This window comes from Sorangium sp. So ce145, assembly GCF_051525985.1.
Classification (GTDB): Bacteria; Myxococcota_A; Polyangia; order Polyangiales; family Polyangiaceae; genus Sorangium; species Sorangium cellulosum_B.
The window spans coordinates 459,584-517,254 of the sequence record NZ_CP150315.1; the positions used below are offsets into that span (position 1 = coordinate 459,584).

Consider the following 57,671-nt stretch of genomic DNA (forward strand, 5'->3'; position numbering starts at 1 on the left):
GGGCGCGCTCGCCTCGCCGGGCTGGGTGCACGCCGCGAGGGCCGCGGCGAGGAACGTCAGGGAGATGAGCTTGTTCATGCCGAGACGCTTACCACGCGTCGCGGCAGGCGCATGCGTCAGGGGAACTCCGGCCAGCGATCGCCGGTCGCCCACCGGTATCGAAGGCCGAGCTGGCCGAGATCCGCGCCCAGCAGGCCGAGCCGATCGGGCGTCGCGGCCACCACCATCACCGTCCCCACCGCGTCCAGGTGGTGCGTCAACGACACGGCCAGCACGGGGCCGAGCCGCACGACGACGCTGTCGCGGCCAGGGTTGCCGAGCACCTCGGCGGCGGCGCCCAGGCGGAGCTCGCCGAACCGGTCCATCTCCGCCATGTAGCCGAGCCGGGCCCGGTAGAGGTACGGCGGCTTCATCACCGCGTGGAGCGCCTCCTCGTAAAGGTAGAATCCCTCCGGCGTCCCCAGCACCGCATAGCCGGTCGCGACGCCGAACAGGCTGCCTCCGAGCAAGGGTATCGAGCCAGACACCTCGAGCTCCGCCGCGACGTACCGCGACGGGGGGCCCTGCATGAGCTCGGTGTCCCTGCGCGTGTACGACGCCCGCGGCTCGAGGAAGTACTGGGTCGTCGAGAAGGCGTACCGCGCGCCGCCGCGGATCTCCACGCTGGGCAGCGCGGCGCGGAGGCCCAGGTACTCCGCGCCGCCGCTCGGCGAGCCGCTCGCGTAGGCCTCGATTCCGAGCCAGGACCAGTGCGGCTTGCCCACGCCGAGCGCGAGGCTCGGCCTGAAATAGATCACGCCGAGATCCATCAGCGCGGAGACGAACGGGCGCGCGGCGGCGCTCCGCGCCCAGTAAGAGCGCTTCTGCAGGAGGTCGATGCCCGAGGGCACCGGCGGCGGCTCGCCGGCGGGCGACGGCAGGTCGGCCGGATCCTGGGCGCCGGCCCCGGCGGGCAGCAGGGTGAGCGCGGCGAGCGTCGCGGCGGCGGCCAGCGCGCGGCGGAGCGCCATCGCTAGAACCTGCCCACCAGGTACCCGCCGAGCGGCGCGGGCGCGAAGCTGAGCGTGACGCCGTCCCCGCGCTGCGCGTCCGAGGCGGGGGCGCCGCCGCGGTAGTGCAGGAGCCACGGGAGCCCGAGGCCGGTCAGGGCGCCCACCGCCGCGCCCGTGAGCGCGTCGGTCGCGAAGTGCTGGTCGGAGACGACCCGGAGCGTCGCCACGGCCGCCGCCGTCCCGAGGGACGCGGCGCACGCGAGCGCGTCGGGGGCGCCGCCGCCGTACAGGGGCAGGCGCGCGTGGTGCGAGCACACGAGCCCCGCCGCCGTGAAGGCGGTCGAGCTGTGGCCGCTGAAGAAGCTCCTGTACCGCTTGCTCCCCCGGCAGTCGCGGTCCTGCTGCTCCTCCGGCCCGGCGCACCCGGCGCGGTAGGGGCGCTCGCGGCTCGTGAGCCCCGCGACGACGCCGTTCAGGGCCGCGTTCAGCGCGAGCGCCTCGACGTCGATCATCGCGATCTCCCAGGCGACGCTGCCGCGGCCGTGCCCCCACCAGGTCACGAGCAGGGCGTCCACCGCGAGGTGGTTGGTCATCAGCGTGAGCAGGAGATCGCTCGCGTCCCGCGCCATCTCGCGCTGGCGATCGCTGCGGATGCGCAGGGCGTCGCGCGCCGAGCCGTCGAGGCCGTTCACGGTCGTCCACCGGCCCTCGGACGGCGGGATGGCGAGCGTGCCAAACGCGGTCGCGGCCAGGAGCCCCGTGGCCACATACTCGCTCACGCGGAAGCGCGGCCAGGCCGGATCCCACGCGACCTCGGGCCGCGCGCGAGGGAGAGCCTCCGGCGCGGTCCGGCGTGGCCCGCTCGGCAGCGCCGCCCCGGAACGGAGGGCGGTGGTGTCGCCGGCTCCGCGTGTCGCCGCGCCGGACGGCGCCGCGAGCGGCTCGGCTCGCGCCGCCGCGAGCGGCTCGGCTCGCGCCGCCGCGAGCGGCTCGGCTCGCGCCGCTGCAGCGCCGAGCAGCGCCGTCACCGCGAGCGCGCTGGAGGCGAACCGGAGGGGCGCGGCGCACCTCAAGGAGCGGACCGCGCGATCAGAAATCGGGGTGGCCGATGACGAGGAACTCGAGCGGCCCGGCGCCCGTGTTGCGCAGCCCGTGGTGTACGTTCGTCTCGACGTGCATCATCTGGCCGGGGCCGAGGGGCACCTCGCGGTCGCCGACGATGCCGAGCGCTTGCCCGGCCAGGATGTAGATGGTCTCGGTGGTCTCCGTGTGGAGCTCGCGCGAGATCTCACAGCCGGGGCCCATCGTGCCCCTGTAGAAGCCGAAGGCGTTTCCGCGGTCTCTTCCCAGCAGCTGCGCCATGAAGACGCCTCGGTTGGGCAAATACTCCATCACGTCTTCGTCGGCTGCGGTCAGCACCACGGCCCCGTCGATCTGCTGCCTCATGGCGATCCTCCTCCTTCACGAGTGAAGCCGCTGGGAGATCGATCCGTTACAGAAGCGCACTGCGTCCTGTCAACGGCGCTCCGCGCGGAACCGTGCGACGGCGGCCGTCGGCGTCTCGGCTTCCCTGCTTCCGCGCTTCTCTCCTTCTCTCCTCCTCTCCTTCCACGTTCCCGCTCTCTGCGTCTCCTGGCTTCAAAAAGGCAACACCACGCTCGCTGCGGCGCGGAGCTCGTAGCTGAACGACATCGTCTTCAACCCCTTCGGAGGGAGCTCGACGTGGCCACGGAGAAATCCGTCCTTCTCGTCCAGCGTCCAGCCGGGGGCCTCGCCGAGCGCGACCTCGACCTCGGCCACCTCGCTGACAGGGATCCGCTCGGTGACCAGCACCCGCTTCACGCTGCTGGAGAGGTTGGACACGGAGAGCTTCACACGCCGGCGGATCTTGCGGCTCCCCGTGATCGCGGCGGTGTCCTGCTCCTCGTCGACGGTGCGCCGCACGCGCACGGCGTCGTCCACGCCGAAGCCGAGCTCGAACGGCTCGCCGGCGCCCACGAAATCGAGCCGGGCGCGGCCGATGAGGCTGCCGCCCCGGGCGACGCGCACCGGGCCTGCAAGCAGCGGGCGCGGCCGTCCGCCGGCGCCGCCGCCGTCCAGCGTCACCGTGGCGCGCAGGTGGGCCGCGGGGTGGACCTCGGGGTACAGCACCAGCGCGAGCTCGGTGGGGAGCGAGCGCCGCGCGATCTCGATGCGCGTCGGGCGGCCGTCGGAGGGGAGGGTCACCGGCTCCGCCGCCTCGAAGATCAGCGGCTCGCCGCCGTCGTCCACCCCCGGCATCTCGTCGACGGCCCGCGCCCCGCGGTCGAGCCCGGCCGCGGCGATCGCCTGGTCGCGCGCCTCGACGATCACGCGGCGGCGCTCGATCTCCGTCTTGCGCCGCGCGCGGAGCACGTCGTCCTCGAGCAGCGGCGCCTCGGCGCTCCTCGACGGCCGCGCGGTCGAGAAGCGCGCGGCGACGTTCTCCCAGACCTCGCCCGTCGCCTGCCACGCGGCCGCCCAGGTGGTGAGCTCGATCGAGCCGCCAGGCCCCTGCGCCGCCGCGCCGCCCGCGCTCGCGCCCGCGGCGCCGGCGGCGAGCCGCGCCAGGTGCTCGGGGCGCCAGATCGCGCACGCGACGCGGTACGTCAGCTCGATGTCGACGGGCTGCGGCGCGGGGGCGTGCACCTCGACCTCGATCACCGCTTCGTAGCGCGGTTGCTCGACCGACCCCTCGCGCAGCCGCGCCCCGGCGCGCCGGGCGTCCTCCTCGGCGCGCGCCCGCGCCGCGCGCGCGTCGGCCGAGGCGCCGAGCGCCTCGGCGAGCGCCGCGTGCAGCGCCTCGGCGCCGCCGCGCCACGAGGCGAGGCGCGCGGGCTCGCCTGCGTCCTTCGGGACCTCGCTCATCGCCCGCGCCCACTTCGCGAGCAGCTGGTCGAGGTGGGCCTCGCGCCGCGACGCCCGGTCCCGCGCGCGCTCCGCGGCGCCGGCCCGCAGCGACGCCTCGCGCTCCTCGCGCTCCAGCGCGTCGATCGCCTCGCGGCCGAGCGCCGCCTCCCTGTGCGCCCTCCACCGGACGCGCGCCGCCGTCACGCGCACCGCGTCCGCGCCCGCGCCCGCGATGCGCGCCTGCACGGTGCGCTCGTCGACGAACACCGAGACGCCGCCGATCGCGATCCACTGCGCCCCGGCCTGGACCTCGACGCGCGCCGCGCGCACGACCTCGGCGCGATCCTCGAACAGCGTCACCGCGCGCGCCACGCTCGGGTGCGGCGCGCGGGCGCCTTCGTGGCCGCCGCTCCCGTCGCTCCCTCCGCCTCCGCTGGCGCTCCGCCCAGCCCGGTCCGAACCGCTCGCGTCCGTTGCCATGGTGCGCTCGTTTCCCTTGTTATTCCCGACGGTTACCGCCGATGATCTCGTTCTTGGACGAGAGCACCACGCGGTAGGTGAAGGCGACGGAGGCCTTGCCGCCCGGCGCGATCGGGACGCGCCAGCGCAGCCCGCCGCGCACCGGCTCGCCGAGCTCCTCCTGGGTGTACGGCTCGGCCTTCGGCTGCGACGAGAGGAGCTTGATCTCGACGTCCTTGTCGTCCGTCACCGGGATGCGGTCGAGGACCTCGACCTCGACGCCCATCCCGAGCGACGAGGAGAGGTCGATGACGACCGCGTGCTCGACGGCGAGCGAGCCGCCGAGCAGGCCGGCGCTCGACTCGTCCACGCGCGCGTTCCTGGCGACCCGGATCCGCTCCTCGACGCCGAGGCCGGCGCGGAGGAGGCCGCCCCGGTCCACGCGGCCGAGCGCGGACTGCGCCGCGAGGGCGCCGTCGACGAAGATGTCGACCGGCCCCGCGAGCAGCGGGGCGTCGAACGGGTTCTCGACGCGCGCCTCGCGGTAGACCTCGGCGGCCTCGCGGGGCGCGGTCACGAACCGGGGCGCGGCGGGGGCGCGCGCGGCGCCCAGCGCGACGCGGTGGAGCCTGCCGTTCGACGGCACGTCGGCGGCGCTCTCGCCGACGTAGAGGTGGTCGAACTGCCCGCGCGAGTCGCGCGGATCCACGGCCCGGGGCGGGGCGCCGAGGTCCGCGATGTCCTGCTCCGCCCGACGCGCGTCGCGCCGCGAGGGCCCGGGCTCGTCGCGCGCGAGCCGGCCGCGCTGTTTGCCCGCGCCGGGGAGGTGCAGCGCGTCGAAGTCGAGCCACTCCTCGACCTGCGCGGGCTCGAGCGCCGGGGCGGCCCCGGCGCCCTCCTGCGCCTGCTCGGGAGCGAGCCATTCCTCCTCGAGGCTGGCCGCGGCCTCGACGCTCGCCGCGGAGCCCAGGGCGCTCCGGGGGACCGGGGGCGCGCTCGCCTGGGGAGCCGGCGGGGGCGGCGCCCCGGAGCCGCCGAACGACGGGAGCGACAGCCCGCGCGACTTGCGCGCCGGCGCGGCGAGCGGCATCGGCGCGGCCGCCGGCATCGGGGGCGGCGGGGCGAACACCATCGGCGCGGCGGCCTGCACCGGGGGCGGCGGCGCGCCCGCGCCGGACGGCGCAGGCGGCGCGAGCCTCTTCATCGCCGCGAGGGGCTCCGGGCTGGCCGGCTTCCGCGTGGCCTCCTCGCCCTCGCGCGTGCGCGGGGGCTTTCCAGGCGCGGCGGTGGTCCGCGCGGCCGGCTCGGGGAGGGCGGCGACGAAGCGGTCGAACCCCTCGAACATGGCGTCGAGCCCCTCCGGCGCGGGGCGGTAGCCGCGGCGCGGGGGGCGCTGCGCGCGGCTGAGCCGCAGCGAGGCGAGCTCCGGCAGCCGCGTGTCCTGCACGAGATCGGCGGTGGCGAGCGCGAGGCGCACGTCCTTCCAGTCCTCGCCGGAGGCCTGCGCGACGAGGGCGTCGAGCTGCAAGGCGACCTCGGTCGCGCCGCGCGAGAACCGCGCCGCGTAGGCGGGCCACCAGCGCGCGGCGGACACGGCGTACTCGAGCCGGAGCGCCGGCTCCCCGGCCGCGCCGCCGCGCTCCGGCGCGAGCCGCACGACGACGTCGAGGCGCGCCGGGTCGCGCTCCTCGACCTCGGCGCTCGTCGCCTGGGCGGCGTCGAGCTGGGCGGCCAGGAGCTCCTTCCGGGCGCGCTCGAGCTCCGCGTCGAGCGCGGCGGCGCGGGCGTCGAGCGCGGCGAGCTCGTCCGAGAGCAGGCGGCTCACCGCGAGCGCGTCGCGGATGCGGGCCGCCGGGTCGCCCGGCCGGAAGCGCCGCGCGAGCTCCGGATCGAGCGAGACGGCGCCGAGCTGGTCGCGCCAGAGGCGGAGGTGGTCGCGCTCCGCCGACAGGCGCGCGATCGCGAGCTCGAGCTCGCGGAGCTCGGCGGAGAGCGCCGTCCTCGAGACGGGCGCCGGGGGCACGACGAGCCGCGCGCGCACGCCGATCACGTCGCGCACGTCGCGCGCGGGCCCGGAGGCCGCCGCCGCGCCCGCCGGGGCGCCTGCGGCGGCCTCCGGGCCCGCGGTGTCGATGAGCGCGCGGAAGCTCCCCGGCTCGGCGAGCGGCGTGATCCCCGGCACCGAGATCTCGACCGCCCCCCGGGGGAGCGGCGCCGCGAGCTCGACGCGGCGGGTGACGATCGCCCCGCGCGCGTACACGACGACCCCCTCGATACGGCTGGCGCACTCGATCTTCTCGGCCGTCATCGCTCGTCCCCTCGCCCGCGAACGCCTCGTGAGAGCGCGACGCTACCACGCCGCGCGTGGGCCCGGATAGCGGGCTATCTCCTCGTGTCGAGGAAGCCGAACCCGGGCAGCGCGTCGATGCCGTAGGCGCGCAGCGCGAGCTCGTCGAGCCTGTCGAAGTCGCGCCGCCGGAAGGAGCTGCGGAGATCGCGCATCAGCTCCTTCGCGACGCTCTCCGGCGGGGGCAGGCGGATCCGCCGCAGGTACTGGGCCTGGAAGCGCAGGTAGCCTCCGCGCATCTTGACCGCATAGGACCACACGAAGAAGAGGGCGACTTTTGAGCCGAGCAGCCCGCCGAGGGCCTCCATGTCCCAGCCCTCCGAGGTGATGAAATAGAGATTGTGGTGCGGATAGAACCTGCCCTCGTCATAGACCACCTCGTTGGAGCCCGCGATGTCGGGGACGAGCAGCTTCGGGGCGGTGGTCAGCCCCGGGACCACGCGATCGATGGTGCGGAACCAGCCAGCGCCGCCGCGTCGCGCGATGTAGCGCCTCCTGATCTCGGCCTCGTGCGCGTGCAGGTACCCGGAGAGCCTGGGGTACTCCTCGAGATTGACCACCTTGCCGTCGGATCCGAAGGGATTGATGACGAACCGCCTGGCGTCGCGGATGCGGCCGTCCTCGATATCGTCTCGCATGACGAGCGGCACGAGGCGATCGCGCTCGATATCCACCTCTTCGCCGACGATGTAGATCCTGTCGCTCCCGGTGGCGACGCCGATGCCGACGCGCGTCCCGCCGACCTCCTCGATCGGCGCGAACCGCGCCTCGAGCGCGCGCAGGGCCTCGAGGTGCTCTGGCGAGCCGAGCACCCACGGGTCGTCGCCCTCGAACCAGGAAGCATACTCCGACACGGCGACGCCGGAGCCGCGCTCCGCCGCGCCCGCCTCCGCGCGCCCCTCCGCGCGTCGAAGCGCGGCGGACGCGGCCTCGCACTCCTCCGGCGAGGCGGTGCGCAGCGTCGCGACAGGGACGCTCCCCGTCTTGCCGGGCGACACGGCGAATATCGACGGGTAGGCGACGACCTCGGACTCGAAGGGAGAGGCGCCGCGCAGATCGACGTAGCACCGCACCCGGAACCACCTCGAGAGCAGCCGGCGGAGCGGCGCGCCGTACCGGTTGAGGGTCCACCGGTCGGCGCAGATGAAGGAGAGGACGCCGCCGGGCGCGAGGAGCTCGAGGCCGCGCTCGATGAACGCCACGTAGAGATCGGCGCGGTCGTAGAGCGACCTGTACCGGTGTCGATACTCCTCCTGGAGCTCGGGCGAGAGCTGTTCGATCCTGACATAGGGCGGGTTGCCGACCACCGCGTCGAACCGGCGTCCCTGGCTGGTGAGCAGGAAGTCGCCGTGGGCGATCCAGGCCTCGGAGAGGCGCGTCGCGTCGCCGTGCGGCAGCCCGAGCCGCGCGAGGGCGCCGGCGACCGCGAGGCGCGCGCGGTCGACGTGATCTCGCTCGACGTCGTACGAGCGGATCGCCGGCTCGATATCGAGGAGGTCGCGATCGTGGCGGCGCGCCGACTGGATCAGCCGCTCGGCGGCGGGGACCAGGAACGCGCCGTGGCCGCAGGCTGGCTCGAGCAGCGACAGCGACGCGAGATCCCGGTCCGCGGTGTAGCCCGCGAGATCGAGGATGAGATTCACGACCTGGGGTTTGGTCAGCACCACGCCGTGGGCCTCGCCCGACGAGCGCTCGCCGTAATCGTAGGCGCTCTGCGGGAGCATGACCGTCAGATCGAGGGCTGTCTGCATTGGCGCCGCGAGCATGGTAGCCGCGATCGGCGCGCGCGGGCGACGCTCCACGGCCGCGCTCGCCGCGCGGTCGCGGCGTCCGAGGCCGCGGCCGGCCGCCTCGCGCCGGGCCTCTTCCCCGCTCGCGTACCGCCGTTGAGGCGCTTTCTGCGTCTGCTTCCGCTTCCGCTTCCGCTTCCGCTTCCGCGCTCGGGGCGAGGCGCGGAGCGCGTTTCAGGAGGCGTCGCCATCGAATAGGGTAGAGTCGCCACATGGCCTTCCCCGTGTCTGTCCGTCCCGCCAATCGCATCGCGGCGAGCGTCGCCCGCGGAGGCGCCGTGCGACCGCCGGCCGCCGGCCCGGACGCTCGGTCGAGCGAGGGGGGCGCGTGATCCTCGGCATCGGCATCGACGTCTGCGGCATCGGACGCATGGAGGAGGCGCTCGCGCGGTGGGGGGAGCGGTTCTGGGAGCGGGTGCTGTCCGAGCCGGAGCGCCGCTCGCTCGCGCACCGCGTGGACCGGGCGACGGCGCTCGCGGGCCGCTTCGCCGCGAAGGAGGCCGTGGTGAAGGCGATGGCCGGCGCGCCGGGCGTCAGCTGGCACCACCTGGAGGTGCGCGGCGCGCCGCGCATGCCGCCGACGATGGCGCTCCACGGCCCGGCGCGCGCGCTCGCCGAGCGCATGGGCGTCCAGCGGGTCCACCTGTCGATCACGCATGACGCAGGCGTCGCGGCGGCGGTGGCTATCCTGGAAGGGGACGGCGAGAGCCGATCCCCGACCGAGGAGGATGAGGACGGCGAGAGCCGATCCTCGAGCGAAGAGGACGAGGACGGCGAGAGCCGATCCAGCCTGGACGAAGGGAAAGAGCGCTCGTGATTCCGGTCCTATCGCGCGCGCAGATGCGCGCCTTCGACAAGCACGCGATCCACCAGTGCCACGTCCCCGGCGTCGTCCTCATGGAGAACGCCGGCCGCGGCGCCGCCGACGTGATCTCGGCGATCATCGAGGGGCGCAGCGCCGGGCAGCCCGGCGACGCCGCGCACCGCGCGCCGCACCCGCTCGCGTCCGGCCTCTCGCCCGCGCGGGCGTTCTGGCCGGCGACGTTGCCCTCCGGGGCGGGTCTCCGGGGCCGCCCCGGGAGCGTCCCGCCGCCGCCGAACGGCCGCCGCGACGCCGAGGATGCCCGCGCCGCGCGCATCCGATCGTTCCCGGTGCGGCACGTCCCGAGCCCGGGGCAGCCCGCGACGTACCCCCTCCACGCCCGCGTCGTCGTCGTCTGCGGGGCCGGCAACAACGGCGGCGACGGCTTCGTCGTGGCGCGCCACCTCCTCGCCCGCGGCGCGGAGGTCCAGGTCTTCCTGGCCGCCCGGTCCGAGAAGGTCACCGGCGATAGCCGCATCAACCACGACGCGTACGTGGATCTCGGCGGCGCGTTGACCGAGCTCCCCCCGGGCGCGTCCCTCGCCCCGCTCGAGGTCGCGCTCGCGGGGGCCGACCTCCTCGTCGACGCGATCTTCGGCACGGGCCTCGACCGCCCCATCGAGGGCCACCTCGCCGACGTCATCGGCGTCCTCAACACGGCGACCTGCCTCTGCATCGCGCTCGACGTGCCCTCGGGCCTCGACGCCGACAGCGGCGCGCCGCTGGGCGCCGCGGTGCAGGCCGACGAGACCGTCACCTTCGGCCACCTCAAGATCGGCCTGCTGACGCCCGAGGGCGCGCGGCTCGCGGGCAACGTGCACGTCGTCGATCTCGGGGTCCCGGACCGGCCGATCCTCGCCCAGGTGGGCCACGTCGCGGAGGTCCTCCGCAAGGAGACGATCGGCTCGTCGCTGCGCCCGCGCGAGGCGAGCGTCTACAAGCACCAGGCGGGCAACGTGCTCGTCATCGCCGGCTCGTCGGGCAAGCTCGGCGCCGCGCTGCTGACCGCGCGCGCGGCGATGCGGACGGGCGCGGGCCTCGTGACGATCTGCACCTGGGCCGACACCGCGCGCGCGATGGAGTCGCGCGTCGTGGAGCTGATGACGACCTCGATCGATCCGGCCCGCATCGCGGCGTCGCTCGACGGCGCGCTCGCCGGGCGGCGGGCGGTCGCCATCGGCCCGGGCCTCGGCCTCGACGAGCGGGCGCGGGCCGCGGTGGATCACGTCGTGCTCGGCTGGGACGGCCTGAAGGTCGTCGACGCGGACGCCCTGACGCACTTCGTGGGCCGCCCGGAGGCGCTCGCGACCGCGCGCGGGAGCCTCATCATGACGCCGCACTCCGGCGAGCTCGGCCGGCTCCTGGGCCGGAGCGCTCGGGCCGTCGAGGAGGATCGCTTCGGCGCCGTGCGCGAGGCCGTGGCGCTCACCCGGGCGATCGTCGTGCTCAAGGGGGCGCGCACGATCATCGCGCTCCCGGACGGCCGCATGTTCATCTGCATGGCGGGCAACCCCGCGCTCGCCACCGCCGGCTCGGGCGACGTCCTGACCGGGATGATCGCGGCCCTCCTGTGCTCGATGGATCCCACCGCCGCCGCGAGCGCCGGGGTGCTGATCCACGCGCTCGCCGGCGATGTGTGGCGCGCGCAGACGGGCAGCGATCGGGGGCTGCTCGCGGGCGAGATCGCCGAGCTGGTCCCGGGCCTGATCGCCGCGCTGGCCGCCGGGTGCGACCCGCTCTCGACGTGACGCGAGCGCCCGCTCCGCCGGACGCCCCGCCCGGCTGGACGCCTCGCCCGGCGCTCGCGCGGGTGAGGCCGCCGGGCATGGCGCGCCGCGGGGCGGCTCGCCACCCTGGCGCGCCCGTTCTCCCTGCTGTCGATTTGACACGCGCCCGCGTGTCTCCGCCCGCGCCGTTCAGCGTGATCCGCGGCCTTCGCGAGGTCCGCGCGGTGGCACCTGCCTTGCCAGTGCCGGTTACGCAGGAGGTCCCGCCATGCTCGTCCACGCCGCTCATGCCCCCGCCCGGTCCTCGAATCTAGCGCCGCCGCCCGGCGCGACGCGCGCCCTCGGGCGCGGGCCGTCCTTCGGCGCGGCGCGGACGGCGCCGGGAGAGGGCTCGCGGGGAGCGGTCGACGAGCTGCTCCGCGGCCTTGTCGAAATGACACCGGAGCTCTTCGGCCGCGCGCTGCGGCTCTCCCGGACGCCCGCGACGGCCGAGGACCTCGTGCAGGACACGGTGGAGCGCGCGATCCGGTTCGCGGGGAGCTACGAGCCCGGGACCAACCTGCGGGCGTGGGTGCACCAGATCCTCTTCAGCGTCTTCATCACCCGCTGCCGGCGCAGCCGTCGCGAGCGCAACGCCCTCGACGTGCTCGCGACCGACCCGTGCGCGTGGACGGCGCCGGAGCGCTGCGCCGACATGCACGCGCTCTCGCCCGGCGTGCGGCGCGCGCTCGCGACGCTCCCGCCGACCTTCCGTGACACCCTCGTGCTCGTGGACCTCGAGGAGATGTCTTACAAGGACGCAGCGACGCGGCTGGGCGTCCCGGTCGGCACCGTCATGAGCCGCCTGCACCGCGGCCGGAAGCTGCTCGCCGAGGTGCTGCGTGGCGAAGCGCCGGACGGCAAGACCGAGGCGAGCAGCGACGTGAAGGCCGCGGCGGCATGAGCGATCGCGGCGCCGCGCCCGCGCGCTGCGCCTGCTTGCCGCGGTGATCCGCGCCCCCTACCATCGTCGTGCCACCGAGGAAGCGTTCCTCGCCAGGAGGCACCATGGCAACGACCGCGAGAGAGCCTCACGTCGTGATCGTCGGCGGAGGGTTCGGCGGCCTGAACGCGGCAAAGGCGCTCCGCGACGCGCCCGTCCGGGTCACCCTCATCGACAGGACCAACCACCACCTGTTCCAGCCGCTGCTCTATCAGGTGGCGACGGCCAGCCTCTCGCCGGCCGACATCGCGGTCCCGATCCGATCGGTCCTGTCGCGCCAGCGCAACGTCCGGGTCCTGCTCGGCGAGGTGACGGGCGTGGACCTCGCCGGCCGGCGGGTCACCGTCGACGGCGACCCGCTCGACTACGACTTCCTGATCCTCGCGGTCGGCGCGACGAACAACTACTTTGGCCACGAGGAGTGGGCCCGGTTCGCGCCGGCGCTCAAGAACCTCGACGAGGCGCTCACCATCCGCGAGCGCATGCTGCTCGCCTTCGAGGCCGCCGAGCGCGAGGAGGACCCCGCCGCGCGGCGGCGGCTGCTCACGTTCGTCGTCATCGGCGGCGGCGCCACGGGCGTCGAGATGGCCGGCGCCTTCGCCGAGCTCGCGCGCTACATCCTCGCGCGCGACTTCCGCTCCCTCGACCCTTCGCTCTCGCGGGTGCTGCTCGTCGAGATCGGCGCCCGCATCCTCCAGGCCTTTCCAGAGAGCCTCTCGGCGAGCGCCGAGGAGCAGCTCACGTCCCTCGGGGTCGAGGTCATCAAGGGGCGCCGCTTCCGCAGCATCGACGAGCAGGGCGTGCTGTTCGAGGACGGCGAGCGCCTCCCCGCCGCGACCGTCATCTGGGCCGCGGGGGTCCGCGGCACCCCGCTCGCGCGCGCGCTCGGCGTCGAGCTCGATCGCGTCGGCCGCGTGAAGGTCGGGCCGGACTGCTCCCTCCCCGGGCACCCGAACGTCTTCGCGATCGGCGACATGGCCACGCTCCGCGACCGGAACGGCGTCGACGTGCCCGGCCTCAGCCCGGCCGCGATCCAGGAGGGGCGCTTCGTCGCGCGCTGCATCCTCGATGATCTCGAGGGCCGCCCGCGCGGGCAGTTCGCCTACCTCGACAAGGGGACGATGGCGACCATCGGCCGCTCGCGCGCCATCGCGAAGGTCGGGCGCCTGCAGATGTCGGGCACGCTCGCGTGGCTCGCCTGGCTGGCCGTCCACGTGCTGTTCCTTATCGGCTTCAGGAACCGCTTCACCGTCATGTTCGCGTGGATGTGGCAGTACATCACCTTCAAGCGCGGCGCCCGCCTCATCACCGGCCATACCTCGCCGGTGCTCCTGGCGGCGCCCGTGCCTTCGGTGCGTCGCCCGTTGCCCGCGAGCCCGGTCGCGGAGGCGGTCTCGGGCGGCCCCTGAGCGCGCCCTTCCCCCCGCTCGCTTGACGCGCGCCCTCCACCATGGCGGATACGCGTCCAGTGAAGGCACGCAGAGCCCAGACCCCCGCGCGATCGGCGGCCGCCGAGCCGCCGTCCCCACCCCCGCCCCCGGCGAGCGAGCCTGGCGGGGACGACCCGGCGTTCGACGACGCGTCGGACCTCACGCCGGTCGTCGCCTCCAACCTGAAGCGGTTCCGGGCCGAGCGGGGCCTGTCGCTCGAGCGCCTGGCGAAGGCGTCCGGGGTGAGCCGGGCGATGCTGGGGCAGATCGAGCTGGGCCAGAGCACGCCGACCATCAACGTCCTCTGGAAGATCGCGCGCGCCCTCGGGGTCCCCTTCTCGGCGCTGATGAGCCAGGCGACATCGCCCGTCACGACCGTCATGCAGGCCTCGCACGCGCGCATCCTGCGGTCTCGCAACGGCGACTTCTCTTCCCGGGCGCTCTTCCCGATGGACCGGCCGCGCAACGTGGAGTTCTACGAGCTCCGCCTCGCGCCGCGCTCGGTCGAGCACGCCGACGCGCACGCCCCGGGCACCGCCGAGAACCTGATCGTCACCGAGGGCTCGGTGGAGATCACCGTGGCCGGCGAGCGGCGCCTGCTCGAGACCGGCGACGCCATCCTGTTCGAGGCCGACAGCCCGCACAGCTACCGCAACCCGGGCAGCGTCGAGGCCGTCATGTACCTCGTCATGACCTACGGCTCGCGCGGATAGGCAACCCCGCCCCATTTCCGGACCCCGCCGGCCTCGTGTCCCTCCGGTATCCAAGACATGTCCTCCGTTATTTTGGCAGATCTCCCTTGCGTCCTCTGCTTTAGCGTGAGATATGTCCGTTATAGCGGCGGTCACCCGCTGCGAGGAGCAAGGAGGCGGAGCGATGCGGATCACCTGGATTGGTGGGTTGGATCGCAACCAGGCTCAGCTGGAGCGGATGGCGCTGCAGGCGGGGCACCATCTGGAGTTTCACACGGGCAACACGGGCGGCCGCGGGGCGGCCGAGCTGCGGGCGGCCATCGAGCGGGCCGATCTCGTGATCGTGCTGACCGACGTGAACAGCCACGGCGGCGTGCTCCTCGCCAAGAAGCTCTGCCAGAAGCTCGGCCGCGCGGCGTTCATGGCCCGGCGCTGCGGCGCCTCGCGCTTCCAGCAGCTGCTCGACGCGCTAGCGCAGCGGGAATCGCGGTATCTCGCGACTGGCTAAGGGAGTAGGAACGATCGATGCGATGCTTGATGACGATGCTTTGTTGCGTGCTGGCGCTGGCGCTCTCGGCGTGCTCGAAGGGCGACGCGGCCGGCGCCTCGAAGTCGGGGTCGGTGCAGATACTGAACGTCTCGTACGACCCCACGCGCGAGCTCTATGAAGAGGTGAACGCCGCGTTCGCGAAGCGCTGGAAGGAGCAGAGCGGACAGGACGTCACCATCAAGCAATCGCACGGCGGCTCGGGCAAGCAGGCCCGGTCGGTGATCGACGGGCTCGAGGCGGACGTGGTCACGCTCGCGCTCGCCTATGACGTCGATGCGGTCGCGTCCGCCGGGCTGATCAAGGAGGGATGGCAGGCGCGCCTCAAGGACAACAGCGCTCCTTACACGTCGACCATTGTCTTCCTGGTGCGCAAGGGCAACCCCAAGGGCATCAAGGACTGGGACGATCTCGTGAAAGAGGGCGTGGCGGTCATCACCCCGAACCCGAAGACCTCCGGCGGCGCGCGCTGGAACTACCTCGCTGCGTGGGGGTACGAGCTGAAGCGGGCGGGCGGCGACGAGGCGAAGGCGAAGGATTTCGTCGGCCGCCTCTTCAAGAACGTGCCCGTCCTCGACACGGGGGCGCGCGGCTCGACCACGACGTTCGTCGAGCGTGGGCTCGGCGACGTCCTGATCGCCTGGGAGAACGAGGCGCTGCTCGCGGTGAAGCAGAGCGGCAAGGACAAGTTCGAGGTGATCGTGCCGTCGATCAGCATCCTCGCCGAGCCGCCTGTCGCGGTGGTCGACAAGGTGGTCGACAGGCGCGGGACGAGGGCGGCGGCGGAGGCGTACCTCGCCTTCCTCTCCACGGAGGACGGCCAGCGCATCGCGGTGAAGCACTTCTACCGCCCGCGCAACCCGGCGATCCTCGCGGCGGCCGAGTCGGAGGGTGTCTTCCAGAAGGTCGCGCTCTTCTCGATTGACGAGGTCTTCGGCGGGTGGCAAAAAGCCCAGAAGGCGCACTTCTCCGACGGCGGCGTCTTCGACCAGATCTACCAGGCCGGTAAGTAGACTTCGTGGCTCTCCTCTGGCGGCGACAGAGCGTTCTGCCCGGCTTCGGGCTGGCGATGGGGATTACGGTAACGTACCTGTCGCTGCTGGTGCTCGTCCCGCTGTCGATGATCTTCCTCAAGACGGCGACGCTCCAGCCCGCCGAGATCTGGGCGGTGGTGACCTCGCCGCGCGCCGTCGCCTCGTTGAAGATGAGCTTTGTTGCGTCGCTCATCGCGGCGGGCATCAACGCGGTCTTCGGCGTCCTCGTGGCGTGGGTGCTCGTCCGCTACAGCTTTCCGGGCAAGTCGATCGTCGACGCGCTCGTCGACCTGCCCTTCGCGCTCCCGACGGCCGTCGGCGGCATCGCGCTCACGGCCATCTATGCGCAGCAGGGGTGGGTCGGCCGGTTCCTGTACCCGCTCGGGATCCAGAGCGCGTTCAGCCGTCTGGGCGTCGTCATCGCGCTCACCTTCGTGGGGCTCCCGTTCGTCGTGCGGACCGTCCAGCCGGTGATGGAGGAGCTCGAGGTCGACCAGGAAGAGGCGGCGGCGTCGCTCGGCGCGGGCCGCTTCGAGATCTTCCGTCGCATCCTCCTGCCCGCGCTCTGGCCATCGATCCTCACCGGGTTCGCGATGTCGTTCGCGAGGGCGTTCGGTGAGTACGGGTCGGTCGTGTTCATCTCCGGGAACATGCCCTTCAAGACGGAGATCACGCCGCTCGTCATCATGACCAAGCTCGAGCAGTACGACTACGCGGGCGCGACGGCGCTCGCGCTCGTGATGCTCCTCTGCTCCTTCGTGCTGCTCTTCCTGATCAACCGACTCCAGTCCTGGAGCGGCGCGCGCGTGTCGTCGCGGAGCGCTGTCGAGGCGCCCCAGCCTGCGTCCGAGCGGTCCGCGGGGGCCAGAGCGCCCGGGGTCGCGTCGTAGTGGCTGGCGCGGCCGGCAAGCTGCGGGTCAGGTCGCGCGGGGCGGTGCGCGGCGCGACGTCCGAGCCCCCGCTGGTGCGCTGGGCGCTGACGGCGGCGGCGCTCGCGTTCCTCGGGTTCTTCCTCTTCCTGCCGGTCGTGGCGGTGTTCATCGAGGCGTTGAAGGACGGCCTCGCGGGGTACTGGCGGGCGATCACCGCGCCGGACGCCATCGCCGCCATCGAGCTGACGCTCACGACCGCGATCATCGCCGTGCCGCTCAACCTCGTCTTCGGCGTGGCCGCGGCCTGGGCGATCGCGCGCTTCGAGTTCACGGGAAAGAGCCTTCTCGTCACGCTCATCGATCTGCCGTTCGCGGTCTCGCCGGTGATCTCCGGCATGATCTTCGTCCTGCTCTTCGGGGCGCAAGGGGTGCTCGGCCCCTGGCTCATCGAGCACGACCTCCGGGTCATCTTCGATCGTCCGGGGATCATCCTCGCGACGACCTTCGTGACGTTCCCGTTCGTCGCGCGCGAGCTCATCCCGTTCCTGGAGAGCCAGGGGGCCGACGAGGAGCACGCGGCGCTGTCGCTCGGCGCGAGCGGGTGGAGCATGTTCTTCCGCATCACCCTCCCCAACGCGAAGTGGGGCCTGCTCTACGGCGTGGTGCTCTGCAACGCGCGGGCGATGGGCGAGTTCGGCGCGGTGTCGGTCGTCTCGGGGCATATCCGGGGGCAGACCAACACCATGCCGCTGCACGTCGAGGTGCTCTACAACGAGTTCCACTTCTCAGCGGCGTTCGCGGTCGCCTCGTTGCTCGTCCTGCTCGCGCTCCTGACGCTCGTGGCGAAGCGCCTTATCGAGCACCGGGCGCAGCGAGACGCGGCTCCGGAGATCGACCCGGCGGCGAAGGCCGGCGCGGGGTGACGCGCGCGCTCCATCCCGCACGGGATGGAGTGCGCGACGGAGCGCGGGCCGCTGGAGGACTCGGCACGAGCGGCACGAGAGGGAGCGCCGGGGACACGGCGCTTCCCTGGAAACGCCGTTGCCCAGGAGGACGGATGGCGCGCGGAGAACAGCAGATCTCGACGCTTCGACGCGGGTGAGCGCCGCGGGAGGGGCGCTGTCGGGCCGCGCCCAACTTGCGATTGGCCCCCGGCGCTCCAGGTTCGAGGGAGGGGTCACCATGCGGTTCTTCGAAGCGGTTGGGCGTGTGATCGGGGGAGCGCTGTCTCCCATCGCCGGGGTGGGCAGCTTCATCCGGAGAGCGAGGCTGTTCCATCCCGACGGCGTGGTCTACTGCGCGGGGGTGAAGGCGCTCGCGGTGGAGGGCGAGGTCGGCGCGCTGGCGCAGCGGCTGGCGGGGCCGGCGCTCGTGCGGCTCTCGGGCGGGATGTGGCGGTGGCGGGGCGGCAAGGGCGAGCGCCGGCCGGACGTGCTGGGGGTCGCGGTGCGCTTCCGGACCAGCGAAGAGGTGACGCCGGCCGCGAGCGCCGGCGATCAGGACCTCATCTTCGTGAGCGCGCGCCGACTCTTGCTGCTCCCGTTCGCCCTGTTCACGACGAAGAGGCACGACTTCCTGGACAACGACTACTACGCGCTGGCGCGGTTCGACGTGGCCGGCTTCGGTCGCGCGGAGTTCCGCCTGGTGCCGCTGCGCGCGGCGGTGGTGAAAGGCAACCGCCGGGAGAAGCTGGAGCGCGCCGCTGAGGCGGGGCTCGCGCTGCTGCGCCTCGAGGTGAGGCGAGGGGGCTCGCGCGCACGGTGGATGGCAGTGGCCGATATGGAGCTGTACGAGCCGGTGGACATCGACCAGCGCGCCCTCCGCTTCAACCCGTTCCAGACGGGGAAGGGGATCGTGCCGCGCGGGTTGATCCAGGCGACGCGGCGGGCGGTCTACACGGCCAGCTACATCGGGCGAGCCCTGGGGGCGCGGGAGAGGGTGCCGCGCGCGCGAGGGGCGGGGCGCGGCGGGCGCGAACAGTAAGCCGCGGGGCCAAGCGGGGGGGCGCGCGCGGTGCGGGCGTTCTGCAAGGCGCCGGAAAACCCTCCAGGGGGCAGCGGCCGGCGGAGGGGGGAGGGGGAGCGCACGGCGCGCGCTGGGGCCCCGCCGAACTCGCGTTGGCGCCTGTGTCCACCTCGCTTCGCGAGGTGAACGCAGGCGCAGGGTCGCTCGGACAGCGGCCCGTCCCCAGCGCGCGCCGTGCGCTCCCCCTCCCCCCTCCGCCGGCTCCAGGATCAGGACGGGAACGACGACGGAACGACGGAACGAGCGCGGCGAAGCGCCGGCCAAGGAACTGAAGGGGAACCGAAGGGGAACCGCAGGGGAACCGGGGGTGACCGAAGGGACGGCTCGACCGCGTGAACGGAGGACGGGGAAAGCAAAGGCATTGACAGCTGGGCAGAGATGAGGCATGACCTCCCGCCGCTTCGAACAGTCGGTGAGGTAGCCAAGTGGTTAGGCAACGGTTTGCAAAACCGTTATACGCGGGTTCGAATCCCGTCCTCACCTCCGCAACGACGACAGTCCGGCCTGTGTGTTGCCCAGGCCTCGACCTGGATGCCGCTGCCGCAAGAGGCGAGCGCGGAGCGCCCGTGCGGCTGCCTGGCGGTCGCCAGCGCGACGGTGTCGTCGAGGTGAGCCGGAGCGATACGGCCGTCGCAGCGGCGCTGGCGCCCTCGCCTCAGCGAGGATCGAACCAGGTATAGCCGTAGTCGAAGCAGAGCTCCTCGCCCGCCTGGATGTCGCGGAGCGCGATGGCAGCCATCGAGTCCGGCACCGGACCGTCATCCATCTCGACGTTGGGTGTCGCCGAGTGGTTGTAGAGCGCGAGCAACCCCCACGCATACGCCTTCTCCCGCCCGGGCTCCTTCCCCCACGTGAACACGTGATGGAGCGCCTGGCAGCCGCGGTGCTCCTCGGTCTTCAGATCCGAGGCCGGGAAGCAGCTGACAGCGGCCCACTCGACGACCGTACCCTTCGGCAGGAACCGGCGAGCGAAGACGCCCCGGCCCTTCCCGGGGATGCGGCGCCACACGACGTTCGGATGGAACTGGTTCTCGGCGATGAGGGCGTCGATTTCCTGGTCGGTCATGGCGGGCGCCACCGACGCTATCACGCCCCAGCGAGCGCGGCGGTGCTCGAGTGCCTATCGGCAGCGCGGTCCATCACGATCGAAGGGCCCGGCCGCTGGCTCCAGGACAGCGTGCCTCGCACGACGTTCGTCGCGATCGGCGCGGCCTCTGGCGGGCAATTCCTTCGAGGACAAGCGGATGAGCTGCGAGCGGAACATCGATGGTCGATGGATCGGCGGCTGGCCGGCGCACTCCGCGGCGCCCGTCCTCGTGATACCGTGGCGCGGCTGGAACACCCCATCCGGGCGCCGCGGTGGCGCCGCTGGCTCCGGCGCGCGGACGCATGGCCTCGGATCTCCCACGAAAACCCGCCGCGCCGCCTGAAGGACCGGGCCCACGATCCGCGCCGGCGGAGCCCACGCTCCCGCACGACGCGGGCGCGGCGAGCTCCGACCCGCCGCCGAGCGATCGCGCGCCGACGCGGCTCTGGTCGCCGCGAGGCCCGGCGCAGGCGCCGCCCCCGGAGCCTCCGCCCGACGCTCCGCGCGCGACCGTCCCGTGGTCGCCCGGGCCGCACCCGCCGGCGCCACCGGGCCGCCGCGCGCAGGAGGGAACGCCGGGAAGAGCGCGCGCCCTCGTCAGGGCGGCGCTCGATCTCCCGCTGTGGAAGCGCGCGGGCGCGGCGCTCCGCGCGGCCCTCCAGCGGAAGCCCCGGGGCGCCGGGCCCAGGCCGCCGCTCCGCGCCCAGCTCGCCCGCTGGGGCAAGGGGCTCGCGATCGCCCTCGCGTGCCTCCTCGCCGCCGCCGTGATCGCGTTCTTCCTCGTCGTCCGCCACTACGAGCGCGACCTGCCGACAACCGCGGAGCTGAAGAATTACGACCCGCCGCAGGTGACGCGGTTCCTCGCGCGCGACGGCACGGTGATCGGCGAGCTCTTCGTCGAGCGCCGCACGCTCGTGCCGGTCACCGAGATCCCGCCGGTGATGAGCCTCGCGGCGCTCGCGGCCGAGGACGCCAGGTTCTACAAACACGACGGCCTCAATTACCTGGGCATGCTCCGCGCGCTGATCGTCAATCTGCGCTCGGCGGAGGCGCGCCAGGGCGGCAGCACGATCACCCAGCAGGTCGTGAAGAACGTGCTGCTCACGCACGAGCGCACGCTCGACCGGAAGATGCGCGAGCTCCTCCTCGCGCGCCGCATCGAGCAGGAGCTCACGAAGGACCAGATCCTCGAGCTCTACCTGAACCACATCTACTTCGGGCACGGGCGCTACGGGGTCGAGGAGGCGGCGCGGTTCTACTTCGGCAAGAGCGTCCGTCAGGTCACGCTGGCCGAGGCGGCGCTCCTCGCGGGCATCGTGAAGGGGCCCTCCCTCTACTCGCCGCGCGTGAACAAGGAGCGCGCCGAGAAGCGCCGCGCCTTCGTGCTCGGTCAGATGCGCGAGAAGCGCTTCCTGCCCGCGGCGCAGATCGACGCCGCGCTCGCGGAGCCGATCCGCCTCGCGCCCGAGCCGGAGCACCTGGACGAGCTCGCGCCCGAGGTCCTCGCCGAGGCCGAGCGCGCGCTGCGGAAGGCCGTCGGGCCCGACGCCAGGTACGGCGGCTACACGGTCGTGACCTCGATCGACCCGAAGATGCAGGCCGCGGCGCGCGCGGCGGTGCGCCAGAACCTCGACGCCTACGCCGCGCGGCACGGGCTCGTCGCGCCGTTCACCCGCGCCAAGGGGGATCCGGCGCCCTTCCAGGGCGCGCCCAAGGACGCGGGCCGCGCCTACCTGGGCGCGGTGACCGGCGCCGACGACGCGCGCGGCACGCTGGCCGTCCGCGTCGGCACGGCGCAGGGCGCCGTCGATCTGCGCAAGGAGCGCCGGTACAACCCGCGCGGGCTCCCGCCGAGCCGCTTCGCCGAGGTCGGCAAGGTGCTGCGCGTGCGCTTCGAGGGCGACCCCGAGGCCGGCAAGCTCCGGCTCGACCTCGGCCCGCAGGGCGCGCTCATCGCGATCGACGCGCGCACGCGCGAGATCGTCGCGCTCGCGGGCGGCTACGAGGGCGCGCGCGGCGGCCTCGATCGGGCGAGCCGCGCGCTCCGCCAGCCGGGATCGACCTTCAAGGCGATCGTCTACGGCTACGGCATCCATTCGCGCAAGCTCACGGCCGCCTCGATGCTCGAGACCGACCCGGCGGCGCTCGAGGGCTACCGGCCCGGCAACTACGACGAGAGCGAGGGGCAGAGCCCGAAGCGCCTGCGCGAGGCGCTCGCCCACAGCGTGAACGTGGCCGCGGTGTCGGCGCTCCGGGACGTCGGCCCCGAGGCCGTCGTCGCGTGGGCGCGCGAGCTCGGGATCACGTCGAAGCTCGGCGCCGACCTGTCCCTCGCGCTCGGCTCCTACGAGGTGACCCCGCGCGAGATGGCCGCCGCCTACGCGACGTTCGCCGCGGGCGGCGCGTACCAGGAGCCCGTCCTCGTGACGAAGATCACGGGCCCGCGCGGCGAGGCGCTGCCCCTGCCGGCGCGGCTCCCGCCGCGCCCGGTGATGACGGCGGCGGAGGCGTACCTCACGACGGACCTGCTCACCTCGGTCGTGAAGGTCGGCACGGCGAAGCAGGCGCTCTCGCTGCGCCGGCCGATCGCCGGCAAGACCGGGACGACGAACGACGCGAGGGACGCGTGGTTCGTCGGCTACTCGACCGACATCGCGTGCGCCGTGTGGACCGGCTTCGACGACGCCACGACGCTCGGCGCGCGCGAGGTGGGCAGCAGCGCCGCCCTGCCGGCCTTCATCGCGTTCATGGAGAAGGCGCACGCGGGGCGGCCGGCGACCGACTTCCCGGAGCCGCTCGGGATCGTGCGCCTCTCGATCGATCCGGCGAGCGGGATGGGGGCGTTCCCGGGCCAGGAGGGCGCCGTGGAAGAGGCGTTCCTCGAGGGCACCGAGCCGACCGGCGTCGCGGTGCCGGACCCGGCCGCCATCGGGCAGGGGATCCTGGACCTCTTCAAGACGCAGTGACCGTCGCGAGGCGACCCGGCTCCCTCGGCGCCCCGCGCCGCGGCCTCCAGCTCGGGCTGGCCGGGCGCGGCGGCGCCCAGGTGATCCCCGCGGCGAGACGCCGGCCCCACGCGGCGCCGCCGCGCGCTATGTTCCGGCCCGTCCGCATGAAGTGGTCGCCGATCCTCGCCGCCTTGCTCCTGCTCGCGGCCGCGTGCAAGAGGCCCGACCCCGCCGAGGAGGCGGTCGCGCTCTCGCCGCAGGCCGCGAAGGGCAAGGCCCTGTTCTCCACCCTCTGCGCGGCGTGCCACGCCCCCAGCGCCAAGCTGGTCGGCCCTCCGCTCAGCGAGCTCGCAGGGCTCTACAGGACCGATCCCGCGGGCATCGTCCGCTGGGCCGTGACCCCGGGGCGAAAGCGCGCCGACGTCCCCCCGATGCCCAGCTTCCGCGGCGTCCGGGAGTCGGATCTCGCCGACATCGCGCAGTACATCATCGAGGCCGGCACCGCGGCCGGAAAGCAAGGTCCATGATCTATTCGTTCGTCCTCGTCGCGCACTCGTGGCTGCGCTGGGTCGTCCTGCTGCTCGGGCTCCTGGCGCTCGCGCGGTCGGTCCGCGGCTGGGTCCAGCGGGGGCCGTGGACGGCGGCAGATCGCAAGGTCGGCGCGGCGTTCGTCGGCTCGCTCGACGCCCAGCTCCTCCTCGGCGTCTTGCTCTACACCGCGCTCAGCCCGCTCAGGCCCACGTCGCTGGCCGCGCTGAAGGCCGCGATGCCCATCGCGGCGCTGCGCTTCTTCGCCGTCGAGCACATCTTCGCCATGATCGTGGCGGTGGCGGTCGCCCACGTCGCCTGGGCCCGGGCGAAGCGGGCCCCGGACCCCACCGCGCAGCACCGGCGCCTGGCGATCGGCGTCCTCGTCACGCTGCTCGTCATTCTCGCCGCCATCCCCTGGCCCTCCATGGCCTACGGCCGCCCGCTCTTCCGGCTGCCCTGAGAGGCCGTCCGCCGTCGCCCGCGCGTCCCCGGAGCAGCGGCCCGGGGCGCCGGCTCACGCCACGTCCTCCCGGCTCATCCGGAGCAGCCACAGCGGGGCCAGCGCCTGCGACAGGCTCCGCACCAGCGACGACTCGGCATACCCCATCACGTAGTCCTCGATCTCGATCGGCGCGGTCGCGCCCGGGCGGCGCGGCGGGTCGAACCGGACGCGCCGCACCACCGGGAGGAGCTCGGCCGGGTTCGGCGGGAGCGCGCGCTCGCGCCGCGCCGCCTCGTCGAACGCCGCCTGCAGGTCGAGGTGCTCCCGGACCGCGCGCGCCGGCGAGAGGCCCGGCCGGGCCGGCAGGACGCGCACCCGCACCACCTCGGGGCCGCGCGAGAGCGACGTCCAGACGTGCGCGCCCGTCTCGAGCTCGAAGAAGTCCATCACGCACAGGCCCACGACGCTCAGGACGAGGAGCTCCGCCCCGCGCCCGGGGGCGGCGAGCATCGCCTCGAGCCCCGCCGCCCCGCGGCCCTGCTCGACCACGCGCGCGCGCCCGTCGCCGCCGGACGCGCTGCCGAGCGGCGCGCAAGCCCACCCCTCCACCTCGCCCCCTGCCTCGCCGTAGGCGCGCGCGAGCGCCTCGAAGAGCCCCTCCTCGGGCTCGTCGCGCGCGCCGGCCGGCCCCTCGTCGAGGCGCGCCGCGCGGAGCAGCTCGATCAGGACCGCGTGCTGGCCCGGCTCGTCCACCTTGCGGAGCGCGCGCCGGAGCGCGTGGCCCTCCGCGATGCACTCCAGGACCTCCTGCTTCGCCGGCCGGCGCAGCGGGCCCGGCAGCTGGCGCCGGTGGAACAGGCGCACCCGGGAGCGGCTCCACTCGTCCTCGACCGTCACGTAGCCGAACCTCCGCACCTCCAGGTCGAGGTGCTGCTGCTCGTCGTCGTCGCCGCTCCGCCGCCGGACGAGGTCGATCCGCTCGCGGAACGCCCGGATCGCGCCGCGCATGGCGTCGAGGTTGTAGACCGCCTCCGCGTGCTCGTGCGCCTCGGGTCCCTCCGCGGCGGTCCGGCCGTGCTCCGCGAGGTGGTAGCGGATCCGCTCGGAGAGGCGCGCGAGGTCGTCGCTCCGATCGAGCGCGTCGACGAACTCGAGCAGCGGCGAGAGCTCCGCCGTGAGCGCGCCGAGCGGCCTCGCCATGAGCGGCGCGAGGGCCCACGCCGCGGCCGCGGGCTCGGCCTCCGCGAGCGCCTCGCGGTGCAGCGCAAACGCGGGTGACGCGGGTGACTCGGGTGATCCGGACGACCCGGGCGACCCGCGGGACGCGGCGCCGTCGCCCGCCGCGGCGGCGCCGTCGCCGCGTGCGGTCGTGAAGATGCGGATCACCTGCATCGCGGCGGGCGCGCCGCGGGTGAGCGCGTCGCTCAGCAGCGATCCGATCTCGTCCTCGATGAACCGCTTCACCGAGCGGGCGCCGTCCTCGGCCACGAACGCCTCGCGCGCGATCCGCTCGGCCACGCCGGCGCCCCGGCGCACGAAGACGCTCCGCTCGGCGAGCCCGCGACGGCCGAGCAGCCGGTCGAGCTCCTTCTCGGCCACCCGCACCGCCACCTCGGGCGTCAGCGGCCGGAACGGCACGACGCGATCGATCCGGTTGAACAGCTCCGGCGGGAAGAAGTCGCGCACCGCCCGCGCGACCTCCTGGGCCGACTCCTCCGCGATCGCGAGCGCCCGCGCCTCCGAGAGCCCCGCGCCGCCGAAGCCGACCAGCGCCCGCGACCGCGCGCCCAGGTTGGACGTCATCACCACGACCGCGTGGTGGAAGTGCGCGGGCCTCGCCGCCGCGTCCGTGAGCCGCCCGTCCTCGAAGAGCTGGAGCAAGAGGCCGTGCACCGACGGGTGCGCCTTCTCGATCTCGTCGAGCAGCACCAGCGAGAACGGCTGCTCCCGCACCCGCTGCGTCAGGAGCCCGTCGGGCGCGTAGCGATCGCCGACGAGCCGCGCCGGCGCGTCCGGGCCGCTCTGCTCGCTCATGTCGAAGCGGAGCAGGCGCGACGCGCTGCCGTAGATGAGCTCCGCCATGCACCTGGCGAGCTCGGTCTTGCCGGTCCCCGTCGGCCCGGTGAAGAGGTACACGCCGTACGGGCGCCGCGGATCCACGAGGCCCGCCTTGATGCGCGAAACGAGGTCCGCCGCGGCGCGCACGGCCTCCGGCTGGCCGATCACACGCCGGCCCAGCTCCTCCTCCAGCGCGCCGGCGTCGAGCGGCTCGTCGCCACCGAGGAGGAGCCGCGGTACGCCGGTCTTCTGCGACAGGAGCCGCAGCACGTCCTGCGAACCGACCGGGCGCGGCGCGTGGCCGCGCGCCGGCCCCGGCTCCCCGGAGGGCGACGGCGTCACGCCCGCGCGGACGACCTCGCGCAAGAGGTCGATGGCCTTGCCAGGCAGCGCCTGCGCCGAGAGGAGCGATCCGCCGAGGTCGAGGATCGTCCGCAGCACGTACGGGCTCACGCGGGCGGCGTGGCGCTGCTCGAGCGCGCGGACCTCCCGCACCATGAGGCGGAACGTCTCGGAGGGCGTCGCCTCGGGGAGGAAGAGCGGCGTGAACAGGGCCGCGAACGACGGGGACTCCTGCTCGAGGAGGCGGAACGCCTCGGGGGAGCACTCGCCGACCATCACGATCTCGCGGCGGGAGAGCGGGCCGCGGAAGAAGTCGGCGAGCGAGCGCTCGCTCTCGCGCGACCTGCCGATCCGGCCGAAGTGGTGGAGGTCGTCGATCACGAGGATGGCGCCGCGGCTGCGCGCGTCCTCGACGAGCTCGACGCACCGCTTCTCCCAGTCGCCGAGGTGGCTCATCCCGGCGATGAGCCTGCGGCCGCTCACGGCGACGACGTCGCGGACGCGGTCGAGGTTCTTGTGCGCGCCGTACCCGTCGGCCGCGAGGAGATCGAGCACCGCGCGGTGGATCAAGGTCGTCTTGCCGCACCCCGGCGGGCCGACGACGACGACCGGCTGCGCCCTGCCCGCGCCGAGCAGCAAGGCGAGCTGCTCGCGCTGCGGCGATCGCGGCACGCCCGCGTCGAGGTTGCCCTGGGCCGCGCGCTGCGTGAGGCTCACGCCGAGGTTCGGCAGGACCTTGAGGCCCCGGCGCTTCTTCCAGCGGAACGCCGGATCGGCGCCGGTGTCGTCCTCGCCCGGGCGCTCCGGCAGGTCCGCGAGCGCCGAGCGCGGGGCGCACGAGAACGACAGCGCCGTGATGCGCTCCTTGCCCCGGCTCCAGAGCCGCGCGATCTCGTCGTCGTCGAGCGCGGCCCACGCGACCTGGAACAGCGCGCGGAGCTGCTCGTCCAGCGGGAGATCCTCGCGGATCGGCGCGGCCTCGCCCTGGCGGGCGGGGTGGTAGGCGAAGACGACGCGCTCGTGCTCCGAGGCCCAGCGCGGCTCGAGCACGACGGGGCAGAGGCCGCTCACCTTGCGCCGCTCGGCGGCGCCGGAGAGCGTGAGCTCGAGGCGCACCTTCTCGATCCGGATGCCGCGGGGGAACTCGAGGCGCGCGAGCTCGGCCGCGCGCGCCTTCTCGAAGACGGCCCTGAGCTCCTCGGTGAGCAGGCGCCGGACGCGCTCCGCGTGCCGCCCCTCCCGCGAGCGCGTGCTCGGGCCGAGGCCGAGCGTCACGCACTCGACGTTCGTGGTCCGCCGTTCGAAGAGCGGGATCGTGAAGTGCACGGCCTCAGGGTAGTGGCTCTGCCAGGTCAGGCGTCGGGCAAATCATCGAGCGCCGAGCCGTCCCCGCCTGCGCTGAAATACTCGCTCCGATCCAGCCCGCTCCCCTCGTCCTCGAACAGCAGCAGGTGCGTCAGCGCGACCTCGTCGAGCCGCTCCCAGTACCACGCCGGATCCATCGCGATCCGCGCCCTGCGCCCCGCGATCAGCGCCGCGCCCTCGACCTCGTCGAGCTCGCGCGCGGCCGCCCCGCGCCGCCGCGCCGCGGCCGAGCCCGCGGGCGGCGGGGCGAGCGACCTGTGCTCCCACTGGTCCTCGGCGATGTCGGCCGCGTGCGCGACGAAGTGCACGAACACGTGCAGCCGGCCGTCTTTTGACGCCTCGCACGCCTCGCCCGCCTCGCCCGCCTCGCCCGCGTCCCGCTTGCGCGCGACCAGCCGGTGGAGCCCCCGCTCCAGCGAGAGGAACGCCCCGGCGTACGCGCCGGTGCAGCGGAGGAGCACGCTCCGGAACCCGCGCTTCGGCTCGTCGAGCGCGTCCAGCACGTCGCCCGGAGCGCGCGGCGGGCCCCACCGCCGGCTCGCGGGCCACGCGCCGTCGCCGGGCCCGGCCCGGTCGCCATCGATGTGCAGCGTCGCGCCCCACCCGCGCCGCGGGAGCTCCCTGAGGAGCGGCGCGAGCCACCGCTCGAACGCCCCCGCGTCGAGCTCCTCCAGGATCAGCGTGATCGCGTCGCGCCGCGACTCGGTCGCGACGAGCGCGCGGGGCAGCACCTTGCGCACGCCCTCCCACGCCGCGCGCGCCTCGCCCGCGAGCCCGCGCACCTCCTCGCCCTCGAGCAGCGCCATCAGGGCGAGCTCCTCGACGCCGTGCATCTCCTCCTGCGCGCGCTCGAGCTGCCCCCAGAGCTCGCTCAGCCGGTGGTGCTCGGCCTGCAGCGCCGCGGCGTCGATCTCCTTCCTCCGATCGCGCGACGGCCCGCTCGCGAGGCTCAGCTGCGTCAGCAGGAAGTCGAGCTGCTCCTTGAGCTGCTCGAGCGGCCCGAGGCTCATCCACCGGTCCACCTCGCGCCGGAGCTCGCCGACCTGCTCGACGCCGAACGCCTGCTGCGCGGCCTTCGCCGCGCGCCGCCGCCGCGCCACGAGGCGGAGCGCTGGCGTCTCGGCGCGGGCGACCACGGCGCCGTCGGCGGGCGCCGCCGCTTCAGGCTCGCCCGCCTCGGTCACCCACACCGTGAGATCCCGCGCGTCGCCCCCGAGCCTCGCGAGCAGCCGCGCGAGCGGCGCAGCGAGGTGCTCCTCGACGTGGCGCCGCAGCGCCCGCGCCCCGTACGCCGGCGCGTGGCCGTCCTCGGCGAGCCGCGCGAGCGCCCGCTCCGACACCTCGAGCGCGACGCCCGCCTCGGACAGCCCGCGGCGCTGGGCGAGGCGCCGCGCCGTGAGGCGCGCGACCTCGGCGAGCTCCGCCCGGGTCAGCGCCCGGAACGGCACCACGCGATCGATGCGGTTCACGAACTCCTGCCGGAACGCGCCCGCGACGACGCGCTGGTAGTGCGCCTCGTCCAGCGCGGCCTGCTCCTCCGGCGCCTCGGCGCCTCGCTCGCCGGCGAACCCCGCCCGCGCGCGCCGCTCCGCCGCGCCGAGGTTCGACGTCATGATCACGATCGCGTTGTGGAAGTACGCCGTCCTGCCGCGCGCGTCGGACAGGCGCCCCTCGCCGAGCACCTGCAGCAGGAGATCGAACACGGCCCGGTGGGCCTTCTCGATCTCGTCGAGCAGGAGCACGCAGAACGGCTGCTCGCGCACGCGCTGCGTGAGCAGCCCGCCCGCGCCGTCGGTCCCGCGGATCAGGCGATCGGCCGCGCCCTCGCTCGAGAACTCGCTCATGTCGAACCGCGCGAGCCGATCGGGCGAGCCGAAGAGCAGCCCGGCGAGCGCGCGGGCGAGCTCGGTCTTGCCGACGCCCGTCGGCCCCACGAAGAGGAACGCCGCGAGCGGCTTGTCCGGCGGCGAGAGCCCCGCCTTCACCACGGCGATCGTCTCGGCGAGCGCGCGCACCGCGCGCTCCTGCCCGACCACGCTCGCGCCGAGGTCGCGCGCCACGCGGTCGACGCGGAGCGGGAGATCGTCGCGCAGCAGGAACGCCGGCATCCCCGTGCGCATCGAGAACAGCTCGTAGAGATCGCTCCGCCCGAGCGTGACCGGCTCCCCCTGCGCGGTCCGCTCCCGCTCGTGCACGGCGCGCAGGTCCTCGTAGAGGCGGACCGCCTTGCCCGGGAAGGCGCTGTAGGGCAGGTAGCGCTCCGCGAGATCGACGAGCGCCGTCAGCGCGTCGCCCGCGACCGCGGGGCGGTGCGGCTCGACGCGGCCGTCGCGCTCGGCGAGCGCCTTCCGGGTATCGGCGGCCGAGAGCGGATCGATCCGGATTCGGCTCAGCCCCGCGAAGAACGCCCAGTGCCGCCCCTCGAGCGCGTCGAGCCGGTCGTCCCGGAGCTCGCACAGGACGCGCACCCGCCCCTCGTCGAGGTAGGGCCGCATCGCGCCGGCCAGGTCCACGTGCCCCCCGTCGACGCGCTCGGCCAGGAGATCGTCGAGGTTCTCGAAGTAGAGCACCGCGTCGAGCGCGGCGGCGGCTTCCATCACGCCGTGGATGCGCTCCTGCCACTGCCCGAGCCCGCTCATGCCCGCGATGAGCTGTGCGCCCGACGTCGCGTAGACGAGCCGCGTCTGGCGGGCGACATACGCCAGCGCGAGCGCGGTCTTCCCGGCGTGCTCCGGGCCCACGAGCAGCACGCCGAGGCGCTCCTCGCCGTCGAGTAGCGCCGCGAGGCGCGCGAGCTCCGCGTCGCGGCAGGCGAGCGGCGGCGTCGCGAGCGGGCTCCGCTGCGCCGCCACGTGGAGCGGCGTCGCCACCGCGACGAGCGTCTCCACGGCCTTCTTCCGCCGCGCGCGCTCCACGATCGATGCGCCGCGCGGCCCGTGCCCGCCCGCGCGCTCGGGCTCGGGCAGCGGCGCGTGGAGCACCTCCAGGCGGTGCGCGCTCCCGGGCAGGAGCCCCAGGTGCTCCCACGTCGACAGGACCTGCGACGCGAGCAGCCGGCGCACCTCGTGCCGGATCGCCGCCTCGATCGGCTCGCCGGCCTCCACGTAGAACGCGTGCCCGAGGCTCGGCACGAGCACCCACGCGTCGCCGCGCTCCGCCGCCGGCGCCTCCGCCTGCCCGCGCGCGTCCAGCTCGCCGGCCGGCACGACGACGCAGGGAAAGCTCACCGGCACCTCGTTCCGCAGCTTGCGCGGCAAGTCGTCGCGCGGGACGGGGACGCTCACCGAGAGGAGCCCTGTCCCTCGCGGGAACGAGAGCCGGGAGACCGCGTCGGGCCGGGCGCGCGCGGCGTGCTCGCGCAGGAAGAGCTGCTGCTCGACGAGGACGTCCTCGTCGCGGCCGAAGCTCGCGACGTCCGGCGCCGCGACGGGGAAGGCCAGGCACGCGCCGTCGAAGCGCTCGCGCACGAAGACGAGCGCCCTCGCGGTGCGCCCCTCGCTCGCGTCGCGAGCCCCTTCCGCGGACGCGCCCGCTCCGTCCTCTGGAGCGGGCGCGGATCGTCCGTCGTCGCTGGAGCTCGTGCTCATCCGAGAGGGCGGAGCAGAGCCGATCCGCCCTCCCGGCGCAATCAGGCGATCAGCGTGATCAGCGCGATCAGCTCACGTCGGGTCGGCCTTGGGCGTGGTCGGCCCGCTCGGGGGCAGCTCGGGCTGCTTGATGTAGTCGGTCGGGAGATCGCCGGTGAGCGACTTGAGGAACGCGACGATCGCCTTCACCTCTTCGGGCTTGGCCTCCACGCCGAGCTGGTGCCACGCCATCTTGGTCACCGTCTCGTCGAGCGTCGCGATCGAGCCGTCGTGGAAGTACGGGAAGGTCTTCTCGACGTTCCTGAGGCTCGGGACGCGGAAGAAGAACTTGTCCTTCTCGTCCTTCGTGTGGTCGAAGCGCCCGTTGTCCTTGAGGCCGGGGAACTCCTTCACGAGGCCGAGCTTCTGGAACGTCGAGCCGCCGACGGCGACGCCCGTGTGGCAGGTCGGGCACCCGAGCGAGATGAACTTGTGGAACCCGGCCTTCTCCTCGGCGGTAAGGGCCTTGTCGTCGCCGCCCAGGAACTTGTCGAAGCGCGACGGCGTGACCAGGCCGCGCTCGAACGCGCCGATCGCCTTGGCCATGTTGTCGTAGGTGATCGGCTCCTTGTCGTCGGGGAAGGCCGCCTTGAAGAGCTTCACGTACTCGGGGATCGACTTGAGCGTCGTGATGACCCGCTTCTCGTCCGGCATGGCCATCTCGACGGGGTTCAGGATAGGCCCTTTGGCCTGGTCCTCGAGCGTGGCCGCCCGGCCGTCCCAGAACTGGGCGATGTGGGGGCCCGCGTTGTACGCAGAGGGCGAGTTGCGGCCGCCGAGCTGGCCCTTGTGCCCGGAGGAGAACTGCTTGTTGTCGACGCCGTAGGTCGAGAGGCCATGACACGAGTTGCAGGAGATATCGTGGTTCTTCGAGAGGCGCGTCTCGTACCACAGCATCCTTCCCAGGGTCACCTTGTCATCGGTGATCGTGTTCTTGTCCGTCTCGAATTTTGCGGGCAGGACCTGGAAGGACTTGACGTCCTTCGGATCGAAGACGAGCGGCTTCACGTCGCTTGTCGCCGCGGCGGTCGCGGCGGGCTTCGCCGTGTTCGAGGCCGGGGCGGCCTTGTGCTCGTAGTCCGCGGATCGTTCGCAGGCGCCCAGCCCGGCGGCGATGAAGAGCACACTGATGAGAGATGAGGGCCAACGCATGAGGTCTCCTGGCTCGTGAGGACGCCGTCCACGGTATGAGAGAGCCGCCGTGGACGTCAACGCGCGGCGCGGCCGCGCCGCCGGCTCGCTCGCCGGCCAAGGCGCGGTGCTGGCGGCGGTCGCGGGGGCGCCCCCGGGGTGTTGCGTGTTACCGGCCGGTTGCGACTCGCGGTCTCGAAGGTAGCGCAATGGATGTCGAGGTGCCTCCTGCGCGCCTATCTCCTCCGAGGTGCGCTTCTCCGTTTCGCCCGATTTCTCCGAGGTGTTGCGCGGCGCGCTCGCGCGGCCTCCGGGGTGTAGCGGGCGAGCTGCGGTGGAGCGGAAGCGCGGAGGCGCGGAAACGCCGGAGGGCGGAAGCGTGGCAGCGCGGAAGCGTGGGAGCGCGGAAGCGCCGGAGGGTGGAAGCGTGGAAGCGCGGAAACGCCGGAGGACGGAAGCGCGGGAGCGTGGACGATGCGAGGCCGACCGGCGAGGGGGCCCTTGCGCGCCCGGGGGGCGCCGGGCAACCCTTTCGGCCGTGCAATCGCCGATCGACAGCGGGGTCGTGCTCATCACCGGCGCGTCGTCGGGCATCGGCCGCGCGCTGGCGCACGAGGTCGCCCAGCGCGCCCGGGCGCTCGTGCTGGTCGCGCGCCGCAAGGATCGCCTGGAGGCGCTGCGCGCCGAGCTCGCCGCGGCCCGCCCGGCGCTCGCCGTGCTCGCCTTCGGCTGCGATGTCACCGATCGGGCGGCGGTCGACGCGATGCTGCTCGCCGCCACGGCCGAGGTCGGGGGGGTCGACGTCCTCGTCAACAACGCCGGCTTCGGCGACATCGGCGTGTTCGATCTCTCCGCGTGGTCGCGCACCGAGCAGATGATCGCGCTGAACGTGACGAGCCTCGCGTACCTCACGCACCGGCTCGTCGGCCCGATGGTGTCGCGCGGGCGCGGCGCGATCGCGAACGTGAGCTCCGGCTTCGGGCTGACGTTCGGGCCCGGGATGGCCGCGTACGTCGGCACGAAGCACTTCGTTACGAGCTTTACCGAAGCGCTCCGCCTCGACCTCGCCGGCACCGGCGTGCGGGTGACGCAGGTCTGTCCGGGGCCCGTGCGGACCGAGTTCAACGAGGTGGCCGGCAACTTCACGGGCCTCGAGCCTCCCGCGCTCCTGTCGATCTCCCCGGAGCGCTGCGCGCGCGCGCTGGTCCGCGCGGTGGACCGCGGCCGCGCGCTCGTGGTGCCCGGGGTGGTGGCGTGGCTCGTCATCCACCTCGGCGTCATCTGCCCGCGGTGGCTGCTCCGGCTCGCCTACTGGCCGATCGCGCGCGTGCTGCGGAAGAAGCAGCTCGCGGTGCGCGACGCTCCGGCGCCGCCCTGAGGCGCGCGTCCTGGCGGCCACGGTCGCCGCGGCGGCGCGCCGAGGCGCAGGACCTGGGCGCCGCGGCGAGAGCTGCGGACCAGAAGGTTCATCTGCGGTCGTGTCCGCCCTCGTGGTAGCTTCTTGCGCCGCTCGTCGAGCTCCTGAGGAGGACCACGGATGAAGAAATATCGGTGTCTGGTGTGCGGATTCGTCTATGACCCGGGGGTCGGTGACCCCGACACCGGCATCGCGCCCGGGACCTCGTTCGAGGACCTGCCCGACTCCTGGATGTGCCCGGAGTGCGGCGCGACCAAGGCCGATTTCGAGCCGATCGACGAGTGATCGATCCAAGCCTCCGCGCCGTCTCGGCGAGCCTCGCGCCGCGGACAGCGCGGAGGCGCCGGCGGCGTGAGCACATCGGCTGCGCGGCCTCCGCGGACCGATGCGCTCCTCGGATCGCGCCGCGCGCCGCCCCGGTGGACGCTCCACCTCATCCACCACCGATGGGCCTGACGCACGCGGCCGGCTGAGCGCCATCCGCGGCCGCGCGGGCGCTCAGCGCAGCGAGGCACAGGGCGACATCGAGGAACGCCGCGGCGGCGCTCAGCGCGCTGCCCCCGTGCGGACGGCAGCACCTCATCGCGGTCACCTCGCGCCCGATCCAGGCGCTGGCCACGCGCCTGCTCGATCTCACGCGCTCTCCGCGGACCGCTTTTTATGCGGTCACACGCTTTCGAGAGCGTGACAATGGCGTGGAGGAGGAAGAAGAACGGCTAAGAAAGAGAATTGAGCTGCTTCGAGGGTGGACCTGACAGGGATCGAACCTGCGACCTCTAGAGTGCGATTCTAGCGCTCTCCCAACTGAGCTACAGGCCCTCGCTTTCGAGAGCGCGGACTCTACTCGCCGGGGCGCCGCTGTCAAGCATGGATCGCGGTTTTCTCTCCGCCGCCGGTCTGTCGTTGGGGGGGACCCTGGGCACCCCACCAGGTCCCCCTGCTTGCCGTGCTTCCCCTGGTTCCCCGCGTTCCCCGCGCCCTAGTTGGCAGGGCTCGGCGGCGCCGCGGGCGCGCCGGGCGCCGGCGGAGGCTCCGCCTGCGCGCGCGCCTGGGCCTTCGGGTTCTGGAAGACGAAGAGCTTCTCGCGCTCCTCCCCGTAGCTCTCCGTGCTGCCCCACTTCGGGTTCCAGTCCTTCACCCAGTACACCTCCCCGGAGACGATCGCGTCCTCGGGCCGGCCCGTGCGCTCGGGGTAGCGGTAGATGTACTCCTTCATCGCGTCCCGGTACGCGGTGTTCGCCGGCAGCTTGATGCGGGCGAAGTAGTCGCACCAGATCTGGGTGTACGCGAAGCTCTTCGCGTGCAGGAGGTCGAAGTTCGGCGGCTCGCCGGTGAAGGGGTTGATGTGGCGGCCGTCGACCGTGATGGCGTCGACGACGATCGTCCCGTCGTCCATCACGGGGTTCGGTGAGAACATGAACCAGCCCTGGAGGAACCGGAGCTTCTGCGAGAGGAGACGCGTCGGCTCGGGGTGAGGCACCTTCCAGCGGTTCTTGATGACCCAGAGCTCGACCGCCGCCTGGTTGACAGCGCCGACGAACATCACGAGCACGGCGAGCTCGCGGAACGTCGCGAGCACCTTCCGGCCCGCCAGCCGGAGCGGCGCCGGCGGGGGCGCGATCTCGGAGCGCTCCGGGATCCGCGCGCCGAGCGCCCGGCCCAGGCTGCGGCGGTGCGCCGCCGCCATCGCCGCGGTCGCCGCGTCGCGCACGAGCGGCAGGCGGAGCACCCACGCCACGGTGGGGCCGAGCGGGATCGCCGCGACGATGTCGGCGAGCGCCGCCGCCCCCTCGGCCGCCTCGCCGCCAGGACGCCGCACCGCGAGCCCGTAGGGCGCGGAGCTCGACGCCTCGAAGGTGAGCAGCCCGAACCGGTCCATCCGCTTCAGCACGCGGCAGGCGAGCACGGCGCCCGGCGAGCGCGGGTCGAACAGCACCACGCGGGCCCGGTGCACGCGCCGCATCGTGCGCGCGGCGATCTCCCAGTCCTCGCGGCCGATGAGGAGCGTGGAGAACACGCAGAGCGCCCACGCGAACGGGCCCAGCACGAACGTCGTGCCGAACCCGACGTGGAGCAGGTTCATCATCACGAGCGTGAGCCGCCGCGCCCACACCCGGCCGATGGGCGACAGCAGGCACACCGGGATGGCCGCCTCGAACGAGATCACCATCCTCGTCATGAACAGGATGAGGAAGTTCGGCGCGTAGTCGCGGATGTCCGCCACGATCGGCGTCACCATCCGGTCGACGTAGAGAACGAAGTGGACCGCGGTCCCGTTCTTCCAGGCGGGGCCGGTCTTGTGCACCACGTTGAAGAAGTAGATCGCCGAGAGCTGGATCAGCAGGACGGGCCCGAGGACGGTCACATAGGCGTCCGGCTTCCGGGGGTCGTCGAGCGTTGTGCGGTCGTTCAGATCGTCCGCGGTCCGCTCGCGGCTCCGCTTCAGCGACGCGAGGAGCGCGTCGACGGAGAAGCGATCGCCCAGCGGCAGGAAGCACGTCCAGAGCAAGAGCAGGTTGTGGACGACGTAGCCGCCGTTCTCGATGAGCAGGACGCGCCCGTTCATGCTCGTGACGAACACGAGCGAGAGCACCTGCATGAGCTTCGTCTTCCAGCCGATGAGCAGGCAGACGTAGGTGGCGAAGATGACGGCCCAGAGGACCCAGAGCTCGCCCGGCGTGGAGAAGGCGTTGACGAGCGAGAAGTTCCCGCCGCCCTGCGGGCGCCAGAGGTTCACGTGGTTCGGCAGGACGCCGATGTCCGCGAACATGTCGGACCACGCCCAGCTGCGGCGGAACAGGTCGCCGATCAGGAAGAAGCCGAGCAGGATGCGCGTGAAGCCGAGCGTCCGCCGGTCGAAGGTGAAGAAGGCGTCCCGGAGGATGTCCCACATCGAGGGCCCGCGCGGCCGCGGAGGCGGCTCCGGCTCCGCGCCGTCTTCCTCGTCGTGCTCGCCCTCCGCGGCGCCCTCGTCCTCGGCGGCCCCGTCGCGCTGCGCCGCGCGCGCTGCGCCGTCGCCCGCGCGCGCGCCCTCGCCGGAGCCGCTCGCGGCGGCGGCCTCCGGGCCTGCTTCGCGGCTCTCGCCGGGGTCCTCGTTCCGGAGCGCGCCCTCGGGCCCACCCTCGTCGCGATCGTCTTTTGCATTCATAAGGCGTCGAGATCGATGCTGCGCGAGCGGAGCGCTCGCCGTTTCCATCCCCTACCTACCGCAACCGCGCGGGCGCCGCACGAGGCGACCAGGGGCGCGACGTGCGAGCGCGCCGGGTCACGCCCTGTGGGCAGGATCGCGACCGCACGGCGCGCTTGATGCGCGCGGCGCGGGACGGTAACGAGGAGGGCGACGTGCGCCCCATGTCCAACGCGCCCGACGCGCCCGACGCGCCCGACGCTGAAGAGCGCCTCGCGCTCGCGAGCTGCGCCTTCGTGGCCGGCTGCATCCTGCTCGCGCCGCGCGAGTGGATCTCGGCGGGGCTCTCGCTCGCGCTCGCGGCGGCGCTCTTCGGGTGGCATCTCCGGCGGCGCGCCGCGGCCCCGAAGGGAGGGCCGGCGGCACCCGCGCAGGGCGCCCGCGGCGCTCAGGGCGCGCCGGGGGAAGAGCCGCGGGCGCCAGCCTGAACGCGCAGCGGAGGGCGGCCGAAGCGGGCGCGCACGCGGTCGGCGACGGCGCGCACCCGCGGCGCCCCGAGGAGCCGCCGCTCCAGGCGCCGCTTGCCGGGGACGTCGAGGAGCATCACGCCGATCAGGATCACCAGCGCGCCCGGACCGGGGACGCCGGGCAGCGACAGCAGGATCCCGAGCGCGATGGCCATCACGCCGAGCAGGTTCTTTCCGGCGCGCGCCGCCATGCGCACCCAGGCCGGGCGCCCTTCCAGGAACGGCGCCTCCTCCTGCCTCTCCAGGTAGTCCTCGGGCAGCCGGACGAGCACGACAGCGACGAGCGCCATGCCCGCGATGAAGCTGGCGACGCACACGCCCACGCCGATGGCGAGCTGCTCGCGGTGCGCCTCGACGAACGCGAGCGTTGCTCGGGCGGAATCCGTCATCGATGAGGCGGGGAGCATACGGCGGTGAGGCGGGGAGCATACGGCGCGCGGCCGGCTCGGGCGAGGCGGCCCCGAAAGCTCAGGGGACGAGCACGGTGCCGATCGAGCCGGGCTCGCTCGCCTCGCGCGCGAGATCGCCGGGCTTGAGCCGCCCCAGGATGTGGATGCGGCGGACCCCTTCGGCGAGCGCGGCGAACGACTCCTCGAGCTTCGGGATCATCCCGCGCGTGACGGCGCCGCTCGCGATGAGGGCGCGCCCTTCGGCGACCGTGAGGCTCGGGATGCGCGAGGCGGGATCGGCGACGTCGCGCAGCACGCCCGGCACGTCGCTGACGAGGAAGAGCCCCGCAGCGCCGAGCTCGATGGCGACCCGGTTGGCGACCGTGTCGGCGTTGATGTTGTACGCCTGCCCGTCCGCGCCGGCCCCGAGGCAGGCGAGGACGGGCAAGTAGCCGCCGCTCCCGAGCAGCTCGAGCAGCCCGCGATCGACGCCCGTGATGTCGCCGACGAGGCCGAGGTCCACCGGCTCGGGCCCGGCGCCCGCGTAGACCTGCGGCGGCCGCTTGACCGCCGAGAGGGCGGGCCCGCTCGCGCCGTGGAGCCCCACCGGCCTCGCGCCCGCGGCGACGAGCGCGGCGCAGAGGTCGACGTTGAGCTTGCCGGCGACGACCATCTTCATGACGTCGAGCGTGTCGGCGTCGGTGACGCGCTGACCGGCGACCTGCCGGACGGGGATGCCGAGGCGCTCCTGCAGCCGGGTGGCCTGCGCGCCGCCGCCGTGGACGACGATCGCGCGCGCGCCCGCGCGGGTGAGCGCCGCGAGGTCGCTGGAGAGGATGGCGAGGGCAGGGCCGCCCACGACCTCGCCGCCGAGCTTGATGACGAGCGGGCCCGTCGCCGTGGTCACGGGTGCCTCCGCGCTGCTCTGGGACATTTCATGAGGGGCACACGTACCACTTCTGCTGCGGCCAGGGCAGAGGTCGCCGGCACGCGCGGGGTCGTGGCGGCGTGGTGGCGGCGGCGTGGCAGCGCGAGCGGGCGCCGGCGATCTCGCGCGGGGCGGCGCTCGGCCTCCGGTGGCTTCCGTGGCATGCTGGCGCCGTGATCCAGGCCCTCCGACAGGCGCTGTCCAGCCGCGCGGAGCCGATGCTCGCGCTCCTCGAGCGGCTGGTGAACCTCAACTCGTTCACGGACAACCCGCGCGGCGGCGACGCCGTGGGCGAGGTCCTGGCCAACGAGCTCTCGACGATCCCCGGCCTGTGCGTGCGGCGGTTCGCGAGCGCGCGCTACGCGGCGCACTGGGTGGCGGAGAGCGAGGCGGCCAAGGCGTCGCCGGCGGGGCACGTCGCCCTCGTCGGGCACCTCGACACGGTGTTCCCCCCGGGGGTCTTCGAGGGCTTCCGCCTGGACGGGGAGCTCGCGCGCGGGCCCGGCGTGCTCGACATGAAGGGCGGGCTCGTGGTGGTGATCGAGGCGCTCAGGGCGCTCGAGCGGATCGGCGCGCTGTCGGCGATCCCGGTGCGGTTCGCGATCGTGGCGGACGAGGAGGTCGGGTCGCCCGAGGGGCGCCCGCTGCTGCAGCGCGAGCTCGCGGGCGCCGCGTGCGCGCTCGTGTTCGAGGCGGGGCGCGAGGGGGACCGGATCATCACCGCGCGCAAGGGCACGGGGGGCGCGACGGTGAGGGCCACGGGCAAGGCGGCGCACGCCGGCAACGCGCACCGGCAGGGCGCGAACGCCATCTGGGCGCTCGCGCGCTTCGTCGACCGGGCGCAGCAGCTCACCGACTACGGGCGGGGGGTGACCGTCAACGTCGGCAAGGTGAGCGGAGGGCAGGGCAGGAACACGGTGCCCGACGCGGCGGAGGCGCAGGTCGACCTCCGCTTCGTGAGCCGCGCGGACGGCGAGGCCATGCTGGCGGCGCTCGCCGCGGCGGCGCGCGAGGCGGCCGCCGAGGTGCCCGGCACCGCCGTGCAGGTCGAGGGCGAGATCGCGCGGTCGCCGCTCGCGCGGACCGACGCGAGCGCGGCGCTCTGCCGTGAGTACGCGGCCTGCGCGCGGGCGGCGGGGCTCGGCGACGCCGAGGCGCCCCTCCTCGGCGGCGGCTCCGACGCCAGCTCGACGGCCGAGATCGGGATCCCGTCCATCGACGGGCTGGGGCCGCGGGGAAGCGGCTTCCACACGAAGGACGAGCTCGTCGAGGTGGGCACGCTGGTCCCCAAGGCGGAGGCGCTGGCGGCGTTCCTGCTGGGCCGGCGCGCCTGAGGCGCGGAACGGGCGGCGCGCGCGACGCCGACGCTCGTCTGCCGCGGGCTGCCACGTGCGACCCCAGTGGATCACCTGGGCGGCTCCGTCAGGTCGCGCCTGTAAGGGATCCCCTTGCTGCCATGGCCCGAACCCGCGAGAATGTATTTATGGCAAGTGGGGCAGCTTACACATTGACGGGCGTCATCCACGAATCCTCGGCGACGACGGTCTACCGGGGAGTTCGAGAGAGCGACCGCTCCCCGGTGGCGATCAAGCGGCTCAAGAGCGAGCGCCCGCTGCCTGTCGAGATCGCGAAGCTCAAGTACGAATACGCCATCGCCCGAGACCTCGCGCTGCCGGGCGTCGTGAGGGTCTATGGGATCGAGAAGGTGGGGAGCAGCCTGGCGCTCATCATGGAGGATGCGGGCGAGCGCCCGCTCAACGAGCTCATCGGCGCGGGCAAGGTGAAGCTGGAGGACGCGCTCCGTATCGCGATCTCGATCGCGGACGCCCTGGAGTCCATCCATCGACGAGGCGTCACTCACATGGATGTCAAGCCGCACAACATCCTCGTCAACGCGGAGACGCTGGAGGCGAAGCTGACGGATTTCGGCAGCGCGACGCGCCTGTCGCAGGAAGCCCACAAAGCGAACCGCTTCGCGTCCTTCGAGGGGACCCTGGCCTACATGTCGCCGGAGCAGAGCGGGCGGCTGAACGTCGTCATCGATCGCCGCACGGACCTCTACTCCCTGGGCGTCACCCTGTACGAGATGGTGACGGGCGTCCTCCCCTTCCGGACGACGGACCTCATGGACCTCGTGCACAGCCACATCGCGCGGACCCCGCCGGCGCCGCAGACCGTGTCGCCCGCGGTGCCGAGCGCCGTCTCCGACATCGTGATGAAGCTCCTCGCCAAGAGCCCCGACGACAGGTACCAGAGCGCGCACGGGCTCAAGGTCGACCTGGAAGAGTGCTCGTCGCAGCTCTCGTCGAAGGGGAAGATCGAGCCGTTCCCCGCCGGCCGCTACGACTACGTCGATGAGCTGCGGGCGCCTCAGAAGCTCTACGGCCGGGAGACCGAGGTCGCGCTCCTCTCCGACGCGTGGGTCCGCACGAGGCAGGGCGGGAGCGAATCCGTCCTTGTCTCCGGCTACTCCGGGATCGGCAAGTCGGTCCTCGTGAACGAGCTCCAGAAGAGCGTCGTTCGTGAGAGAGGGTATTTCGCGACCGGCAAGTTCGACCAGCTCAACCGGACCACGCCGTACGCGGCCGTCGCGCACGTCTACCAGGAGCTCATCCGCAACATCATGGCGGAGTCTGCCGAGGCGCTTTCGCAGTGGAAGCGCAGGCTCTCGGCGGCGGTCGGCTCGAACGCGCAGCTCCTCATCGACCTGATACCGGAGCTCGAGCTCCTCATCGGCCCTCAGCCGGCCGTCCCGGCGCTCGGCCCCACCGAGTCGCAGGCGCGGTTCCAGCTGACGCTCCAGAACTTCTGCCGCGCCTTCCCCTCCAAGGAGCGCCCCCTGGTCCTCTTCTTCGATGACCTGCAGTGGGCGGACGCGGCGTCGCTCAAGTTCCTCCAGACCATCGCGGCCGAGGCGCGGATCCCCTACATGCTCATGATCGGCGCGTACCGCGACAACGAGGTCGACGCGAGCCACCTGTTCTCCGTCGTCCTCGGGGAGCTCCGCAAGAAGGCGGCGGCGGTGAGCGAGCTTGTGCTCAAGCCGCTCGCCTTCGCCGACGTGAACCAGCTCGTCGCCGACACGCTGAGCTGCGATCCTCACCGCGCGGAGCCCTTCGCGAGGCTCATCTTCGACAAGACCCGGGGCAACCCGTTCTTCATGAGCCAGCTCATGAAGAGCCTGCACGCCGAGAGGCTCCTCTCGTTCGACCCCGTCGGCTTCTCGTGGACATGGGACCTCGATCGCATCCGCGAGGCGAAGGCCTCGGAGAACGTGATCGAGCTCATGGTGGGCAAGATGCGCCGGCTGCCCGAGCGCGCCCAGCGTATCCTCTCCCTCGCGGCGTGCGTCGGCCACCAGTTCGATCTGACGACGCTGGCGATCGTGACGAGGCGGTCGCGCCTGGAGGCGGCCCGCGAGCTCTGGGGCGTGCTCCGCGAGGGCTTCATCCTCCCCGTGGACGCGGAGTCCAGGTTCTTCGATATCGCCATGGACGGTGAGCTCGCCGTCGCAGAGGACGGCTCCGACGAGGAGCTCAACGTCTCTTACAGGTTCTTGCACGATCGCGTGCAGCAGGCCGCTTACGCGCTCATGGACGACGCGGACAAGCAGGCGGCGCACCTCCAGATCGGGCGGCTGATGCTGGAGGACAGCAGGCGAGATCAGTCCGAGGCCGAGCTGTTCGACATCGTGGGCCACATGAACAGGGGCGTCGCCCTGATCACGGACGAGCGCGAGAGGCGGGCGCTCTCGCGGCTGAACCTCGACGCCGGCAAGCGGGCGAAGATGGGGGCGGCCTACGACGCCGCCGTCCATTACCTCGAGATCGGGACATCGCTGCTCGACGCGGAGAGCTGGAAGAGCGAGTACGAGCTCGCGTTCGGGCTCCACGCCGAGCTCGCGGAGTGCAGGTGCCTGAGCGGCGGCTTCGAGGCGGCCGAGCCGCTGTTCGACGTCCTCTCGGCCCAGGCGAAGACCACGCTGGATCGCGCGAACGTCTGCGTGCTGCGCATGACCTTCTACCTGATGCTCGGCCAGATCAACCGGGTGATAGACCAGGCGCTGGAGGCGCTCGGGCTGCTCGGGGTCGCGCTCCCGCAGGCCGCCGAGGAGCGCGAGGTGATGCTGCGCGAGGAGCTCGCCGCCATGCGGGCGAGCCTGGAGACGCGCGAAATAGCGAGTCTCATCGACCTGCCGCAGGCCTCCGGCGCGGAGACACAGATGATCCTGGGCCTCCTCGGCGAGCTGGCGACGCCGGCGAACGCCGTGGATCCCACCCTCGGCCTGCTCGCGGTGGTCAAGCAGATCAACCTGTCGATGAAGCACGGCAACTCGGCCATGTCCGCGCTGGGGTACGTCTCGTTCGGCAGCATGCTGGGGAACGATCTGCCGCTGTTCCGGGACAACCCTCAGCGATACGAGGAAGGGTACGAGTTCGCGAAGCTCGGGATCGCGCTCAACGAGAAGTTCAACAACGTTCGCCTCACCTGCAAGCTGCTGATCTACTTCGCGGCGATACTCCACCTGTTCGAGCATCTCTCGGCGACGATCGACTGCTTCGGGCGTTCCCGCCAGGCCGGGCTGGCGAGCGGCGACCTGGTCTATGCGTCGTATTGCTGCATGCACATCGCGGCGGCGAAGCTGAACCTCGGTGACGATCTGGACGGGCTCGCGGACGAGATCGAGCAGAACCTCGCGCTCGTGCGGCGGATCGGCGACCTGACCACGATCCACGCCCTGGTCTGCGCGAAGCAGGTGGTCGCGAACCTCACGGGTCGAACCGAAGGGGGGCACTCCCTGAGCGACGGCTCGTTCGACGAGGCCGAGTTCACGAGCTCGATCGAGGGGTCGGACCTCGCCTATGTGGTCAGCTGGTACAGCGCCTTCAAGCTTCAGCTGAGCTACCTCCACGGGGACTACGCGTCCGCGCGCTCGTTCCTGGCCACCGCCGAGCGGCAGAGCGTGGGGTGGTCGAGCCACGCCTGGGCGACGGAGATCGTCTTCTTCGGCTGCTTGACGCTCGCGGCGTCGTGCGACGGGGCGCCGGACGGCGAGCGGGCGCAGTACATGGAGGGGATCGCGAGGCTGGAGGCGAAGCTGAACCACTGGGCGGAGCTGAGCCCGTCCAACTACGCCCACAAGAGCACCCTCGTGGCGGCCGAGGTGGCGCGCCTCTCGGGGAGGACGCGGGACGCGATGATGCTCTACGAGAAGGCGATCGAAGCGGCGAGGGCGAACCGGTTCGTGCGCGACGAGGCGATCGCGAACGAGATCGCGGCGAAGCTGTACGAGGCCGAGGGGCTGCTCCGGTCCGCGCGGGCCTTCATGACGGACGCCTACCACGCGTACCTCTTGTGGGGGGCGACGGCCAAGGTGGAGAGTCTGGCGCGGGTCGCTCCCCACCTCGTGCCCGCCGACGGAGGGCTCATCGGGCCGCGCAGCGTGGTCGCCTCATCGCGCTCCGGCAGGGCGCAGACCACGTCGACGACGCGGCTCAGCACCAGCATCCTCGACGTGGAGGCGGTGATCCAGGCTGCGCAGGCGCTCGCGGGCGAGGTCGTCCTGGAGAGCGTCGTGAGCCGGCTGATGGAGATCGTCATCAAGAACTCCGGCGCGCAGAAGGGCGCGCTCATCCTCGAGCGCGAACAGCACCTGCTCGTCGAGGCCGTCGTCACGGCGGAGCCGAGCTCGCTCCGGGCGGGCCTGGCCGCCCCGCTCGAGGGGAGCACCGACGTGCCGGTCTCCATCGTGCAGTACGTCGCGAGGACGAAGGAGCCCGTGATCCTGGCGGACGCGACCCAGGAGTCCCGGTTCGCGGGCGACCCGTACATCGCCGCGTGCGCCCCGAGGTCGATCCTGTGCCTGGCCATGGTCCACCAGGGCCGGACCAAGGGGATCATCTACCTGGAGAACCGGCTCGCCCCGAGCACCTTCAAGCCGGCGCGGCAGGAGCTCGTCAGGCTCCTTCTGACGCAGGCCGGGACGGCCGTGGAGAACGCGCTGCTCTACGAGCACCTGGAGCACCGCACGGCGGCGCTCCAGGAGGCCGAGCAGCGGCTCGGGGTCGAGTTCGCCGGGCGAGAGCGGAGCGAGCGGGAGCGCCTGTCCTTGCAGGAAGAGATCATCCGGGTGCAGAACGACCGGCTCGCGGAGCTGTCCACCCCCATCATCCCGATCACCGACCGGATCATGGTCATGCCGCTGATCGGGATGATGGACAGCGCGCGGGCCCAGCAGGCGCTCAGCACCGCCCTGCACGGGGTCGAGTCGAACGGCGCCGAGGTCGTGATCATCGACATCACCGGCGTGAAGCTCGTCGACAGCGACGTCGCGAGCACGCTGATGGCCACGGCGAAGGCCCTCCGGATGCTCGGGGCGCAGGCCGTGCTCACCGGCATCCGCCCCGAGGTCGCGACGACCCTCACGGGCCTGCAGATCGAGTTCAAGGAGATCGTGACGCGGGGGACGCTCCAGAGCGGCATCGCGTACGCGCTGCAGAGGACGGGGAGGACCGACGGCCTCGTGAAGAGCGCCGCGCGTTGAGCGCGGCGCCGGATCGACCGGCTCAGGTCCTCGCCTGTCCGCTGTCGGGGCTGCTGTCCGGGCCGCTTCTCCGGGAGCTCCATCGGCTCAACCCCGAACGCGCGGCGCTCTCGGGGATCCTGGCCCTCACGCGGCTCCGCGACGTGATGTGCGCCCGGACGACGCGGGCCACGGACGCGACCTGAGGCGGCTCCATCATGGTGAAATGGTTGCCCGGGACCTGGTGCGTGACGAACCGCCCGCGGGTGAGGTCCCTCCAGTAGTCGACGTCGTCGGATCCGCTCGCGTCGAGCTGCTCGCGCGCGCTCACGAACAGGACGCTGGCCTCCGTCGGGCGCGGCTCGTAGAGCGTCATGGCGCGCCAGGTGCTCAGCACGATGGCGCGGAACGGCGCGTCCTCCTGGAGCGCGGCGACGAAGCCCTGGTACGCCTTGGGGGCCGCGTCCTTGAGCCCGAGCAGCTGCCGGAGCACGTCGTCGGCGCTCTCGATCGATGCGCCCCGCACGGCCGCCAGGGATCCGGTGTCCAGCAGGAGGAGCTGCGCCCTCTTCCCTTCCGCCAGGAGCTGCTGCGCCATCTCGTAGGCGATCACGCCGCCGGCCGAGTGGCCGCCCAGGAGGTACGGGCCCTCCGGCTGGACGGCGCGCAGCTCTTGAACGTACCGCGCCGCCATGGCGGGGATCTCGGTGAAGACGGGCTCGCCGGGCTCCATCCCCGACGCCCGGATCCCGTAGATGGACAGCTCGGCGCCCATCTGCCGCGCCAGCTCGCGGTAGATGAAGATCGTGCCGCCGATGGGCTGCACGAGGAACAGCGGCGCCCTGCGGTGCGACCCGACGTGGAGCGGGACGATGAGCCGGCCGCGCCCGCGCGCCGACGCGGCGCTGGCGCTCCTGTAGGTGGGCGGCGCGGAGGCGCTGGAAGGCTGGCTCTCGTGGATGTGCTCGGCGAGCGCCGCGACGGTGCGGAGCTCCAGCAGCGCGTGCACCGGTAGCTCGACCTTCAGCCGCTCCTTGATCAGGGCCCGCACCTCGATCGCGCTCAAGGAGTGCCCGCCGAGGTCGAAGAAGTTGTCGTGCGGCCGCACCTTGGCCACGCCGAGCACCTCCCTGAAGATGTCCGCGAGCGCGCGCGCCACGTGATCCGCGGGCGCCCCCGCCCTCGGCTCGGAGCTCGCGTCGCCCCGGTCCGTCGCAGGCGCCGGGCGCGACGCCGCGTCGCTGCTGTCGAGCGCCGACGAGGGCGCCGCCTTCGTCGCGGGCGCCGGGCGCGGGGCGCCGAGCATGTACGGCGTGCGCTTGAACGGGTACGTCGGCAGCGGGACGCGCCGGCGCCGCTCGTCCTGGGAGAACGCCGCCCAGTCGACGTCGGCGCCGGCGCACCAGAGCTGGCCGACGGCGGCGAGCATCGCCTCCAGGTCCGTCCGATCGGAGCCCGAGCTCGCCATCGTGGTGAGGATGAGCCGCCCCGCGCCGGCGTCGGGGTGCTGGCTCGCCAGCGTGGACAGCGTCCGCCCGGGCCCGACCTCGACGAAGACGTGATCCGGGTCGAGGAGCAGCGCTGCGAGCCCTCGCCCGAAGCGGACGGTCCCCCGGAGGTGCCGGGCCCAGTAGGACGGATCCTGGGCATCGGCGTCCGTCATCCACGCGCCGGTGAGGTTCGAGAGCATCGGGATGCGCGGCGCCCGTCGCTCCAGGGTGGCCGCCAGCTGGGTCAAGCGGTCCGCGAGCGGGCCGACGAGCGAGGAGTGCGCCGCCGTGGCGATCGGCAAGCGCCGGGTCTCGTGGCCCTCGCGCGCGCACTCCCGCTCGAGGCGCTCGATCGCCGGCAGCGTCCCGGAGACGACGCACACCTCCGGGCCGTTGACGGCGGCCAGGGAGAGGCCGTCGCCGAGCCGATCGAGCAGCGCGTCCTCGGAGAGGTGCACGACGAGCGTCGCCACGTCCCTGGGCAGCTGCTCGTACAGGCGCCCGCGCGCCGCGATGAGCGCCACCGCGGCCTCGAGCGACAGCACGCCCGCGACGCAGGCGGCTGTGTACTCGCCCAGGCTGTGTCCGCTGACCGCCACCGGGCGGATGCCCCACGACAGGAGGAGCCGCGCCGTCGCGACCTCGATCGAGAAGATGGCCGCCATGTTCGCGCAGGGGGCGCGCAGCTCCTCTGTCGCGCGCTCCCGCTCCTCGGGGCCCGGGAAGAGCAGCGCCCGGATATCCATGGAGAGCGCGCGCTGGAACAGCGTGGCGCACTGATCGAGGCTCTCCCGGAAGACGCGCTCGCTCCCGTACAGCTCTCGCCCCATGTCCAGCCGCTGGGAGCCTCCGCCGGGGAAGAGGAACACCACCTTCGGCGCGCGGCCCTCGGCGACGTCGCTGAAGGCGTGGGCGGGATCGCGCGCTCGCAGGCGGGCGGCCGCGGAGACCGGGTCGCGGCAGACGACGGCGCGGCGATGCGCGAACCGCGCCCGCCCCTGCTGGAGCGTGAAGGCGACGTCGGGGAGGGAGACGTGCGCCGCGTGCCGCAGGTGCCCGGCCAGCCGATCCGTCATGCCCTCGAGCGCTTCGCTCGTCTGCGCGGACAGGACCAGCAGCTGGCAAGCCCGCGACGGGCCGGACGGATCCCTCGCGGGCGCCTCCTCCAGGATCACGTGGGCGTTCGTGCCCCCCATCCCGAAGGCGCTGACCCCGGCGCGGCGCGGGCGCGTCCCGCGCTTCCAGGCGAGCGGCGCGGCGTTGACGAAGAACGGGCTGCTCTCCAGGTGGAGCTCGGGGTTCGGGCGCCGGAAGTGGAGCGTGGGCGGGATCAGCTCGTGCTCGAGCGAGAGCGCGGCCTTGATGAGCCCGGTGGCCCCGGCGGCCGCCCCCAGGTGCCCCAGGTTGCTCTTCAGCGAGCCCAGCGCGCAGAACCCGACTTTGTCAGTGCCATTTCTGAAGGCGCGCGACAGGGCAGCGATCTCGATCGGATCACCGAGCCTCGTGCCCGTCCCGTGGCCCTCGACGAAGGTGATGCTCTCCGGCTCCACCCCCGCGGCGGCGTGCGCCTTGAGGATCGCCTGCGCCTGTCCGTCCGTGCCCGGCGCGGCGTAGCCGACCTTGCGCGAGCCGTCGTTGGTGATCGCGGATCCGAGGATGACGGCGTGGATGTGGTCGCCGTCGCGGAGCGCGTCCTCCAGCCGCTTGAGCACGACCACCGACACGCCGCTGCCGCCCACGGTCCCCTGCGCGTCGGCGTCGAACGGCCGGCAGTGTCCGTCCGGCGACGCGAGCGAGCCCTCCTCGTGGACGTGGCCGAGCCGCGTCGGCGGCAGGACCACGACGCCGCCCGCGAGGACCATGTCGCACTCCTTCGTGGCGAGGCTCTGGCAGGCCAGGTGCACCGCGACGAGCGACGTCGAGCACGCGGTCAGCACCGTCACGGCGGGCCCGCGGAGGCCCAGCTTGTACGCGACCCGCGTCGTCAGGCCGTCGGTGACGTTCCCGGTGAGGACCCGGTAGTACTCGGCGCTCAGCGGCGCCTTGGGCATGCCGACGCGCTCCAGCCAGTACAGCGGGGCCTCGCTCCCCGCGAAGACGCCGACCGACTGCTCGCACGAGAGCGGGTCGTAGCCGGCCCTCTCCATCGCCTCCCAGGCGCACTCGAGGAAGATCCGGTGCTGCGGGTCCATGAGCATCGCCTCGTTCGGGCTGTAGCCGAAGAACCGCGCGTCGAAGCACATCGCGTCGTCCAGCACGCCGCACGCCGGCACGAGGTTCGGCGCGCGGATCAGGTCCAGATCGACGCCCGAGGCCTCCAGCTCCTCGGGCGTGAAGAAGCGGATGCCCTCGACGCCGTTGCGCAGGTTGAACCAGAGCGTGTCGACGTCGCGCGCCCTGGGGTAGCGCCCGGCCATCCCGACGATCGCGACGGCGTTCGCGGGCGCCGCCTTGCGCTCCGGCGCGGGGGCCCGGCGGCTCGAGGGGCGCGTCGGCGGCGCCGGCGCCGCGGTCTCGTCTGCCTCCGCGGCCCGCGGGGCCGCCCCGAGGTGAGCGGCCAGGCTGCGGATCGTCGGGTGCTGGAACAGCTCCACGATCGGCACGTTCCGGCCGAGGCGCGCCTGGAGCGCGGCCTGGACCTGCACGAGCAGGAGCGAGTGGCCGCCGAGCTCGAAGAACCGATCATCGAGCCCCACGCGGTCGAGGTCGAGCACCTTGCGCCAGATCTCGCTCAGGACGGCCTCGATGTCCGAGGCCGGCGCGGCGATCTTGGGCTCGGCGCTCGGCGTCGGGCGCTCGGGCGCGGGGAGCGCGCGCCGATCGACCTTCCCGCTCGCGTTGAGCGGCAGCGCGTCGAGCTTCACGAAGATCGCCGGGACCATGTACTCGGGGAGCTTCGCCGCAAGGAACGCCCGCAGGGCCGGGAGGAGCGCGCGCGCCTGCTTCGCGCGGAGCGGGTCGTTGACCAGCGGCGCGCGCGCCTGTCCCTCGGCGGCGCTCGCGCCGAGGAGCGCGCGCGGCCTCCGCGGATCCCCGTCGCGCTCGAAGACGACGTCCATGCGGTCGGGGCCTCCGGTCCGCGACCAGGTGACGCGGACCGCGTAGCCCAGCCTGCCGCCGAGCTCCCAGAGCGCCTCCGGCTCGATCGCGGCGCCGGCGCGCGCGGGGCCGGCGGCGCAGAGGTCCTCCTTGGTCCCGCTCGCCGTCGAGAGCGCCGCTGCCAGGGCGACGTCCGCGTGCACGCGCGCGTTCGGGATGCCCAGCACCTCCAGCGCCTCGGGGCGGTCCTCCCGCAGCGACCGCTCGATCTCATCGATGTCCGCCGGCGCCGGCCCGCCGATCGAGCGAGCGATCGCGGCCGGCTCCGCCGCCGCGCCCACGAACAGCACGACGTCGTACCGGTAGCGGGTCATCTCCTCGGCGCCGTGGCCGCGCTTGAGCCAGATCTCCACCTGGCTCACGCCCGGGATCTGGCCGCGCAGGGCGCGGAAGTACTCGGGCGCGACGACGAGCTCTTCCTCGGTCGAGATCGCCCGCCGCACCCGGCCACGCAGCTCCTCGGCCGCGGTGTTCGGCGACGCCCGGTGGAGCTGCACCGACGCGTGGAACGCCTCGAGCAGGGGGAGGCTCCGCACGTCGCCGATGAACACGAGCCCGCCCGGGGCGACCGAGCGGACGGCGCCCTCGATCACCGATCGCAGGTAGTCCGCGCCGGGGAAGTACTGCACGATCGAGTTGAGGACGATCGCGTCGAAGCTCCCGGGCTCGACGTGGCTGAAGTCGTTGGCCTCGCGGCGCGCCAGCGTCACGTGCGTGTACTCCCTGGCGGCGAGCCTGGGGCGGAGCAGGGAGATGGCCTGCTCGGAGAAGTCGGTCCCCAGGTAGGCTTCGCAGCGGGGCGCCGTCTTCAGGAGCAGGAGGCCTGTCCCGCAGCCGATCTCCCAGACCCGCTTCGGCTGGAAGGACAGGATCCGCTCGACCGTGAAATCGCGCCACGCGCGCATCTCCGCCGCCTCGATGGGCGCGCCCGTGTAGCTGCTGTTCCAGCCCGTCGTGTCGAGGTCCGGATCGGAGAGGGCGATGTCCTTCGCGTAGGTATCGTCGTACAGCGCGCGCCACTCCGTGACGTGGCCCGCCTGGAGGCTCGCGTCGTGCGCCGCGGGCCGCCCGCCGCTGCTCGGCACCACGTACGCGACGAGGCGCTTGTCGCCGTGAGCGTCGTCCGTCGCGAGGACGACGGCGTCGTCGAGGGCGGGGTGCTGCCTGAGCGTGGCCTCGATCTCGCCGAGCTCCAGGCGGAAGCCGCGGATCTTGACCTGGTGGTCGATCCTGCCGAGGAACTCGATGTCGCCGCCGGGCAGCCAGCGGACGAGGTCGCCGGTGCGGTACATGCGGGCGCCGGGCGCGTCGGAGAAGGGGTCGGGGAGGAAGCGGTCTTCTGTGAGCTGCGGGTCGTGGAGGTAGCCGCGGGCGAGGCCATCGCCGCCGATGTAGAGCTCGCCGGGGACGCCGACGGGGACGGGCTGTCGGCGCGGGTCGAGGAGGTAGACGCGCACGTTGTCGATGGGCCTGCCGATGGGCGGCTCGCGTGAGGCGTCGCGGTCGTCGTGGGCGCCCCTGGGGAGGGCGCAAGAGGTGGTGACGACGGTGGCCTCGGTGGGGCCGTAGTTGTTGACGACCTCGAAGGGGATGGCGCGGTGAGGCCAGCGCCGTAGTTTGTCGCCGCCGGTGAGCAGGGCGCGCAGGGAGCAGCGCGCGGGCCAGTCGAGGCGCAGCAGCTCCTCGGCGATGGGGGTGGGGACGAAGGAGACCGAGATGTGCTGTTCCAGCAGCCACTGCTGGAGCTCCAGGGGCGAGCGGCGGAGGGGCTCGGAGGGGATGTACAGGCAGGCCCCGGAGCAGAGCGAGGGCCACATCTCCCAGACCGAGGCGTCGAAGCCCGGGCTGGCGATGAGGGTGGTTCGATCGGTGCTGGACAGGGCGAAGCGCCGCCTGTGCCAGGCGACCAGGTTGGTGAGCCCGCGGTGCTCCACGAGCACGCCTTTCGGCCGGCCCGTCGAGCCCGACGTGTAGATCACGTACGCCAGGTCGGAGGGGCCTGTGCTCCTCGGCGGCGCCGAATCAGGCTTCCCGGTGAGCGCCCGCCCGTCGGCGTCGAGGCGGATCACCACGCCGCCGAACGCGGGGATGCGGTCGGCGGGGCGCGCCCCGGTGATGAGCACCGGCGCCCTGGAGTCGTTCAGCATGAGCTCCAGCCGCTCGCTCGAGCTCTCGGGGCCGAAGGGGACGTACGCCCCGGAAGCCTTGAGGATCCCGACGATGGCGACCAGGAGAGCGAGCGACCGTTCCGCGTGGATCGCGACCGCCGTCCCCGGCTCCACGCCGGCCTCGCGCAGGCGGTGGGCGAGCTGGTTCGCTCGGCGATCGAGCTCGCCGTACGTCAACGAGCCGCGGTCGGCCACGGCGGCCAGGGCATGCGGCGCGCGCGCCGCCTGCTCCTCGAACAGGTCGAGGACGCACCGGTCTCCTGGAGGGTCGACCTCCGTGTCGTTCATCTCGATCACGAGCCTCCGCTGCTCGGCGCGCGTGAGCAGCGGCAGCGACGACACCGGCTGATCCGGCCCCGAGGCCGCGGTGGAGAGCATCGTCAGCAGGTGCTCCGCCATCCGCTCGATCGTCGCTCGGTCGAAGAGATCGGTGCTGTACTCGAGCATCCCCGTCACGCCGTCGGGGCTCTCCCAGGAGTACAGCGAGAGGTCGAAGATCGTCTTCTTGGCGTCGGCCTCGATGGGACGGACCTCGACCCCGGCCAGCGCGAGATCGCGCTCCGCGGGGCTCTGCGGGGCGAAGGCGATCTGCACGACCGGGTTGTAGCCCGGGCTGCGCTCGGGCCTCAGCTCCTGCACGAGCACGTCGAAGGGCAGCATGTCGTGCTCGTAGGCCTCCAGGCACAGCTGCCGCACCCGCTGGAGCAGCTCGTCGAAGCTCGGGTCGCCGGACAGATCGACGCGCAGGGGCACGATGTTCACGAAGAAGCCCATGATCTCCTCGAGATCCATGCGCGCCCGGTTGGCGCTCGGCATTCCGATCAAGAGGTCGTCGCGCTGCGTGTAGCGGTGCAGCAGGACGGCGAAGGCGGCCATGAGGACCATCGTCACCGTCATCCCCCGCTGGGCGCTGAGCTCCCCGAGGCGCTCAGCGAGCGGCGCGTCGATCCGGAAGGAGACGGTGGCGCCGCGCAGGCTCTGGATCGCCGGCCGCGGATGATCGCTCGGCAGCTCGAGCAGGGGCGGCGCGTGGAGCAGCCGCTCTTTCCACCAGGCGAGCAGCTCTGCTCGGGCGCTGTCCCTCATCTGCTCGCGTTGCCACGCGGCGAAGTCGGCGTACTGGATCGCGAGCTCGGGCAGCGCCGCGGGGGCGCCCCCGCGGTGGCCGTCGTAGAGGATGGCGAGCTCGCGGAACGCGAGCTCGATGGACCAGCCGTCGGTCGCGATGTGATGGAGATGGAGCCACAGGACGTGGTCCTCCGGCCCGAGCTTGAGCAGGCAAGCCCGGAGCAGGGGGCCTCGCTCGAGGTCGAAGAGGGTCTGCGCCTCTGCGTTGATGCGCTGGTGCGCCGCGACCTCCCGCTCGTCCGGGGAGAGGTGCTGGAGATCCATCACGTTGAGCTGCAACGAGCTCTGCGGGGCGATGATCTGGACCGGCCGCCCGTCGCGCTCCGCGTAGGTCGTCCGCAGGATCTCGTGCCGCTGCGCGAGCTCGCGGAGGCTCTTGTCCAGCGCTCCGACGTCGACGCGCCCGCGCAGGCGGAACGGGAACAAGCAGTTGTAGGCCCGGCTCTCCGGCGCCAGCCGCTGGAGGAACCAGAGGCGCTCTTGCCCGAAGGACAGGGGCAGCGGCCCGAGGCGCGGGACGGGCGAGATCGCGCGCTCGGCCCCGCGCGCCGCGGGCTCCTGCCTCACGAGGGGCGCGAGCTCGGCGATGGTCGGGCGGCGGAAGAGCTCCTGGAACGCGAGTTCGACCCCGAGCGCGCTGCGCACGCGGGAGAGCAGCCGCACGGCATGGACGGAGCTGCCGCCCAGCTCGAGGAAGCTGTCATGCACCCCCACGCGCTCCTGCCGCAGCACCTCCTGCCAGATTTCGGCGAGCGCCCGCTCGACGGGAGAGCGAGGCGCGACGAAGGCGTGCGCCAGCGCGGTCCGCGCGGGGCCGGGGGCCGGGAGCGCCGCTCGGTCGACCTTGCCGTTCGCCGTCATCGGCAGCGCGTCGAGCGCGACGAAGGCGGAAGGCACCATGAACTCGGGCAGCCTGCCCTGGAGGTGAGCGCGGAGCGCCGCCGGCGACGCCTCCACTCCCTCCGCTCCTCGCGCGGAGGCTCCGTCGCCGCGCGTCGGGACCACGTAGGCGACGAGGCGCCTGTCGCCGTGAGCGTCGTCCGTCGCGAGGACGACGGCGTCGTCGAGGGCGGGGTGCTGCCTGAGCGCGGCCTCGATCTCGCCGAGCTCCAGGCGGAAGCCGCGGATCTTGACCTGGTGGTCGATCCTGCCGAGGAACTCGATGTCGCCGTCGTGCCGCCAGCGGACGAGGTCGCCGGTGCGGTACATGCGCGCGCCGGGGTCGGAGGAGAAGGGGTCGGAGAGGAAGCGGTCGCGGGTCAGCTCCGGGTCGTGGAGGTAGCCGCGGGCGAGGCCATCGCCGCCGATGTAGAGCTCGCCGGGGACGCCGACGGGGACGGGCTGTCGGCGCGGGTCGAGGAGGTAGACGCGTACGTTGTCGATGGGCCTGCCGATGGGCGGCTCGCGTGAGGCGTCGCGGTCGTCGTGGGCGCCCCTGGGGAGGGCGCAGGAGGTGGTGACGACGGTGGCCTCGGTGGGGCCGTAGTTGTTGACGACCTCGAAGGGGATGGCGCGGTGAGGCCAGCGCCGTAGTTTGTCGCCGCCGGTGAGCAGGGCGCGCAGGGAGCAGCGCGCGGGCCAGTCGAGGCGCAGCAGCTCCTCGGCGATGGGGGTGGGGACGAAGGAGACGGTGATCTGCTGCTCGATCAACCACCGCTGGAGCTCCAGGGGCGAGCGGCGGAGGGGCTCGGAGGGGATGTACAGGCAGGCCCCGGAGCAGAGCGAGGGCCACATCTCCCAGACCGAGGCGTCGAAGCCCGGGCTGGCGATGAGGGTGGTTCGATCGGTGCTGGACAGGGCGAAGCGCCGCCTGTGCCAGGCGACCAGGTTGGTGAGCCCGCGGTGCTCCACGAGCACGCCTTTCGGGCGGCCCGTCGAGCCCGATGTGTAGATCACGTACGCCAGGTCGTCCGGCGCCTGGCCAGCGGCCGGAGGCACCTTGTCCACGGGCTCGCGATCGAGCATCGCCCGATCCGCGTCGAGGCGAACGACGCTGAGCCCGCGGCTCGGCACGCGGCTGACGAGGTCGTCGCTGGTCAGGAGCGCCGACACCTTCGCGTCCTCCAGCATGAACGCGAGCCGAGCCGGCGGATAGGCCGGGTCGAGCGGGACGTACGCGCCCCCTGCCTTGAGCACGCCGAGCGCGGCCACGATCATGTCCGGCGAGCGCTCCAGGCAGATGCCGACGAGCGCGCCAGGCCCGGCGCCGCTCTTCCTGAGGTGGTGAGCGATCTGGTTGCTCCGCCGATCCAGCTCGGCATACGTGAGCCGCTCGCCCTCGAACGCCACCGCGGCGGCGGAAGGGGCGCGGCGCGCCTGCTCCTCGACCAGCTCGTGGACCAGCTCGCGCGGCGGGGCCGTCGCCGCGCCGCTGCTCCAGTCGACGAGGAGCTGCCGCCGCGCGTCGGCCGACAGGAGAGGCAGATCCGAGATCCGCTGATCGGGGGCCTCGGCAGCGCCGTCGAGCAGCGCCTGCCAGTGCTCGAGCAGCCTGACCGCCGTCGCCTGCTCGAAGAGATCGCGGCGGTAATCGAGCCTCGCGACGACCCCTTCGGCGGCGTCCTCGACGCTCACCACGAGATCATGAGCGACGTATGGCAGATCGAGGTCCGTTCGGGTCAGCGTGAGCAGCGGCCCATTGCACGGCGGGGGGCTCTGGGGCGTCGCCGCGAAGAGGACCTGGACGATCGGCGTGCGGCCCGGGTCGCGCGGCGCGGCGAGCTTCTCCAGCAGCGCCCTGGCGGGAACCTCGCTGTTCGCTCTGCCCTCCTCGATGGAGCGGTGTACCTGGCGCAGGAGCTGTCGGAACGAGGGCTGTGCGCCGAACCTGCCCCGCACGATCACCGGGCCGCCGAAGAGGCCGATGAGCTCGCGGACGTCCGGCGTGTCGCGCCCGGGCAGGGGCGTGCCGATCAAGACATCCTCCTCGCCGGTGATCCGGTGCAGGACAGCCAGCATGCCCGCGAGCAGCGCGGTGAACAGGCGCGCTCCTTCGTCCCGGGCCGCCGCTTCGAGGCGCAGGAGGAGCGCTCGGTCGAGCGCGCGCTCGACCGACCCTCCGTCGAAGGCATGCACGGCGGGCCGCGGCCGATCCGTCGGAAGATCCAGGGCAGTCGGCGCGCCGGCGAGCTCCCGTGTCCAGTGGTCGAGCCGCGCGTCGAGGCGATCGCCGGCGGCGCGGTCGAGCTGCCGCCGGACGTGGTCCTGATAACGCATGGGCAGCGCCGGAGGCGTCATGGAATGATAGAGGGCGCAGAGCTCCGAGAAGAACAGCCCCACGCTGAAGGCGCCGTCGCAGACGAGGCCGTGCATGGACAGCGCGACCAGGTGGCGGCGGGGGTGCGCCCGGATGAGCGTCACCCGCCAGAGCGGGGCACGCTCGAGATCGAAGGGGCGAGCGGCCTCCTCACGGGCGGCCGCGAGCGCCGCCTCGTCCGAGGTGGGCTGTAGGTCCGGGGCCAGGTCCACCTCTCCGAGGTCGATCGCCGCCGCGGGGCTGACGACCTGCGCGGGCTCTCCGTCGCGCTCGATAAAGGAGGTCCTGAGCGGCTCGTGGCGCGCCGCGATCGCCTCGATGGCGCGGCGCAGCCTGGGTACATCGAGATCCCCGTCGAGCCAGGCCGCGGCGCCTTCATGGATGATCGGCGCGGGACCATGGACTCGAGCAAGGAGCCATTTCGTCTCTTGCTCGAAGGAAAGTGGCGCGTAAGTCAGCTCAACCATGGCGCATGCCCTCCCGTCCGTTGATGTCAGAGAGCACCTCCCTCCTCCCGCTCCGAGCGGTCGGAGAGGCCCTCGCAATGGGCTCACGCGCGCCGCGTAGGCGGCACCCATGCAGGTTGTGAGGCACTCCATTCGCTCGCGCGCCGGCTGTCGGCTCAGCGATGTCCTCGGTGACATGGCGCTCCTCCTCCCGAGCGCGCAAATCATCCCCGAGCGCGCATCAGGCGTACGCCTGTCACGGAACCATCACGCGAGAACTCGACGTCTTCGCCTCCCCCGGCGACACCTTTTCTTGGTCTACAGAATTAATAATGATCCTTTATCGTAGTATTGCCAAGCGGAATAATCAAAATCTTTCGTGCGACGAGCAGAAGGCTCATCTCGATCATGTTCGAGTTCCCGCTCGAGTTCCCGCTCGAGTTCCCGCTCGAGCTCCCGCCCGAGCTCCCGCCCGAGTCCCTGCCCGAGCTCCCGCCCGAGCAAGTCCATCTGTGACACGCCCTGCGCTGGTCGGCGCGGCGCCGCGCCCGGGGCCGCGCCGGCAGGGGACCGCGTCTGGCGCTGAACAGCCAGCGCCTCCGTGGCTCGGCGGAGGCTGTCCGCGGATGGACCGCGAGAGCAGGCGCTACTCTGTGGGAGGATCGGTGAAGAGCATACCAGTCGTCGCCGTGAGCTTCTCCAGGATCGCGGGCCCGAAGCGCTCGGCGAAGCGCGCCCTGTCCTCGGGCGCGATGACGATGTCGCCCGGCTCGTCTTCGTGCTCGTCCGTGATGATGGCGAGGAGCAACCCGGGCTCCTGGCCGACGTTCTCGAACTGCCGGTAGACGCCCACGGGCACGTCGATCATATCGAACGGCTCGAGCGTCGTCTCGTCCATGGCGCCCTCGTTCCAGCGCAGCGCGAAGCGTCCAGTGAGGCACAGAAATACCTCCCTCGAGCGACGGTGTGCGTGCAGAGGGACCTTGTCGCCAGGCCTGCAGCTGACGATGCCCACG

The 57,671-nt window shown here is 73.1% G+C and carries 35 protein-coding genes and 2 tRNA genes (2 of these 37 running past the window's edge); 19 read left to right on the forward strand and 18 right to left on the reverse strand.

Annotated elements, in window-relative coordinates:
* From WMF34_RS01710 to WMF34_RS01740, 7 genes are all read right to left on the reverse strand, one after another.
* Nucleotides 1–78, reverse strand: partial view of a thioredoxin family protein gene (locus WMF34_RS01710; RefSeq protein WP_012232948.1) — the beginning only. 627 nt of this gene lie to the left of the window's left edge; only the first 78 of its 705 coding nucleotides appear in the window; the start codon lies at nucleotides 76–78; its stop codon lies beyond the left edge, outside the window.
* Nucleotides 79–116: 38 nt separating this feature from the next.
* Nucleotides 117–1,010, reverse strand: a complete 894-nt coding sequence (locus WMF34_RS01715) for a hypothetical protein (RefSeq protein WP_012232949.1) — start codon at nucleotides 1,008–1,010, stop codon at nucleotides 117–119.
* A 2-nt stretch (nucleotides 1,011–1,012) separates the two neighbouring features.
* Nucleotides 1,013–2,065, reverse strand: a complete 1,053-nt coding sequence (locus tag WMF34_RS01720; protein WP_437992221.1) for a phosphatase PAP2 family protein — start codon at nucleotides 2,063–2,065, stop codon at nucleotides 1,013–1,015.
* A 16-nt stretch (nucleotides 2,066–2,081) separates the two neighbouring features.
* Nucleotides 2,082–2,438 (reverse strand): cupin domain-containing protein, encoded by a 357-nt coding sequence (locus WMF34_RS01725; RefSeq protein WP_012232951.1) that lies wholly within the window; start codon nucleotides 2,436–2,438, stop codon nucleotides 2,082–2,084.
* 192 nt (nucleotides 2,439–2,630) lie between these two features.
* Entirely contained in the window at nucleotides 2,631–4,340 is a 1,710-nt protein-coding gene (locus WMF34_RS01730) for a DUF4139 domain-containing protein (protein WP_437992222.1), read from the reverse strand.
* Nucleotides 4,341–4,359: 19 nt separating this feature from the next.
* Nucleotides 4,360–6,627 carry a DUF4139 domain-containing protein gene (locus WMF34_RS01735; RefSeq protein ID WP_437992223.1) on the reverse strand — a complete coding sequence of 756 codons (2,268 nt, stop codon included), beginning with the start codon at nucleotides 6,625–6,627 and terminating at the stop codon, nucleotides 4,360–4,362.
* A gap of 74 nt (nucleotides 6,628–6,701) precedes the next feature.
* Nucleotides 6,702–8,417: an Eco57I restriction-modification methylase domain-containing protein gene (locus tag WMF34_RS01740; protein ID WP_437992224.1), complete on the reverse strand. Its 1,716-nt coding sequence runs from the start codon at nucleotides 8,415–8,417 to the stop codon at nucleotides 6,702–6,704.
* Nucleotides 8,418–8,784: 367 nt separating this feature from the next.
* On the opposite strand from WMF34_RS01740, the gene acpS reads away from it, so the two are divergent.
* The 11 genes from acpS to WMF34_RS01795 all read left to right on the forward strand — a co-directional run bounded on the left by acpS (nucleotide 8,785) and on the right by WMF34_RS01795 (nucleotide 19,110).
* Nucleotides 8,785–9,273 (forward strand): holo-ACP synthase, encoded by a 489-nt coding sequence (gene acpS / locus WMF34_RS01745; RefSeq protein WP_012232955.1) that lies wholly within the window; start codon nucleotides 8,785–8,787, stop codon nucleotides 9,271–9,273.
* The gene (locus WMF34_RS01750; RefSeq protein WP_437992225.1) at nucleotides 9,270–11,066 is read left to right on the forward strand and encodes an NAD(P)H-hydrate dehydratase; all 1,797 of its coding nucleotides are present in this window, start codon (nucleotides 9,270–9,272) and stop codon (nucleotides 11,064–11,066) included. Before acpS ends, WMF34_RS01750 begins: the two co-directional genes overlap by 4 nt.
* A 247-nt stretch (nucleotides 11,067–11,313) precedes the next feature.
* Entirely contained in the window at nucleotides 11,314–11,988 is a 675-nt protein-coding gene (locus WMF34_RS01755; RefSeq protein ID WP_012232957.1) for an RNA polymerase sigma factor, read from the forward strand.
* Nucleotides 11,989–12,092: 104 nt separating this feature from the next.
* On the forward strand, nucleotides 12,093–13,436 hold the full coding sequence (locus WMF34_RS01760; RefSeq protein ID WP_012232958.1) for an NAD(P)/FAD-dependent oxidoreductase: 1,344 nt from the start codon (nucleotides 12,093–12,095) through the stop codon (nucleotides 13,434–13,436).
* A gap of 59 nt (nucleotides 13,437–13,495) precedes the next feature.
* The gene (locus tag WMF34_RS01765) at nucleotides 13,496–14,170 is read left to right on the forward strand and encodes a helix-turn-helix domain-containing protein (RefSeq protein WP_157906377.1); all 675 of its coding nucleotides are present in this window, start codon (nucleotides 13,496–13,498) and stop codon (nucleotides 14,168–14,170) included.
* A 163-nt stretch (nucleotides 14,171–14,333) separates the two neighbouring features.
* Nucleotides 14,334–14,657 carry a DUF2325 domain-containing protein gene (locus tag WMF34_RS01770; RefSeq protein WP_012232960.1) on the forward strand — a complete coding sequence of 108 codons (324 nt, stop codon included), beginning with the start codon at nucleotides 14,334–14,336 and terminating at the stop codon, nucleotides 14,655–14,657.
* 29 nt (nucleotides 14,658–14,686) lie between these two features.
* The gene (locus WMF34_RS01775) at nucleotides 14,687–15,709 is read left to right on the forward strand and encodes a sulfate ABC transporter substrate-binding protein (protein ID WP_437992226.1); all 1,023 of its coding nucleotides are present in this window, start codon (nucleotides 14,687–14,689) and stop codon (nucleotides 15,707–15,709) included.
* 56 nt (nucleotides 15,710–15,765) lie between these two features.
* A complete protein-coding gene (gene cysT, locus WMF34_RS01780; protein ID WP_231864650.1) occupies nucleotides 15,766–16,620 on the forward strand; it encodes a sulfate ABC transporter permease subunit CysT in 855 nt (284 codons plus the stop codon).
* Nucleotides 16,620–17,525 carry a sulfate ABC transporter permease subunit CysW gene (gene cysW, locus WMF34_RS01785; protein WP_012232963.1) on the forward strand — a complete coding sequence of 302 codons (906 nt, stop codon included), beginning with the start codon at nucleotides 16,620–16,622 and terminating at the stop codon, nucleotides 17,523–17,525. Before cysT ends, cysW begins: the two co-directional genes overlap by 1 nt.
* A 259-nt stretch (nucleotides 17,526–17,784) precedes the next feature.
* Nucleotides 17,785–18,585, forward strand: a complete 801-nt coding sequence (locus WMF34_RS01790) for a hypothetical protein (protein ID WP_012232964.1) — start codon at nucleotides 17,785–17,787, stop codon at nucleotides 18,583–18,585.
* 453 nt (nucleotides 18,586–19,038) lie between these two features.
* A tRNA-Cys gene (locus WMF34_RS01795) sits at nucleotides 19,039–19,110 on the forward strand.
* Nucleotides 19,111–19,282: 172 nt separating this feature from the next.
* Here WMF34_RS01795 and WMF34_RS01800 read toward each other — a convergent pair.
* Nucleotides 19,283–19,693, reverse strand: coding sequence for an SET domain-containing protein (locus WMF34_RS01800; RefSeq protein WP_012232965.1), 411 nt, complete (start codon nucleotides 19,691–19,693; stop codon nucleotides 19,283–19,285).
* Between the two features lie 323 nt (nucleotides 19,694–20,016).
* Between WMF34_RS01800 and WMF34_RS01805 the strand changes: the two genes are divergently transcribed.
* From WMF34_RS01805 to WMF34_RS01815, 3 genes are all read left to right on the forward strand, one after another.
* Entirely contained in the window at nucleotides 20,017–22,680 is a 2,664-nt protein-coding gene (locus tag WMF34_RS01805; protein ID WP_437992227.1) for a penicillin-binding protein 1A, read from the forward strand.
* Between the two features lie 146 nt (nucleotides 22,681–22,826).
* Nucleotides 22,827–23,189 carry a c-type cytochrome gene (locus WMF34_RS01810; protein ID WP_437992228.1) on the forward strand — a complete coding sequence of 121 codons (363 nt, stop codon included), beginning with the start codon at nucleotides 22,827–22,829 and terminating at the stop codon, nucleotides 23,187–23,189.
* Nucleotides 23,186–23,653 (forward strand): hypothetical protein, encoded by a 468-nt coding sequence (locus WMF34_RS01815; RefSeq protein WP_012232968.1) that lies wholly within the window; start codon nucleotides 23,186–23,188, stop codon nucleotides 23,651–23,653. Before WMF34_RS01810 ends, WMF34_RS01815 begins: the two co-directional genes overlap by 4 nt.
* A 54-nt stretch (nucleotides 23,654–23,707) precedes the next feature.
* Here the strand turns inward: WMF34_RS01815 and WMF34_RS01820 are convergent, their stop codons facing one another.
* From WMF34_RS01820 to WMF34_RS01830, 3 genes are all read right to left on the reverse strand, one after another.
* Nucleotides 23,708–27,361, reverse strand: a complete 3,654-nt coding sequence (locus WMF34_RS01820) for an AAA family ATPase (protein WP_437992229.1) — start codon at nucleotides 27,359–27,361, stop codon at nucleotides 23,708–23,710.
* 26 nt (nucleotides 27,362–27,387) lie between these two features.
* Nucleotides 27,388–30,987: an AAA family ATPase gene (locus tag WMF34_RS01825; protein WP_012232970.1), complete on the reverse strand. Its 3,600-nt coding sequence runs from the start codon at nucleotides 30,985–30,987 to the stop codon at nucleotides 27,388–27,390.
* Between the two features lie 72 nt (nucleotides 30,988–31,059).
* Nucleotides 31,060–32,178, reverse strand: a complete 1,119-nt coding sequence (locus tag WMF34_RS01830) for a cytochrome-c peroxidase (protein ID WP_044963716.1) — start codon at nucleotides 32,176–32,178, stop codon at nucleotides 31,060–31,062.
* A gap of 517 nt (nucleotides 32,179–32,695) precedes the next feature.
* Between WMF34_RS01830 and WMF34_RS01835 the strand changes: the two genes are divergently transcribed.
* Both WMF34_RS01835 and rd read left to right on the forward strand, forming a co-directional pair.
* Nucleotides 32,696–33,535, forward strand: coding sequence for an SDR family NAD(P)-dependent oxidoreductase (locus tag WMF34_RS01835; RefSeq protein WP_012232972.1), 840 nt, complete (start codon nucleotides 32,696–32,698; stop codon nucleotides 33,533–33,535).
* A 159-nt stretch (nucleotides 33,536–33,694) separates the two neighbouring features.
* Entirely contained in the window at nucleotides 33,695–33,859 is a 165-nt protein-coding gene (rd, locus tag WMF34_RS01840; protein ID WP_012232973.1) for a rubredoxin, read from the forward strand.
* Between the two features lie 148 nt (nucleotides 33,860–34,007).
* Here rd and WMF34_RS01845 read toward each other — a convergent pair whose 3' ends face one another.
* The 3 genes from WMF34_RS01845 to WMF34_RS01855 form a co-directional block, all read right to left on the reverse strand.
* Nucleotides 34,008–34,211, reverse strand: a complete 204-nt coding sequence (locus WMF34_RS01845; RefSeq protein WP_157906380.1) for a hypothetical protein — start codon at nucleotides 34,209–34,211, stop codon at nucleotides 34,008–34,010.
* A 109-nt stretch (nucleotides 34,212–34,320) separates the two neighbouring features.
* A tRNA-Ala gene (locus tag WMF34_RS01850) sits at nucleotides 34,321–34,393 on the reverse strand.
* 160 nt (nucleotides 34,394–34,553) lie between these two features.
* Nucleotides 34,554–36,722 carry an HTTM domain-containing protein gene (locus WMF34_RS01855; protein WP_157906381.1) on the reverse strand — a complete coding sequence of 723 codons (2,169 nt, stop codon included), beginning with the start codon at nucleotides 36,720–36,722 and terminating at the stop codon, nucleotides 34,554–34,556.
* 194 nt (nucleotides 36,723–36,916) lie between these two features.
* Here WMF34_RS01855 and WMF34_RS01860 point away from each other — a divergent pair, with 194 nt between their 5' ends.
* Complete coding sequence (locus tag WMF34_RS01860) at nucleotides 36,917–37,189, forward strand: hypothetical protein (RefSeq protein ID WP_157906382.1); 273 nt, start codon at nucleotides 36,917–36,919, stop codon at nucleotides 37,187–37,189.
* On the opposite strand, the gene WMF34_RS01865 is transcribed toward WMF34_RS01860, so the two are convergent.
* Both WMF34_RS01865 and argB read right to left on the reverse strand, forming a co-directional pair.
* Nucleotides 37,150–37,617, reverse strand: coding sequence for a hypothetical protein (locus tag WMF34_RS01865; protein ID WP_231864651.1), 468 nt, complete (start codon nucleotides 37,615–37,617; stop codon nucleotides 37,150–37,152). The genes WMF34_RS01860 and WMF34_RS01865 overlap by 40 nt on opposite strands.
* Nucleotides 37,618–37,696: 79 nt before the next feature.
* Complete coding sequence (argB, locus tag WMF34_RS01870) at nucleotides 37,697–38,551, reverse strand: acetylglutamate kinase (protein ID WP_012232977.1); 855 nt, start codon at nucleotides 38,549–38,551, stop codon at nucleotides 37,697–37,699.
* A 167-nt stretch (nucleotides 38,552–38,718) separates the two neighbouring features.
* Here argB and WMF34_RS01875 point away from each other — a divergent pair, with 167 nt between their 5' ends.
* Nucleotides 38,719–39,879 (forward strand): M20 family metallopeptidase, encoded by a 1,161-nt coding sequence (locus WMF34_RS01875; protein ID WP_173427408.1) that lies wholly within the window; start codon nucleotides 38,719–38,721, stop codon nucleotides 39,877–39,879.
* 149 nt (nucleotides 39,880–40,028) lie between these two features.
* Nucleotides 40,029–45,089: a protein kinase domain-containing protein gene (locus WMF34_RS01880; RefSeq protein WP_437992230.1), complete on the forward strand. Its 5,061-nt coding sequence runs from the start codon at nucleotides 40,029–40,031 to the stop codon at nucleotides 45,087–45,089.
* Between the two features lie 22 nt (nucleotides 45,090–45,111).
* On the opposite strand, the gene WMF34_RS01885 is transcribed toward WMF34_RS01880, so the two are convergent.
* On the reverse strand, nucleotides 45,112–56,676 hold the full coding sequence (locus tag WMF34_RS01885) for an amino acid adenylation domain-containing protein (protein WP_437992231.1): 11,565 nt from the start codon (nucleotides 56,674–56,676) through the stop codon (nucleotides 45,112–45,114).
* Nucleotides 56,677–57,301: 625 nt separating this feature from the next.
* Nucleotides 57,302–57,671 carry the 3' portion of a cupin domain-containing protein gene (locus tag WMF34_RS01890; protein ID WP_437992232.1) on the reverse strand. 212 nt of this gene lie beyond the right edge of the window, so only the last 370 of its 582 coding nucleotides appear in the window; its start codon lies beyond the right edge, outside the window; its stop codon occupies nucleotides 57,302–57,304.

Excerpts from the sequence above, each read along its gene's own strand:
- WMF34_RS01790 (WP_012232964.1), top strand. The coding sequence starts at position 17,785 with ATGCGGTTCTTCGAAGCGGTTGGGCGTGTGATCGGGGGAGCGCTGTCT.
- rd (WP_012232973.1), top strand. The coding sequence starts at position 33,695 with ATGAAGAAATATCGGTGTCTGGTGTGCGGATTCGTCTATGACCCGGGG.
- WMF34_RS01715 (WP_012232949.1), bottom strand. The coding sequence starts at position 1,010 with ATGGCGCTCCGCCGCGCGCTGGCCGCCGCCGCGACGCTCGCCGCGCTC.
- WMF34_RS01730 (WP_437992222.1), bottom strand. The coding sequence starts at position 4,340 with ATGGCAACGGACGCGAGCGGTTCGGACCGGGCTGGGCGGAGCGCCAGC.
- cysT (WP_231864650.1), top strand. The coding sequence starts at position 15,766 with ATGGGGATTACGGTAACGTACCTGTCGCTGCTGGTGCTCGTCCCGCTG.
- argB (WP_012232977.1), bottom strand. The coding sequence starts at position 38,551 with ATGTCCCAGAGCAGCGCGGAGGCACCCGTGACCACGGCGACGGGCCCG.
- WMF34_RS01810 (WP_437992228.1), top strand. The coding sequence starts at position 22,827 with ATGAAGTGGTCGCCGATCCTCGCCGCCTTGCTCCTGCTCGCGGCCGCG.
- WMF34_RS01740 (WP_437992224.1), bottom strand. The coding sequence starts at position 8,417 with ATGCAGACAGCCCTCGATCTGACGGTCATGCTCCCGCAGAGCGCCTAC.
- WMF34_RS01880 (WP_437992230.1), top strand. The coding sequence starts at position 40,029 with ATGGCAAGTGGGGCAGCTTACACATTGACGGGCGTCATCCACGAATCC.
- WMF34_RS01855 (WP_157906381.1), bottom strand. The coding sequence starts at position 36,722 with ATGAATGCAAAAGACGATCGCGACGAGGGTGGGCCCGAGGGCGCGCTC.
- WMF34_RS01865 (WP_231864651.1), bottom strand. The coding sequence starts at position 37,617 with ATGACGGATTCCGCCCGAGCAACGCTCGCGTTCGTCGAGGCGCACCGC.
- WMF34_RS01825 (WP_012232970.1), bottom strand. The coding sequence starts at position 30,987 with ATGAGCACGAGCTCCAGCGACGACGGACGATCCGCGCCCGCTCCAGAG.
- WMF34_RS01755 (WP_012232957.1), top strand. The coding sequence starts at position 11,314 with ATGCTCGTCCACGCCGCTCATGCCCCCGCCCGGTCCTCGAATCTAGCG.
- WMF34_RS01805 (WP_437992227.1), top strand. The coding sequence starts at position 20,017 with ATGGCCTCGGATCTCCCACGAAAACCCGCCGCGCCGCCTGAAGGACCG.
- WMF34_RS01815 (WP_012232968.1), top strand. The coding sequence starts at position 23,186 with ATGATCTATTCGTTCGTCCTCGTCGCGCACTCGTGGCTGCGCTGGGTC.
- WMF34_RS01775 (WP_437992226.1), top strand. The coding sequence starts at position 14,687 with ATGACGATGCTTTGTTGCGTGCTGGCGCTGGCGCTCTCGGCGTGCTCG.
- WMF34_RS01800 (WP_012232965.1), bottom strand. The coding sequence starts at position 19,693 with ATGACCGACCAGGAAATCGACGCCCTCATCGCCGAGAACCAGTTCCAT.
- WMF34_RS01830 (WP_044963716.1), bottom strand. The coding sequence starts at position 32,178 with ATGCGTTGGCCCTCATCTCTCATCAGTGTGCTCTTCATCGCCGCCGGG.
- WMF34_RS01735 (WP_437992223.1), bottom strand. The coding sequence starts at position 6,627 with ATGACGGCCGAGAAGATCGAGTGCGCCAGCCGTATCGAGGGGGTCGTC.
- WMF34_RS01770 (WP_012232960.1), top strand. The coding sequence starts at position 14,334 with ATGCGGATCACCTGGATTGGTGGGTTGGATCGCAACCAGGCTCAGCTG.
- WMF34_RS01885 (WP_437992231.1), bottom strand. The coding sequence starts at position 56,676 with ATGGTTGAGCTGACTTACGCGCCACTTTCCTTCGAGCAAGAGACGAAA.
- WMF34_RS01725 (WP_012232951.1), bottom strand. The coding sequence starts at position 2,438 with ATGAGGCAGCAGATCGACGGGGCCGTGGTGCTGACCGCAGCCGACGAA.
- WMF34_RS01760 (WP_012232958.1), top strand. The coding sequence starts at position 12,093 with ATGGCAACGACCGCGAGAGAGCCTCACGTCGTGATCGTCGGCGGAGGG.